The sequence below is a fragment of the Azospirillum baldaniorum genome (assembly GCF_003119195.2).
Lineage (GTDB): Bacteria > Pseudomonadota > Alphaproteobacteria > Azospirillales > Azospirillaceae > Azospirillum > Azospirillum baldaniorum.
Window position 1 is genome coordinate 1,696,941 of sequence record NZ_CP022253.1, and the last position, 43,060, is coordinate 1,740,000.

Annotated in this window: 36 protein-coding genes (2 of these 36 only partly in view); 25 read left to right on the plus strand and 11 right to left on the minus strand. The window is 67.7% G+C overall.

The genetic code is table 11. The features are described from left to right. The 4 genes from cysC to Sp245p_RS08015 form a co-directional block, all read left to right on the plus strand. Window positions 1-1,658, plus strand: partial view of an adenylyl-sulfate kinase gene (cysC, locus tag Sp245p_RS08000; protein ID WP_014240757.1) — the 3' portion only. It extends 217 nt beyond the left edge of the window; the window shows 1,658 of its 1,875 coding nt (coding positions 218-1,875); its start codon lies off the left edge, out of view; it ends in the stop codon at window positions 1,656-1,658. 196 nt (window positions 1,659-1,854) lie between these two features. Further along, entirely contained in the window at window positions 1,855-2,886 is a 1,032-nt protein-coding gene (locus Sp245p_RS08005) for an ABC transporter substrate-binding protein (RefSeq protein ID WP_014240758.1), read from the plus strand. A 5-nt stretch (window positions 2,887-2,891) separates the two neighbouring features. Next, complete coding sequence (locus tag Sp245p_RS08010) at window positions 2,892-3,656, plus strand: ABC transporter permease (RefSeq protein WP_014240759.1); 765 nt, start codon at window positions 2,892-2,894, stop codon at window positions 3,654-3,656. After that, window positions 3,644-4,396 carry an ABC transporter ATP-binding protein gene (locus tag Sp245p_RS08015; protein WP_014240760.1) on the plus strand — a complete coding sequence of 251 codons (753 nt, stop codon included), beginning with the start codon at window positions 3,644-3,646 and terminating at the stop codon, window positions 4,394-4,396. The genes Sp245p_RS08010 and Sp245p_RS08015 overlap by 13 nt, the downstream gene beginning before the upstream one ends. Window positions 4,397-4,519: 123 nt before the next feature. Here the strand turns inward: Sp245p_RS08015 and Sp245p_RS08020 are convergent, their stop codons facing one another. The 3 genes from Sp245p_RS08020 to Sp245p_RS08030 all read right to left on the minus strand — a co-directional run bounded on the left by Sp245p_RS08020 (window position 4,520) and on the right by Sp245p_RS08030 (window position 5,861). After that, window positions 4,520-4,804, minus strand: a complete 285-nt coding sequence (locus tag Sp245p_RS08020) for a DUF1488 family protein (protein WP_014240761.1) — start codon at window positions 4,802-4,804, stop codon at window positions 4,520-4,522. A gap of 23 nt (window positions 4,805-4,827) precedes the next feature. Further along, a complete protein-coding gene (locus Sp245p_RS08025) occupies window positions 4,828-5,460 on the minus strand; it encodes a DUF6134 family protein (RefSeq protein WP_014240762.1) in 633 nt (210 codons plus the stop codon). 92 nt (window positions 5,461-5,552) lie between these two features. Then, on the minus strand, window positions 5,553-5,861 hold the full coding sequence (locus Sp245p_RS08030; protein ID WP_014240763.1) for an SCP2 sterol-binding domain-containing protein: 309 nt from the start codon (window positions 5,859-5,861) through the stop codon (window positions 5,553-5,555). A 234-nt stretch (window positions 5,862-6,095) separates the two neighbouring features. Between Sp245p_RS08030 and Sp245p_RS08035 the strand changes: the two genes are divergently transcribed. From Sp245p_RS08035 to Sp245p_RS08075, 9 genes are all read left to right on the plus strand, one after another. Next, window positions 6,096-7,814, plus strand: a complete 1,719-nt coding sequence (locus Sp245p_RS08035; RefSeq protein WP_109138450.1) for a long-chain-fatty-acid--CoA ligase — start codon at window positions 6,096-6,098, stop codon at window positions 7,812-7,814. A gap of 135 nt (window positions 7,815-7,949) precedes the next feature. Continuing rightward, complete coding sequence (locus Sp245p_RS08040; RefSeq protein WP_014240764.1) at window positions 7,950-8,342, plus strand: MerR family transcriptional regulator; 393 nt, start codon at window positions 7,950-7,952, stop codon at window positions 8,340-8,342. Between the two features lie 46 nt (window positions 8,343-8,388). Further along, on the plus strand, window positions 8,389-8,901 hold the full coding sequence (locus tag Sp245p_RS08045) for a thioesterase family protein (RefSeq protein WP_014240765.1): 513 nt from the start codon (window positions 8,389-8,391) through the stop codon (window positions 8,899-8,901). A 75-nt stretch (window positions 8,902-8,976) separates the two neighbouring features. Beyond that, the gene (locus tag Sp245p_RS08050) at window positions 8,977-9,849 is read left to right on the plus strand and encodes a VOC family protein (RefSeq protein ID WP_014240766.1); all 873 of its coding nucleotides are present in this window, start codon (window positions 8,977-8,979) and stop codon (window positions 9,847-9,849) included. Between the two features lie 129 nt (window positions 9,850-9,978). Beyond that, a complete protein-coding gene (locus Sp245p_RS08055) occupies window positions 9,979-11,223 on the plus strand; it encodes an MFS transporter (RefSeq protein WP_014240767.1) in 1,245 nt (414 codons plus the stop codon). 100 nt (window positions 11,224-11,323) lie between these two features. After that, complete coding sequence (locus Sp245p_RS08060) at window positions 11,324-11,887, plus strand: 1,2-dihydroxy-3-keto-5-methylthiopentene dioxygenase (protein ID WP_014240768.1); 564 nt, start codon at window positions 11,324-11,326, stop codon at window positions 11,885-11,887. 132 nt (window positions 11,888-12,019) lie between these two features. After that, window positions 12,020-12,844: a hemerythrin domain-containing protein gene (locus Sp245p_RS08065; RefSeq protein WP_014240769.1), complete on the plus strand. Its 825-nt coding sequence runs from the start codon at window positions 12,020-12,022 to the stop codon at window positions 12,842-12,844. A gap of 421 nt (window positions 12,845-13,265) precedes the next feature. Then, window positions 13,266-14,540: a type III PLP-dependent enzyme gene (locus Sp245p_RS08070; RefSeq protein WP_014240771.1), complete on the plus strand. Its 1,275-nt coding sequence runs from the start codon at window positions 13,266-13,268 to the stop codon at window positions 14,538-14,540. Window positions 14,541-14,680: 140 nt separating this feature from the next. Further along, the gene (locus Sp245p_RS08075; protein WP_014240772.1) at window positions 14,681-16,099 is read left to right on the plus strand and encodes a homospermidine synthase; all 1,419 of its coding nucleotides are present in this window, start codon (window positions 14,681-14,683) and stop codon (window positions 16,097-16,099) included. A 43-nt stretch (window positions 16,100-16,142) separates the two neighbouring features. Here Sp245p_RS08075 and cbiB read toward each other — a convergent pair whose 3' ends face one another. Next, window positions 16,143-17,105 carry an adenosylcobinamide-phosphate synthase CbiB gene (cbiB, locus tag Sp245p_RS08080; protein ID WP_014240773.1) on the minus strand — a complete coding sequence of 321 codons (963 nt, stop codon included), beginning with the start codon at window positions 17,103-17,105 and terminating at the stop codon, window positions 16,143-16,145. 34 nt (window positions 17,106-17,139) lie between these two features. On the opposite strand from cbiB, the gene cobD reads away from it, so the two are divergent. From cobD to Sp245p_RS08100, 4 genes are all read left to right on the plus strand, one after another. Further along, window positions 17,140-18,192, plus strand: a complete 1,053-nt coding sequence (gene cobD / locus Sp245p_RS08085) for a threonine-phosphate decarboxylase CobD (protein ID WP_014240774.1) — start codon at window positions 17,140-17,142, stop codon at window positions 18,190-18,192. 155 nt (window positions 18,193-18,347) lie between these two features. Next, window positions 18,348-19,949: a sensor domain-containing diguanylate cyclase gene (locus Sp245p_RS08090; protein ID WP_246119752.1), complete on the plus strand. Its 1,602-nt coding sequence runs from the start codon at window positions 18,348-18,350 to the stop codon at window positions 19,947-19,949. 268 nt (window positions 19,950-20,217) lie between these two features. Further along, window positions 20,218-20,769 carry a PAS domain-containing protein gene (locus tag Sp245p_RS08095; RefSeq protein WP_014240777.1) on the plus strand — a complete coding sequence of 184 codons (552 nt, stop codon included), beginning with the start codon at window positions 20,218-20,220 and terminating at the stop codon, window positions 20,767-20,769. Beyond that, entirely contained in the window at window positions 20,744-22,051 is a 1,308-nt protein-coding gene (locus Sp245p_RS08100) for a methyl-accepting chemotaxis protein (RefSeq protein WP_041811113.1), read from the plus strand. Before Sp245p_RS08095 ends, Sp245p_RS08100 begins: the two co-directional genes overlap by 26 nt. 50 nt (window positions 22,052-22,101) lie before the next feature. On the opposite strand, the gene Sp245p_RS08105 is transcribed toward Sp245p_RS08100, so the two are convergent. After that, window positions 22,102-25,638, minus strand: a complete 3,537-nt coding sequence (locus Sp245p_RS08105; RefSeq protein WP_052584267.1) for a response regulator — start codon at window positions 25,636-25,638, stop codon at window positions 22,102-22,104. Between the two features lie 139 nt (window positions 25,639-25,777). Here Sp245p_RS08105 and Sp245p_RS08110 point away from each other — a divergent pair, with 139 nt between their 5' ends. Beyond that, window positions 25,778-26,596, plus strand: a complete 819-nt coding sequence (locus tag Sp245p_RS08110; protein ID WP_244439302.1) for an ABC transporter substrate-binding protein — start codon at window positions 25,778-25,780, stop codon at window positions 26,594-26,596. Between the two features lie 3 nt (window positions 26,597-26,599). On the opposite strand, the gene Sp245p_RS08115 is transcribed toward Sp245p_RS08110, so the two are convergent. Continuing rightward, complete coding sequence (locus Sp245p_RS08115) at window positions 26,600-28,444, minus strand: potassium transporter Kup (protein WP_041811849.1); 1,845 nt, start codon at window positions 28,442-28,444, stop codon at window positions 26,600-26,602. A 194-nt stretch (window positions 28,445-28,638) separates the two neighbouring features. After that, the gene (locus Sp245p_RS08120; RefSeq protein WP_129557160.1) at window positions 28,639-28,920 is read right to left on the minus strand and encodes a hypothetical protein; all 282 of its coding nucleotides are present in this window, start codon (window positions 28,918-28,920) and stop codon (window positions 28,639-28,641) included. 333 nt (window positions 28,921-29,253) lie between these two features. On the opposite strand from Sp245p_RS08120, the gene Sp245p_RS08125 reads away from it, so the two are divergent. Further along, window positions 29,254-30,858, plus strand: coding sequence for an ATP-binding protein (locus Sp245p_RS08125; RefSeq protein WP_041811114.1), 1,605 nt, complete (start codon window positions 29,254-29,256; stop codon window positions 30,856-30,858). A gap of 106 nt (window positions 30,859-30,964) precedes the next feature. Here Sp245p_RS08125 and Sp245p_RS34850 read toward each other — a convergent pair whose 3' ends face one another. Continuing rightward, window positions 30,965-31,135 carry a hypothetical protein gene (locus Sp245p_RS34850; protein WP_014240785.1) on the minus strand — a complete coding sequence of 57 codons (171 nt, stop codon included), beginning with the start codon at window positions 31,133-31,135 and terminating at the stop codon, window positions 30,965-30,967. A gap of 502 nt (window positions 31,136-31,637) precedes the next feature. On the opposite strand from Sp245p_RS34850, the gene Sp245p_RS08130 reads away from it, so the two are divergent. Next, entirely contained in the window at window positions 31,638-32,333 is a 696-nt protein-coding gene (locus Sp245p_RS08130) for a LuxR C-terminal-related transcriptional regulator (protein WP_014240789.1), read from the plus strand. A 273-nt stretch (window positions 32,334-32,606) separates the two neighbouring features. Here Sp245p_RS08130 and Sp245p_RS08135 read toward each other — a convergent pair whose 3' ends face one another. Continuing rightward, window positions 32,607-33,350 (minus strand): response regulator transcription factor, encoded by a 744-nt coding sequence (locus Sp245p_RS08135; RefSeq protein WP_237903525.1) that lies wholly within the window; start codon window positions 33,348-33,350, stop codon window positions 32,607-32,609. 778 nt (window positions 33,351-34,128) lie between these two features. On the opposite strand from Sp245p_RS08135, the gene Sp245p_RS08140 reads away from it, so the two are divergent. From Sp245p_RS08140 to der, 5 genes are all read left to right on the plus strand, one after another. Further along, the gene (locus Sp245p_RS08140; protein ID WP_014240792.1) at window positions 34,129-34,776 is read left to right on the plus strand and encodes a response regulator transcription factor; all 648 of its coding nucleotides are present in this window, start codon (window positions 34,129-34,131) and stop codon (window positions 34,774-34,776) included. 199 nt (window positions 34,777-34,975) lie between these two features. Then, a complete protein-coding gene (locus tag Sp245p_RS08145; RefSeq protein ID WP_014240793.1) occupies window positions 34,976-35,530 on the plus strand; it encodes a thioredoxin family protein in 555 nt (184 codons plus the stop codon). 171 nt (window positions 35,531-35,701) lie between these two features. After that, window positions 35,702-36,346, plus strand: a complete 645-nt coding sequence (locus Sp245p_RS08150) for a tetratricopeptide repeat protein (RefSeq protein ID WP_109138451.1) — start codon at window positions 35,702-35,704, stop codon at window positions 36,344-36,346. Then, the gene (locus tag Sp245p_RS08155; RefSeq protein ID WP_244947655.1) at window positions 36,346-37,728 is read left to right on the plus strand and encodes an outer membrane protein assembly factor BamB family protein; all 1,383 of its coding nucleotides are present in this window, start codon (window positions 36,346-36,348) and stop codon (window positions 37,726-37,728) included. Before Sp245p_RS08150 ends, Sp245p_RS08155 begins: the two co-directional genes overlap by 1 nt. 36 nt (window positions 37,729-37,764) lie before the next feature. Next, window positions 37,765-39,168 (plus strand): ribosome biogenesis GTPase Der, encoded by a 1,404-nt coding sequence (der, locus tag Sp245p_RS08160; RefSeq protein WP_014240796.1) that lies wholly within the window; start codon window positions 37,765-37,767, stop codon window positions 39,166-39,168. A 101-nt stretch (window positions 39,169-39,269) separates the two neighbouring features. On the opposite strand, the gene Sp245p_RS08165 is transcribed toward der, so the two are convergent. Next, window positions 39,270-40,904 (minus strand): fumarate hydratase, encoded by a 1,635-nt coding sequence (locus Sp245p_RS08165; protein ID WP_014240797.1) that lies wholly within the window; start codon window positions 40,902-40,904, stop codon window positions 39,270-39,272. Window positions 40,905-41,142: 238 nt separating this feature from the next. Next, window positions 41,143-43,060, minus strand: the 3' end of a protein-coding gene (locus Sp245p_RS08170) for a Pls/PosA family non-ribosomal peptide synthetase (RefSeq protein WP_014240798.1). The gene runs 2,066 nt beyond the window's last position; 1,918 of the gene's 3,984 nt are visible here — the last part of the coding sequence; its start codon lies beyond the right edge, outside the window; the stop codon is at window positions 41,143-41,145.

Here is a 43,060-nt window from a genome sequence, read left to right on the forward strand (position 1 = left end):
TCACCATCGACACCACGCAGATCCACTTCAAGACGGAGCAGCGCCCCTACGTCATCATCGACGCGCCGGGCCACACCGAGTTCCTGAAGAACATGGTGACCGGCGCCTCGCAGGCCGACGCCGCCCTGCTGGTGATCGACGCCGCCGAGGGTGCCTTGGAGCAGTCGCGCCGCCACGCCTTCCTGCTGCATCTGCTGGGCGTGCGGCAGGTGGCCGTCGCCGTCAACAAGATGGATCGCGTCGACTTCGACCAGTACCGGTTCGAGGCGGTGTCGCAGGAGATTCGCGCCTATCTGGCGGAACTCGGCCTGCACACCTCCACGGTGATCCCGATCGCGGCGCGCCACGGCGACAACATCGTCACCCGCTCCGACAAGGCGCCCTGGTACGACGGCCCGACCGTGGTGGAGGCGCTGGACGCCTTCCGCCCGCAGCAGGCGCCGACCGAACTGCCGCTGCGCTTCCCGCTCCAGGACGTCTACAAGCCCGACGACCGCCGCATTCTGGCCGGCCGCATCGAGAGCGGGCGCCTGCGCGTCGGCGACACGCTGCGCTTCTCGCCGACCGGCGCCACCGCCACGGTGGTCAGCATCGAGGGGTGGAACCACAGCCAGCCCATCGTCGCCGCCCAGGCCGGGCAGAGCATCGGCATCACGCTGGACAAGCGCATCTTCGCCGAGCGCGGCCACGTCGCACACCATGAGGAGGGGGCGCCGTACGTCACCCACCGGCTGGGCGTCCGCGCCTTCTGGCTGACCTCGGAGCCGCTGGCGGTCGGCAAGACCTACACGCTGAAGATCACGACGGGCGAGCACCGCGTGACGGTGGAGAGCATCACCGCCGTCATCGACATCGAGGATCTGTCGAGCACCCCGGCGAAGGCGGTCCACCGCAACGAGGTGGCCGAGGTCGTCCTGCGCTCCCGCTCGCCGATCGCGGTCGACCTCGCGTCGACGCTGTCGCGGACCGGGCGCGGCGTGCTGATCGACGGCCACGACGTGGTCGGCGGCTGCATCGTCGTCGAGGTGGACGAGGGTCCCGCCGCGTCGGCCAACACGACCGAGGTCTCGCACGCCGTCACGGCGGACGAGCGCAACGCCGCCAACGGTCACAAGGGCGGAGTCCTCTGGCTGACCGGCCTGTCCGGGGCCGGCAAGTCCACCCTGGCCATGGCGCTGGAGCGCGCCCTGTTCGACCGCGGCTGGCAGGTCTTCGTTCTGGACGGCGACAATGTGCGCAACGGGCTGAACGCCGGGCTGGGCTTCTCGGCGGAGGACCGGGCGGAGAACATCCGGCGCGTCGCCGAAACGGCCAAGCTGTTCGCGGACGCCGGCGTTCTGGTCATCGCCTCGCTGATCTCGCCGCTCCAGGCCGACCGGGCGCGGGCGCGGGCCATCGGCGGCGAACGCTTCCACGAGGTCTATGTGGCCGCCGATCTCGCCACCTGCGAATCGCGCGACCCCAAGGGGCTGTACCGCCGGGCGCGCGCCGGGGAGATCCCGGAGTTCACCGGCGTCTCCGCCCCCTACGAGGCCCCGGAGTCGGCGGAGCTGACCATCGACACCGGCACGGTCACCCCGGTGGAGGCGCTGGGCGAACTGCTCGACTATGTGGATGGCGCGTTCGGCCGGAACGCCCTGAAGCGCGGCCGGGTATAGCGGCTTCGCCCATCCGTTCTGGAAAAAGCCCCTTCGCGTCGCCGCGGAGGGGCTTTTTCTATAGTGGTTCAGATTTCACATCCCGAAACGTATTATGTGAAATCCGGCATTTCATCATTCGCGAATGTGCAATTCGCTCTTCCTTCCGATAGGAGATGTGCTAAATAGGCGGGCAATTTTCTGCGAGGATGGAACCATGACCGCCCTGACCCGACGCTCCGCAATGCTGGCCGTGGCCGCCGTCGCCTCCTTGGCCGCCCTCACGCCCGGTGCGGCCCGCGCAGCCGATCCGGTGAAGCTGGAGGTCGGCTACATCCCCATCCTCGCCGCCGCTCCGCTGTTCATCCTGGAAGGGGAAGGCTGGGCGCGCGAGGCGGGCATCGACCTGAAGCTGACCAAGTTCGAATCCGGCCCGCACGCGATCCAGGCGATGGCCGCCGGCAAGATCGACCTGCTCTACGCCGGCGTCGCCCCGGTCCTGGTCGCCCGCTCGAAGGGCGCGGACGTGTCGGTGATCGCCAACTCGGCGGTCGAGGAGATGGTCGTCGCCAGCCGCGGCGAGTTCGCCAAGGCGCTGGGCGGCAAGGCCACCGCGGAGTCCATCGCGAAGTTCGTCGCCGACGGCGGCCGCAAGGTCAAGATCGGCACGCAGCCGCCGGGCTCGGTCCCGGACACGGTGCTGCGCCACTGGCTGTTCAAGGTGGTGAAGGCCGACCCGGCGAACGTGGAGATCATCTCCATGGGCATCGAGAAGACCCAGCAGGCCCTGCTCGCCGGCGCCCTCGACGCCGCCACCATTCGTGAGCCGACGGTGACCGTGACCCAGAAGGTCGATCCGAACGTCGGCCTGCTCGCCACCGGCGCGGAGATGTTCCCGAACCAGCCCGGCACCGTCATCGCGGTCCGCGGCCCGGTCGCCAAGGAGCATGGCGAGGCGCTGACCCGCCTGCTCAAGGCGCACATCCGCGCCGTGGACCTGATCGCCAAGGACCCGGCCCGCTCCGCCAAGGTCGCCAACGAGTATCTCGGCAAGGGCCTGATGGAGCCGGCCACGCTGGAGGCCGCCTTCCGCTCGCCGGGGTCCAAGTTCGTCGCTGACCCGCACGGCGTGGTCCCGGCGGTCGAGCAGATGATGGCCTACGCCAAGGAGATCGGCTCCGCCGAAGGCACCGTCCCGGTGGCGGAGGCGTTCGACTTCCGCTTCTACGACGCGGCCGCCGCGAAGTAAGCGCGATGCGTCAGCCGCTGAAGCTTCACAGCTCCATCGCCCTGTCGGCGCTCGGCGTCGGCGCTTTCCTGCTCGCCTGGGAAGCGCTGGCGCGCAGCGGCATCGTGCCTTCCGGCCTGCTGCCGTCGCCCAGCGCCGTGCCCGGCGCCTTCCTGGCGGAGTTCCGGTCCGGCACTTGGCAGGCGATGGTCTTCGCCAGTCTGTCGCACTACCTGTCGGGGCTGGCGCTCGGCACCGTCCTGGGCATCACCTTCGGCACCGCGGCGGCGACCTGGGGCATCTGGGATGCCTTCCAAGCCTGGGTGGTGCGCATGCTGCGCCCCATCCCGTCCATCGCCTGGATTCCCTTCGCCATCATCTGGTTCGGCGTCAGCAAGTCGGCGGCGACCTTCCTGATCGCGCTGACGGTCTTCTGGATCAACTACTACGCCACCTACAGCGCGGTGCGCGGGGTGGACAAGGACCTGATCGAACTCGGCCACGCCTTCGGGCAGGGCGGGCTGATCCCGCGCCTGTTCAAGATCGTCCTGCCCGGCGCACTGCCGGGCATCCTGGCCGGCGTGCGCGCCGGGCTGGGGCAGGGCTGGATGACGGTGGTGGCGGCGGAGCTGTTCGGCATCTCCGGCCTGGGCGCGCGCATGTCCGACGCCTCCGGCCTGCTCGCCACGCACATCGTCGTGCTCTACATGGTCACCATCGCGGCGCTCTACGGCGTGTGCGACTTCCTGTTCATGCAGGTTCAGCAGCGGGTGCTCGCATGGCAAAAGTAAACGGCTCCGCTGTGATCGATTTGAAGGGCGTCGCCATCGGCTACGGCGCCGAGGCCCCGCCGGTCCTGGTGGACGTCGACCTGTCCATCGAGCGCGGCAGCTTCGTCGCCATCGTCGGGCCGTCCGGCGTCGGCAAGTCGACCCTGCTGCGCGTCGTTGCCGGGCTGCACACGGCGCGCGCCGGTGCCGTGACCATTCACGAGACGAAGAAGCCGGGCCACCGTCCGGTCAGCCTCGTCTTCCAGGACGCCCGCCTGCTGCCCTGGCGGCGGGTCGCCAAGAACGTCCGCTTCGGCCTGGAGGGGCTGCCGATCTCCACCGCCGAGCGGGAGGAGCGGGTGGCCGCCGCGCTGCGCCTCGTCCGGCTGGACGATTACGGCCGGCGCTGGCCCTACGAGCTGTCGGGCGGCCAGCGCCAGCGCGTCGGCATCGCCCGCGCCCTGGCCGTCGATCCCGACATCCTGCTGATGGACGAGCCGTTTGGCGCGCTCGACGCCATCACGCGGCACGGCCTTCAGGACGAACTGCTGCGCATCCACCGCGAGACCGGCAAGACCGTGCTGTTCGTCACGCACGACCTGGAGGAGGCGGTGCATCTCGCCGACCGCATCATCGTGCTGGGCGGCAGCCCGGCGCGCATCGTCCAGGATGTCCGCAACGAGCCGGGCCGCGACAGCGGCGGTTTCCGCGAGCAGGTGGAGCAGCTGCGGTCGGGGATCGCGGACAATTACAGCATTTGAGGGTAGGGGGGTCGTGTAGGGCCCCCCTCCCGACCTCCCCCCGCTCCGCAGGGGGAGGAGAAAAGCCCTCCCTTGCGAAGCGGGGGAGGGTTGGGTGGGGGCCCGACGCGACCACTGAAGCTCCTACGGCGCCACCCGCCGCACGTCCCGTGCCGTCAGATGGACGTTCGCATCCGGGTCCAGCTTGCGGTCCATGATGCGGGCTTCCACCGCCTTGTCGAAGACCGGGCGGTTCAGGCAGACATACTGAAGCGCCTCGTCCGGCTTCGGCAGATGGCCGGCGAGGGTTTGCAAAGCGCGGCGCGGGACGAAGACCCGCCCGTGATACTCCCCGACCTCCACCGCGAACTCCACGGCGTCGGCTTCCTCGTTCCAGGACGGGTCGTCGGGGAACATGAACAGCGGCATCACACCCTCACGCAGAACACATCTCAGTCCAGGATGTAGGTAACATCGTAGCCGCTGCGCTTGAAGCGGGTCTTCAGCAGGGTGCCCTGCGCGTCGAACCACAGGTCGCGCTCCACGTCGCCGGAAATGCGGTGATGCTGCGCCGGCACCGCGCGCCCGCCGACGGTCAGCGTCTCGGTGCCGACGAGGTCGGTGCGCACGCTGTAAGGCTTGCCGTCGATGACCGACAGCAGGGTGGGGCGCTTCAGCACCTCCGGGGTCCACAGCGTCAGGGGCAGGGCGTCGGCGCCGGTTTCGCCCGTCTTGCCATCCACCGTGACGGAGTAACCGCCGCCGGTCCGCAACATGCGGATGGTGTGGGGCGTGCCGTCGTCGTCGGTCTGGGCACTCATGGATTCGAGCGTCCGGCCCTTCCAGACCTCTTCCCGCTTGTGATCGTAGCGGAAGTTGATGAACAGCACCTTCACCCGCGTCGAGGCGGTGACGGCGACCTTGGTCACCTCGCCCTGGGGCTCCAGCCGGACGGTTTCGCTGCCCACCGGATCGTCGCCCATCAGGATCCGGTAAGTCAGCGTGCGCGGCTCGGCGGCGTGGGCCGCGGTCGCGGAGAGCAGCAGGCCGGCGGCCGCCAGCGCCGCGCGCAGGGCGTGCGTCATGGATGTTCCCTCCCTGTGTTCGCCCTTTGTGGTCGTTGTGCGGCGGCGGCTTATGGTGCCGCCGTCCGGTTCCGTCGCCCGGTCGCAGGCGCTCAGTCGTCGAGAAGCTGCGCCAGTTTCATGGCGACGCCCATCGAGCCGTCCACCTTCAGCTTGCCCATGGTGAAGGCCAGCATCGGGTTCAGCCGCCCGTCCATCAGCTTCTTCAGGTTCTCGGCGGAGATGCGGATGGTGCAGTCGGGATCGGCGTCCCCGGCATCCTCCCGCGCGATGGCGACGGGCGTCTCGCGGGCGTTGACCCGCACCGCCTCGCCGTCCTCCAGCGCGAAGCGGACGTCGGCCTTCAGGCTGCGGAAGCTGGTGGAGCGGGACTGGAGTTCGCGCAGGATGTCCTCAACCATGGATCAGTCTCTCTCCCCTGGATTCGTGTTCATCGGATCTTGACAGTAGGTAGAGTTTACGTTTACGTCAACGTCATAACCAAAAGGTTTTCGGCGCCACAACGATCCGGGAACCATCAAATCAATCGAGGGGAGTGAAACCATGCCGACCGCCGCCGCGCCCGGAATCCCATCGCCCCGCACCGCCTTCCGCCGTCGTTTGTCCTGACCGCTGCGCAGCCGGGAGGATCGGAGATGACCGAGAATCTTGCGCGCCGGGGCGGCATCGGGGACGACAGGCCGGCCCATCCCTGGCTGGTGCATTACCCCGAAGGCATCGCCTGGGACCAGCCGATCCCCGTGATGCCGCTGGCCGAGCTGTTCGAGGAGGCCGCCCGCCGCTACGCCGACCGTCCCTGCCTGGACTTCCTGGGCCGCCGCTACCGCTACGCGGAGGTGCTGGGGCTGGTGAACCGGGCGGCCAAGGGCTTCGCGACGATGGGCGTGAAGCCGGGTGTGCGGGTGGGGCTGTGCCTGCCGAACACGCCGACCTACGTGATCGCCTATTTCGCGATTCTGAAGGCCGGCGGCACGGTGGTGAACTACAACCCACTCTATGTCGAGCGGGAGTTGGAGCACCAGATCGAGGATTCCGGGACCGAGATCATGGTCACGCTCGATCTGAAGCAGATTCATCCGCGCATCGAGGCGATGCTGGACCGCACGCGGCTGAAGACGGTGGTCGTCTGCCGCATGGCCTCCATCCTGTCCCCAGTGAAGAGCGTGCTGTTCCGTGTGTTGAAGCGCAGCGAGCTGGCCAGCATCCCGCAGGACGGGCGGCATGTGGATTTCGACGCGCTGCTCGCCAACGACGGCGTGATGCCGCCGGTGCGGCTGGACCCGCGGCGCGACGTGGCGGTGCTGCAATACACCGGCGGGACCACCGGCGTGCCCAAGGGGGCGATGCTGACCCATGCCAACCTCGTGGCCAACGCCCGGCAGGTGCAGGCCTGGTTCCCCGGCATGGCGCTGGGGAAGGAGCGGATGCTCGCCGTCCTGCCCTTCTTCCACGTCTTCGCCATGACGGTGATCCTGAACATGGGGCTGGCGGCGGGGGCGGAGCTGGTCATGCTGCCGCGCTTCGACACGCTGCAGGTCCTGAAGACCATCGCGCGGCGCAAGCCCACGCTGCTGCCTGGCGTGCCGACCATGTACAAGGCGCTGCTGAGCCATCCCGACGTGGCGCGCCATCCGATGCGGTCGATCCGCTATTGCATCTCCGGCGGGGCGCCGCTGCCGATGGAGCTGAAGCGCCGGTTCGAGGAGGCCACCGGCTGCGTGCTGGTCGAGGGCTATGGTCTCAGCGAGGCGTCGCCGGTCTGCGCCTGCAACCCGCTGACCGGGGTGAACAAGGAGGGCTCCATCGGCCTGCCTCTGCCCGGCATCATGGTGCAGATCCGCGCGCTGGACGATCCCGACCGCGTGTTGCCGCCCGGCGAGAAGGGGCAGGTCGTGCTGTCCGGCCCCAACGTCATGGCCGGCTATTGGAACAAGGACGAGGAGAGCCGGCGCACGATCGTCGGCGGCTGGCTGTTCACCGGCGACGTCGGGGTGATGGACGAGGACGGCTACGTCTTCCTGCTCGACCGGCTCAAGGACCTGATCCTCTGCGGCGGCTACAACGTCTATCCGCGCGTGATCGAGGAGGCCATCTACCATCACCCGGACGTGGTCGCCGTCTGCGTCATCGGCGTCCCCGACGACTACCGCGGCCAGAGTCCGAAGGCCTTCGTGCAGCTCAAGCCCGACGCCAGTCTGACCGCGGAACGGCTCAAGGATTTCCTGCGCGACAAGATCTCGCGGATCGAGATGCCGAAGCTGATCGAATTCCGCGCCGAGCTGCCCAAGACGGCGGTCGGCAAGCTGTCCAAGAAGGAGCTGATTGCCGAAAGCTTGCAAAAGCCGGAGGGGTGACCGGAGAAAAGCGCGTGGCTTTGTCACGCCGTGGTGTGTGTGGTAGGAACGGAGACGCCGTCCGGCGGCGTGGAGCGAGCGGCCTTCGTTCCTCACGCCGCCGCGGCGCGACGTGACGGAAGGCGTGCCCCCACCATGGAACAGCTCTACACGGTGAATCAGTTGGCGGAGGAACTGGGTATCACGCCGCGCGCCCTCCGCTTCTACGAAGTGAAGGGGCTGCTGTCGCCCAACCGCCTGGGCAACAACCGCGTCTACACCAAGCGCGACCGCGCCCGGCTGAAGCTGATCCTGCGGGGCAAGCGGCTGGGCTTCTCGCTGGCGGAGATCCGCGAGTATCTCGACCTCTACAACGTCGATGGCGGGGTGGAGCAGTTGAAGGTCCTGCAGAAGCGCATCGACGCGCGGCTGAAGGATCTGGAGCAGCAGCGCCAGGACCTGGAGGCGACCGTGGGCGAACTGCGGGAGATCGGGGCCCAGGTGCAGGCCGCGCTGGACGAGCGCGGGTTGGCGTCCAAGAGCGCCTGAGCCGGTGCGGTCCCGTCCGCCCGGCCGGGCCGGAGGGGATAGGGTTATGAATTTGCTGTTCCGCCTGATCGCCGTTATCGCGGCCGCTCTGACCGGCCGGTCGGTGGGGTTTCTGGAACCGGCGCGGCTTCGCTTCCGGGTGTGGCCGACCGACCTCGACCTCAACATGCACATGACCAACGCCCGCTATTTCAGCGTCATGGACCTGGGGCGCGTCGATCTGATGCTGCGCTCCGGCATGGGGCGGTCGATCCTGCGCCACCGCTGGCAACCGGTGATCGGCGCCGCCAACCTGCGCTTCCGCCGCCCGCTGGCGCCCTTCCAGCGCTTCGAGCTGGCGACCCGCGTGCTGTGCTGGGACGACAAGTATTTCTTCATCGAGCACCGGGTGGAGACCGCCACGGGCACGGCGGCGCTGGCCGTGGTGCAGGGGGCCTTCGTGGCGCGCGGCGCCGTGGTCGCTCCGGCGGAGATTCTGGCGATCCATGGCGAGCATGGGGAATCGCCGCCCATGCCGGACGTCGTCGCCGCGTGGCGCGAGCGACCGCTGGCGCCCTGACTATTGCATCGCGCCGTCTCCTTGCACTATGGCTGGCCGAACGCGAAAAGCCGGCAAAGCGGAAGGGCAAGGGTCATGGGCGCACACGGAATCAACGGCATCGACCATCTCGTCATCGTCGTCCGCGATCTGGAGAAGGCGCAGGACGCCTATCGCCGCATGGGCTTCACCATCTCGCCGAAGGGCCGGCATGGTGAACTGAAGTCGGCCAACCACACCATGATGTTCGGGGCGGGCGATTATCTGGAACTGCTCGCCATCGAACAGCCGCACCCCTTCACCGCCTTTTTCAGCGACGTTCTGAAAACCCGCGAGGGAATCGCGGCGGCGGCGCTGAAGACCGACGACGCGCGGGCGGCGCAACGCCTCCTGGTCGAGGCCGGCTATCCGGCGGGCGAGCCGGTGGAGTTCGGCCGTCCCGTCGAGCTGCCGGGCGGCGCGCAGCATGCGCGCTTCACGACGACCCCGATCGACGGTGTGCCGGAGTGGGGCGGGCGGGTCTTCCTGTGCCAGCACCACACCCCCGAGGTGGTCTGGCGTCCGGAGCTGATCCAGCACGACAACACGGTGACCGGCCTCGCCGCCATGGTCGTCGCCGCCGACGATCCCGACGCCACCGCCTCCTCCTACGCCCGGCTTTTCGGCACGGCGGTGGAGGTGCGGGGGCCGGCGCGCGTCGTTCCGACCGGCAGCGCCCCCATCGTTGTGGCCGATCCCGCCGCGCTGCATTGGGGCTGGACCGGCGACCCGGCGCTGACGGTTCCGCGCCCCTTCCTGGCCGGCATGGTGCTGACGGTGGCCGATCTGGAGCGCGCCCAGCAAGCGCTTCAGAAGAGCAAGTTCCCGACGGTCGTCGGCAACGGCGTGCTGCGCGTGTCGTCCGCCAGCGCCTGCGGCGCCATGCTGGCCTTCGCCAAGGAGTTCGACCTCGGCGCGCTGATCCCGTAAACCCGCCGACCGGTTGTCATAACGGAATCATATTGCTGCACTGCGTCCGATCCGTTGGACAGGACGCTGTCGCGGGCGCACATTCCCCTCTTGCGTGCATGTTGCAACGCATCATGGGGATGGACCGACGTGGCGGACGGCGATTTCGGCAGGGTTCGGATCGAACCGGCAGGGCAGGGGGCGGCCGAACCGGGGACTACGTATCTCGTCGCCGGAACGCCGGCCTACAAGCGGGCGAGCCGCATCCTCTTCGTTGCCGGCTTCTCCACCTTTGCCGCGCTCTACTGCGTGCAGCCGCTGATGCCGGAGTTCACGCGGGAGTTCGGGGTCACCCCGGCGCAGTCCAGCCTTGCCCTGTCGGTGTCCACCGGCGTCCTCGCCTTCGCGCTGCTCGTCGCCGGGGCGGTGTCCGACCGGTTCGGGCGCAAGGCGATCATGGCGCTTTCCCTGCTCGCCTCCGGCACGCTGGGCATCAGCGGGGCGATGGCGCCGGACTGGGCCTCGCTGCTGCTGGTGCGGGCGCTGGAAGGGATGGCGCTCAGCGGTCTTCCCGCCGTCGCCATGGCCTACGTGTCGGAGGAGGTGGACCCGCGCTCCGCCGGGGTCACCATGGGCCTGTACATCGGCGGTACGGCGCTGGGCGGCATGTCGGGGCGGGCGCTGACGGCGCTGGTGGCCGATGTCGCGTCCTGGCGCATGGCGATGGGTGTGATCGGCACGCTGGGAATCGCCGCCGCTTTGGCGGTGTGGTTCGCGCTTCCCGCATCGCGCAACTTCCAGCGGCGGCCGGCGGGCATGCGGGAACTGGCCGAGGCGTGGCGCGGGCACCTGATGGACCGTGGGCTGCTTGCCCTGTTCGCCATGGGGTTCCTGTCCATGGGGGCCTTCGTCACCGTCTTCAACTACATCGGCTTCCGCCTGCTGGCGCCGCCCTTCGACCTGCGCCCGGCGGCGGTCGGCGCCGTTTTCACGGTCTATCTCTGCGGGGTGGTCAGCTCGCCGCTGTTCGGCGGGTTGGCGGTGCGGCTGGGGCGGGGCAGGGTGCTGGCCGCTGCCGCGGCGATGATGGCGGCCGGTCTGGCACTGATGACGCCGGACAGCCTGTGGACGATGGTTCCGGGCATCGCCCTGTTCACCTTCGCCTTCTTCGGGGTCCACACCATCGCCTCCGGTTGGATCGGGCAGCGGGCGCCGGTCAACCGTGGTCAGGCGTCGGCGATCTATCTGTTCTGCTATTACATGGGCTCCACCATCGCCGGGACGCTGGGCGGCGTCTTCTGGTACGCCTTCGGCTGGGCCGGAGTCGGCGGATTCGTCGGGCTTCTGCTCGCGGTCGGGCTGATCGTGTCGCTGGGGCTGGCGGTCCGCCGCTGATTCGTTCATTGCGCGCATACTGAAGTATGGTTTCAACCGTTTCGGTTGCGCCGGGCGCCGCTTCGTCTCATTCTGAGCGCACCTGCACAACGAGGCGACCATGGCCCGTTTGTCCGTCTACAGCGACACCGATCCCACCATTGCGGAACTTTCGTCCGCCGACCCGGCGCTGGTCACCGCCCATCTGGCGCTGGCCGGCGTGTTGTTCGAGCGCTGGCCGGCGCCCCAAGCCATCCCCGACTCCGCCGACGCCCAAGCGGTTCTGGACGCCTACTCCAGGCCGGTGACGGCCCTGAAAGAGGCGCGCGGCTTCCAGTCCGCCGACGTGGTGCGGATGCCACGCGGCCAGCCGGACGCGGCGGCCCGCCGCGCCGCCTTCCTTGCGGAGCACACCCACGAGGAGGACGAGGCCCGGTTCTTCGTGCAGGGAAGCGGCGCTTTCTATCTGCACGTGGACGAGAAAGTGTTCCGCGTCGTGTGCGGGGCCGGCGACCTGCTGAGCATACCGGCGCGGACGAAGCATTGGTTCGACATGGGGCCGGACCCGGAATTCACCGCCATCCGTTTCTTCACGCGCCCGGATGGTTGGGTGGCGACCTTCACCGGTGACGTGATCGCCGACCGCTTCCCGAAGTTCGAGTCGGAAACCGGTTGCGTCGTATGACCCGTCAACCATGACCCGGCCGCCGCCGTTACCTTTCGCCGCAGCCGATTGCGGGCGAAAAGCGGTGCTGTTACAAGCCCTTCGGTATCGGCGCCGATCCAATGGCGGCGCGTCACCCGCTTCGGAGGCTCCATGACCACGGACGGCCACACCGTTCCGCGCACGGGCAACGGCTTCATCGACGCGGCCCACAGCTCGCTGATGGACCATGTCGACGCCATCCGCCGCGCGTGCGCGGACGGGGCTTCCCGCGATTCCATGGTCCCCCGCTTCAGCCGATTCGCGGACGAGATGCGCACGCATTTCGACCATGAGGAGGTCATCATCCGCGCCGCCGGATTCACCCGGTGGGAGGAGCACGCCAGCCATCACGCGATGCTGGACCAGCAGTTCGGCCGTCTCATCGACTATGTGCGCGACTGCGACGTCACGTCGGATTTCCTGTGCACGGTGGCGGGCACTCTGGACGCCGCTCTGTGCGGACACGAGATCCGCCACGACGGTGATTACACAGCGCTGGTGCGCGCCGCCTCCCTGGCACCGGAAGGGCAGAGCCTGATCGCCTGGGACAGCGCTTTCGAGGTTGGGGTGGGTCCGCTCGACGCGCAGCACCGCCAACTCGCCGAACTTATGAACGAGTTGGATATGATGAGCCGCCAAGGGGCGCCGACCGGCGAACTGCTGGACCTTCTGGGGCTGCTCCACGACCATGTGCACGCCCATTTCGCCATGGAGGAAGGGGTGCTGCGCCGTGTGGCGCCCAGCCGCTTCGTGGCCCACCGCAACCATCACCGGCTGCTGGAGGGGCAGTTCGCCCGCATCCGCCAGCAGGTGGAGAGCGGCCGGCTCGACCCCGGCGTGGCGGTGCGGGGATTCCTGCGCTTCTGGTTGATGGACCATGTGCTCGGCTCCGACCGTCCGACCTTCGCCGAGGCGGCGGACGCGGCGCCCCGCTGACCGCTGTCATCGTTGCGATCCCGGGCCGATACCGGCCTGTCATCAAAAAATCACTTGAATCGCCGGGGAAAAAGCGTAATTCATCGGGGACGACGCACTCGCACGTGCCAATGGCCCTCTGTGGTTATGCAACGACGTACCGCGTCCTTTTTGGCAGAACCGGTCATCAGTGGGCCGGTCCCGAGAGGGAGGTAGGCATGTTGGCTCTCCACGGCAGGGCTCTCAGACGGTAGCCCATAGCCGGACATCGACGCTTTGAACCTGCGGAGCTGTTAGCCCGCTCGTGAGCGTTTGACCCGGCTTTTCTCCGTCGCCTTTCACCACAACCCGAATTCTGGTCTGCGGCTTTGAAGGCCGCGCCGGATTCCCGTCTGTTCGCTGGACCGCCCCGCGCCGGGTGGCCCAGGGTAAGGAGTGCGCCATGGGCTTCATCCGTTCCCGTTCCGCCGTCGCCCCGCTGCGCCGCGGCGTTTCCGTCTCCGCCCCGTCCTTCGGCGCTTCGCCGGTGTCGGACCGCCGCACCTCCGTCCATCAGGCGGTGGCGATGGCCCGGCCCGAGGAGCCGATGCACTGCATCCGTCCGGGCGTCCTGGCCGACACCGCGTCCAGCTTTGTGGCCGCCTTCGACGCCGCCGTGTCGGGCGACGTGCTCTACGCCGTGAAGTGCAACCCGGAGCCGGCGGTGCTGCGCGCCCTGTGGGCCGGCGGCGTGCGCCACTTCGACGTGGCTTCGCCGGGCGAAATCCGCCTGATCCGCCAGATGTTCCCGGACGCGGTGCTGCACTACATGCACCCGGTGAAGGGGCGCGAGGCGATCCGCACCGCCTACCAGCAGTACGGCGTGCGCGACTTCGTGCTCGACAGCATGGAGGAGCTTCAGAAGATTCTGGAGGAGACGGGCGACGCCCAGGATCTCGGCCTCGTCGTGCGTCTGGCCCTGCCGAAGGGCAACGCGGTCTACGACCTGTCCGGCAAGTTCGGCGCCCCGGCGACGGAGGCGGTCGAACTGCTTCAGGCCGTGCGAATGGTGGCCCCGAAGGTCGGCGTGTCCTTCCATGTCGGCTCGCAGATGCTCGACCCGTCCGCCTATGAGCGGGCGCTGGAGCTGGCCGGCCGCATCATCGCGGAGTCGGGCGTGGTGATTGATGTTCTGGATGTCGGCGGCGGCTTCCCCGTCTCCTATCCGGGCGTCACCCCGCCGCCGCTCGGCGACTTCATGGAGGCCATCGCCTGCGGCGTGGCGAAGCTCGACCTGCCGGCCCATTGCCGCGTCTGGTGCGAGCCGGGCCGCGCTCTGGTCGCGCCGGGCGTGTCGCTGGTCGTGCAGGTGGTGAAGCGCCGCGGCAACGAGCTGTTCATCAACGACGGCGTCTACGGCGCCCTGTCGGACGCCGGGGTTCCCGGCTTCCGCTTCCCGGCCCGCATGATCCGTCCGTTCGCGCCGATGGGCGACGAGCCGGTGGAGGCCTTCGCCTTCTATGGCCCGACCTGCGACAGCGCGGACCGCATGAACGGCCCGTTCCACCTGCCGGCGGACATCCGCGCCGGCGACTGGATCGAGCTGGGCCAGCTGGGGGCCTACGGCTCCTGCCTGCGCACCGCTTTCAACGGGTTCGACCAGGCCCGCGTGGTCGAGGTTTCGGACGCGCCGCTGCTGGAAACGCCCGGCTACGTCCTCAAGAGCTGCGTGGCATAAGTCCCGCATCGCGGGAAAGCTGTGGATATCCCTAAAAAATCACCGTAAACCATCGTTGGTCCGCCACCCTCCGCCTTTGCAAGAGGCGCGAGGGTGACGGGCTGTATTTCTGTCACGCCAACCACGGGGGACCGTCTTAGATGACCCTGGACACCAAGCACATCACCTTCACCGGCCGCATGGTCATTGTCGGCTTCGGATCGATTGGCCAGGGAGTTTTGCCCCTGATTTTGCGCCACATCGGAATCACGAAGGACCAGATCACCATCGTCACCGCCGAGGAGCGCGGTCATGCCGAGGCGGATGAGCTTGGCGTCAAATTCATCAACCTGCCGCTGACGAGGGAGAATTACGCCCAGGTGCTGGAGCCCATGCTGGGCAAGGGCGATTTCCTCGTCAACCTGTCGGTGGACGTGTCGTCCGTCGCCCTGTTCGAGTTCTGCCACAAGGTCGGCGCGCTCTACATCGACACCTGCGTCGAGCCGTGGGCCGGCGGTTACACCGACCCGTCCCTGTCGCCGTCGCTGCGCTCCAACTACGCCCTGCGCGAGACCGCGCTTTCGCACCGCGCCGCCTTCGAGGGTGGGCCGACCGCCGTTCTGACCCATGGCGCGAACCCCGGCCTCGTCTCGCATTTCGTGAAGCAGGCGCTGCTCAACGTCGCCGCCGACACCGGCGAATCGACGGAGGTTCCGAAGGACCGCGCCGGCTGGGGCGCCCTGGCCGCCAAGCTGGGCGTCAAGGTGATCCACATCGCCGAGCGCGACACCCAGGTCTCCAACGAGCCGAAGAAGGTGGGCGAGTTCGTCAACACCTGGTCGATCGACGGCTTCGTCGGCGAGGGCTGCCAGCCCACCGAACTCGGCTGGGGCAGCCACGAGAAGCATTTCCCGGCCGATGGCCGCCGCCACGAGTTCGGCTGCGACGCTGCCATCTACCTGATGCGGCCCGGCGCCTCCACCCGCGTGCGCACCTGGACCCCGCTGGAGGGGCCGTTCCACGGCTTCCTCATCACCCACAGCGAGGCGATCTCCATCGCCGACTACTACACCCAGCGCGACGGCAACCATGTCACCTACCGCCCGACCGTGCATTACGCCTACCACCCGTGCGACGACGCGGTGAAGTCGGTGCATGAGCTGGCCGGCAAGAACTGGTACATGCAGCCAAGCCAGCGCCTGATGATGCACGAGATCGTCAGCGGCACCGACGAGCTGGGCGTGCTGCTGATGGGCCACAAGAAGGGCATCTACTGGTTCGGTTCCCGGCTGGGCATCGACGAGGCTCGTGCCCTGGTGCCCTACAACAACGCGACCTCGCTGCAGGTCACGGTGGCGGTCCTCGCCGGCATCGTCTGGGCGCTGGAGAATCCCAACCGCGGCATCGTCGAGCCGGACGAGATCGACTTCCAGCGCATCCTGGAGATCGCCAAGCCCTATCTCGGCGAGTTGGTCGGCGCCTACGGCGACTGGACACCGCTGCAGGACCGCGAGCGCCTGTTCCCCGAGGACATCGACCACGACGATCCCTGGCAGTTCAAGAACTTCCGGGTTGCCTGAACAAGGTGGGGGGCTCTTCGGAGCCCCTTTTCCTTTGGCGCGCTCAGAGCGTCAGCGCCAGCAGCAGCGCGCCGGCCACCAGGGCGATGCAGGCGCGCCGGTAGAGGTGAAGGGCGCGGGTGATGTCCTGCGCGGTGGCGGCGGTGCGCCCCGGCCCCATCCAGGCGTCCTCAATCCGAACCTCGCCATAGACCCGCGGCCCGCCGAGCCGGAGGTCGAGCGCCCCGGCCATCGCCGCTTCCGGCCAGCCGGCGTTGGGCGAGCGGTGGCGGTGGGCGTCGCGCCGCACCGACCGCCAGGATTCGGCCGCGTCGGCCCCCTCGGTGAAGCGGGCGGCCACCCAGATCAGCAGCGCCGACAGGCGGGAGCCGGGCAGGTTGACCAGATCGTCCAGCCGCGCCGCCGCCCAGCCGAACGCCTCGTGCCGGGGCGTGCGGTGGCCGATCATGCTGTCCGCGGTGTTGATCGCCTTGTAGAGCGCGATTCCCGGCAGCCCGCCGACCAGCAGCCAGAAGGCCGGGGCGACGACCCCGTCCGAGAAGTTCTCCGACAGGCTTTCGATGGCGGCGCGGCTCACCCCATGCTCGTCCAGGCTCGCCGGGTTGCGGCCGACGATGCGCGACACCGCCTCGCGCGCCGCCTCCAACCCGCCGTCGCGGAAGGCGGTGGCGACCGCGGCGACGTGGTCGTGCAGGCTGCGCTGCGCCAGCAGGGTGGAGGCCAGCGCCGCTTCGAGGAGGCCGCCGAGCGGCAGGTGCCGGCACAGCCCCGCCACCGCCGACGCCGCACCGCCCACCACCAGCAGCAGGACGAGCAGGGCCAGCACCCCCGCCGCCTTGCGGATGGCAAAGGAATCGCGCTCCCGGTTGAGCGCGCGGTCAAGCTGGGCGATAAGCGCCCCGATCCACACCACTGGGTGGCGGATTTGGGCGTAGAGTGCGTCCGGATAGCCGGCGGCGGCCTCGATGAGGAGAGCGGCGGCGAGCACGGACGGATGAAGCTCCACGGGATCGAATCCTTTGGGGAAGGGAAGGGGCGGGATGATGGCGGAATCGGCGGCGGGGTCCAAGAGGATCGTCCAAGAGAGAGGCGTTCAGGGCGAGATCATCCATGGCGGCGACCTCGACGCGGCGCGGGCGGCCTTTCCGGGGGCGCCTGAGCCCTGGGTGGACCTGTCCACCGGCATCAACCCCTGGCCTTACCCGCTGCCGCCCATCCCGGCCGATGCCTGGGCGCGTCTGCCGGGCCGCGCGGCCGAAACGGCCCTGCGCGAGGCTGCGGCGGCCTGCTACGGCGTGCCGTCGGCGGACCGCGTCGCCGCCGCGGGCGGTTCCCAGGCGCTGATTCAGATTCTGCCGCGGCTGCGCCGTCCGGGGACGGTCGCCGTGCTCGGGCCGACCTACGCCGAACACGCCGCGGGCTGGGCCAAGGCCGGCCATCGCGTGGCCGAGGTGGAATCGCTGGAGGGATGCGACGCCGACGTGGTCGTGGTCGTGAACCCGAACAACCCGGACGGCCGCATCGTCCCGCCCGAAACCCTGCTGGCCCTGGCGGAGCGGCAGGCGGCGCGGGGCGGCTGGCTGGTGGTGGACGAGGCCTTCGCCGAGGTCACCCCGGAGTGCAGCGTAGCGTCGGAGGCCGGGCGCGCCGGTCTGGTCATCCTGCGCTCCTTTGGGAAGTTCTTCGGGCTGGCCGGAGTCCGGCTCGGTTTCCTGCTCGGCGAGCCGGCGCTGGTCCGTGATCTGCGCGCCGCCGTGGGGCCGTGGGCGGTGTCGGGCCCGGCGCTGACCATCGCGACCGCGGCGCTGTCGGATTCGGCGTGGATCGCCGCCACCCGGCGCCGTCTGGCCGACGCTGCTGCCCGCTTCGACGCACGGCTGATGGAGGCTGGAGTGCGCGTCGCCGGAGGCACGTCGCTCTTTCGTCTCATAGACGATCCTCAGTCTGCCGGGCTTTACAAAGAGTTGGGCCTGGCCGGGGTGCTGGTGCGCCGGTTCGACTATCGGCAAGGGTGGCTGAGGCTGGGCCTGCCGGCGGACACGCTGGCGGAAGACCGTGTCACAACGGCGTGCGGAACGTTCAAAAACCGATAGATTTTGCGCTCAGGATAGGCGATCACCACCATAGCGCGACAAGATGGCACACAGGGGCAAAAACGCGCATCGGCTAACGTACTCCTTGTTTGCCCTATCGTGGCGCAAGAATCTTCCATGACGCTGTGGGGGCCATGCTGGATTCGGTTGGTTCGATGAGTTCTTCTGGGGATGCGGAGGAAACCCGTGTTGCGCTGTGGCGTGTGTTCGACACGCTGCCGACGGGGGTCTGCGTCACCACGGACGCAGGGACCATCCTGTACGCCAACCCAGCCCTGCACGGTCTGCTGCGCTACCCTCCCGGTGGCCTGACCGGTCTCGACCTTGCGGCGCTGGAGCCGGACGATGCCAATCTCCCGGCGTTGCCGGACGCGCCGGGTGAACGGCGATTGCGCTGCCAGGACGGTGCAACCGTCTGGGTGGCTGAGTCGGTCGGTCCCACCACAGGCCCGCTGGGCGAGCGGCGGTCGCTGCGCGTCTACACCGACGTCAGTCACCACCGGCAGGCGCAGGCGGCGCTGCGCGATCAGCTCCTGATGAAGGAGGTGCTGTTCGAAACGCTGCCGGTTCCCGTTTTCGTGAAGAACGCGGCCGGTGAGTACACGGACTGCAACGACGCCTTCGAACGCTACACCGGCCTGGAGCGCCGCAGCATCGTCGCCAAAACCGCCTTCGCCGTGATGGACCCGCGCATCGCCAAGGCGCACGCCGACCAGGACCGCGAACTGACCGTCAATTGGGGCCAGCGCAGCTACGAGGAGGCGGTTCCCTTCGTCGGCGGCACCACCCGCCTGTCCAGCCTGACCAAGGCCGTCTTCTGCGACAGCACCGGAAACCTGGGCGGCATCGTCGGCGTGATCCACGACCTGACCGAAGGGCTGCCCAGCGAGGAGCGGCTTCAGGCGATCCTGGAGCAGAGCCCGATCGGCGTGTCGGTGTCGCGCCGCGACGACGGCAAGATCATCTTCGTCAACACCCGCTTCGCCGAGCTGATCGGTTTGAAGCGCGAGGATCTGATCGGCCGGCAGGCGCGCGACTATTATCTGGACCGGCACCAGCGTGAGCGGGTCATCGATCGTCTGCGCTCCTACGGGTCGGTGACCAACATGGAGGTGCAGTTCCGCCGGGCCGACGGGTCGTCCTTTTGGACGCTGTTCACGGTCAACCAGGCGGTGATCCAGGGCGTTCAGGTGAATCTCGCCTGGATCTACGACTACACCGACCGCCGGAACATGGAGGAGGCGCTGCGCGACATGGCGTCCCGCGATCCTCTGACGGGAATCTACAACCGGCGTTCCTTCATGGAACTGGCGCGCTCGCAACTGGCCCGCGCCCACCGCTTCAGCGAGCCGATGTCGGTCTTCGTTCTGGACGTGGACCATTTCAAGCGCATCAACGACAGCTACGGCCACGCCACCGGCGACGACGCCCTGCGCATGGTGGCCGGCGGCTGTCAGGCCATCCTGCGCGAATACGACATTCTCGGTCGGCTCGGCGGCGAGGAGTTCGTGGTGGTCCTGCCCGGCGCCACCGCAGAGGAATCCCGCGTGGTGGCGGAACGGGTGCGCCGCCATCTGTCGCGCATGGCCATTCCCGGGCCGGAAGGCCGGTTTCATTTGACCAGCAGCATCGGCATCTCGGCACTGGACGGTTCCTACGACACGCTGGAAAAGGCGATTCACCGGGCCGACCTCGCCCTCTACCGGGCCAAGCGCGAGGGCCGGAATCGCGTCGTGGTCTACGAACCGGGCATGTGATCCACCATCTCGGAGAGAAAATCGATCCAAATTTGTTCACGGATGGATCTGGTTTTTCTCTTTGGACTCCGTATCGTTCGCTCCGATTCAACCACTTATGCGCGTGACGCATGTGGTACAATTTGTCGCAGCTGAGCGCCGCTCGTTTTTAAAGCCATCCAATTATTACGTACGCTATGAGTCGAGGGCAGAAGATATTACCAACGGTTGGGTTGGTGACCTGTTTGTCGGGTGATTGTGTTCACCGGCGTTTGAAAGGCGGACGGTCATGGCGGTCGGCACGGGCGGCATACATGGTTCCCTGACCGGGCGGGAGCGGACCTTTCACCGGGATGAGATCATCGTCTCGAAGACGGATCTCAAGGGCCGCATCACCTACGCCAACGACGTGTTCCTGCGCATCAGCGGTTACAGCGAAGCGGAGTTGCTGGGGCAACCCCACAACATCGTCCGCCATTCCGACATGCCGCGCTGCGTCTACAAGCTGCTGTGGACCCGCATCGAGGCCGGAAGCGAAATCTTCGCCTATGTCATCAACCGGGCGAAGGACGGCGACCATTATTGGGTGTTCGCCCATGTCACGCCGGTTTTCGGCAATCCGGACAGCGGAAACGGGCGGACCATCACCGGCTACCATTCGAGCCGGCGCGTGCCGGCGCGTCCCGCGGTGGAGGCGGCGGCGGGCCTCTACGCCGCGCTGCGGGCGGAAGAGGCGCGCCACGCCGACCGGAACGCGGCCATGGCGGCCTCCGGTGCCATGCTGGAAAAACTCCTGCGCGACAAGGGCACGAGCTATGACGAGTTTGTCTTCAGTCTCTAAATCGCTCGCCGCCGCCGCTTTGGCCGCCCTGATGTCGGGGGCGCAGGCGGTGTACGGTCTCGCCACCGGCGACGCCATCGCCGCCCTGCTGGGCCTGCTGGCGGTTCTTCCCTGTCTTGCCGCGATCCGCTGGCTGGTGCTCACCAACCGGACCATCCGGAAGGCCAGCACGGTCATCGCCGCGGCCGAGAAGGGCGACCTTCAGCCACGCATCCTGAACATCCACGGCGCCAGCTCGATCGCCGACATGCTGCGGACCATCAACCGCCTGCTCGACCGCGTCGAATCCTTCGGCAAGGAGGCCAACGCCGCCATGCAGCACGCGGCGGAGGGACAATACTACCGGCGCATCGTGATGACCGGCATGGTCGGTGAATTCGGTGCCTACGCCCGCCAGATCAACGACGGGCTGGCGGCCATGGACGGCAAGAGCCGCGAGTTCGTCGAGAGCGCGACCCGCATCGGCGCCAACATCAAGGAGGTGGCGCAGAGCCTGTCGGCCAGCGCCGCCCAGCTCGAAGCGTCCTCCACCGCCATGACGGCGACCGCCGCCACGGCCAGCGAGCAGTCCTTCTCCGCGGCCTCCGCCGCCGAGCAGGTGTCTTCGAACGTGGACGGCGTGGCCGCGGCGACCGGTGAGGTATCGGGGGCCATCGGCGAGGTGGCCCAGGGTGTCTCCCGCACCGCCGATCTCGCCCGCAGTTCGGTGGAGAAGGTGCGGGAAGCCGACGCCACCATCCGTTCCCTGCTGGCCGCCTCCGATCAGATCGGCGCGGTGGTGCAACTCATCAACGACATCGCCAGCCAGACCAATCTGCTGGCCCTCAACGCCACGATCGAGGCGGCACGGGCCGGGGAGGCCGGCAAGGGGTTCGCCGTGGTCGCGACGGAGGTGAAGAACCTCGCCAACCAGACCGCCAAGGCGACGGAGGACATCACCGCCCAGATCACCCAGGTCCAGTCGGTGACCCGCGACACGGCGGCGGTGATCCAGCATGTCGGCGGCATGATCCATGACATCGACGAGATCGCGGTGGGCATCGCCGGCGCTGCCGAACAGCAGAGCGCGGCCATCGACGAGATCAGCCGCTCCATCCGCGAGGCGTCGGCCGGCGTGCGCACCGTTGCCGACGCGGTGACGAGCGTGTCTTCCGGCGCCCAGGACGCCAGCGCCGCCGCCAGCCAGGTCCTGTCCTCCGCCGGCGAGTTGGCGCGCCGCGCCGTGACCTTGAACGGCGACATCGACAACTTCGTCGCGCGCGTTTGCGGCGGGCAGCGTTGAGGACCGGCGAGGGCTGTCCCGCCGCTGCGTGAGGGTGGTTCCGGGCGAGTTTATTTGTCCGCGGACGCGCCCATCGGCAGCCCCTTCATCTCCACCCCGGCCCGCACATCGTTTGACTGTGTGCAGGCCCGCTCGGCGTCCTTGAGTGCGGCCTCCAAGGCCTGGATGCGATCGCTGCCGATACCGACGGCATCCCCGCGGCGGGCCGCGGCGACCAATCCTCCGGCCAGCGCGGAGGCATGAGCGAAGCCGACATTGCCCGCGGAACCCTTGAGGATATGGGCCTCGCGTTCCACGGCCGGGAAATCGCCGTCCTGGGCCCCCCGCCGCAAGCGGTCGAGATGGCCCGGCGCTTCGCGAAGGAACGTGTCCATCAACAGGCCGAATCCTTCGTCGCCAAGCGCGTCGCGCAAGTCCTGGCGTTTGGCGTGGTCGATTCGCTGCGGCGGGCTCTCGGTCTCCGGCGACGGCTTCCGGGGCGTGGGGCCGCTTCCTCGCGGAAGGCCGCTCCATCGCGCGACGGTCTGCAGGAGTTGGTCCGCCACAATGGGCTTGGGCAGGTAATCATCCATCCCCGCCGCCAGACAGATGGCCTGGTCGCCTTCCATGACGTTGGCGGTCATGGCGACGATGGGAACACGGGCGGCGATCCCCCCCATCCGGCGGATCGCCCGGGTCGCCGCCAGACCGTCCATCTCCGGCATCTGCACGTCCATCAGGACGAGGTCGTAGGGCAAGGCGGCGACGGCGTTGACCGCCTCCAGACCGTTCGACACGGAATCGACCGCGTGGCCGGCCCGGCGCAGCAAGGCCAGCGTGACCTGAAGGTTCACCGGATTGTCCTCCGCCACCAGGATGCGGCGGCGGGCCGTACCGGTCAAGGGGGCGCCGGGCGGTGTCGGTACGGCCGAAGGCCCGCCCGAGCGTGGGGACGGTGGCGGTGAGACGTCCAACTTGCTGTCGGCGGGGACCGCATCCGGCCGCGCAGCCCCGGGTGCCCGCGTGGCGAACAGACGCGACACCGCGGTGCGCAGCGCCGTGGACCGGATGGGCTTGACGATCCGCACATCGACGACGGCGGCTTCCTCCTCCGTCTCGCCCATGCGATGGGAAGTGGCCAACGCCAGAGGCAGGTCGGCCAGCGCCGGTACGGCGCGGATGCGAGCGGCCAACTCCGGCCCGGTCAGGCCCGGCATGCAATGATCGAGAATGGCGGCGTCGAACGACCGGCCCGTGGCGTGCGCCCTCAGAAGCCGGTTAAGGGCGTCCTCTCCCGTTGCTGCGGACTCGGTCTCCAGGCCCATCGCGGCGAGCTGACGGGCGAGCAGATCGCGGTTCACCGCCAGATCGTCCACCAGAAGAATGCGCCGCCCGGTCCAGGCGCCCGGCGCTTGCGGCGCGGATGCGGCGTCCGTCGGCGTGCCGCGCCACAATGGAATGACGACCCAGAAGACGCTTCCCTCGCCGGGCAAGCTGTGAACGCCGATCCGCCCGCCCATCAGTTCCGCGAGCCGCTTGCAGATGGCGAGGCCGAGACCCGTTCCGCCGTGGCGCCGGGCCGACGACCCGTCCACCTGACTGAACATCGTGAAGAGACGCTTGTGGTCCGCCGCGGCGATGCCGATGCCGGTGTCCCTCACCTCGAAACGAATGGTCACCGGCGTCTCGTGCGGGGCCGGGACCAGGGAGTCCCCCGGTTCCGGTCGGTCATCAGGACCGGCGGCGTCATCCTGTTCCACCGACAGCACGATGGTCACGCTGCCTTGGTCGGTGAACTTGACCGCGTTGCCGGCAAGATTGATGAGGATCTGGCGCAGGCGTCCAGGATCGCCGCGCAACGGTCCGTGCAAGGCCGGCGGGACGTAGCAAGCCAGTTCCAGGCCCTTGGCGGTGGCGCGCGGAGCCAGCAGTTCCACCACGCTTTCGACCAGCGGCACGGCTTCGAAGTCCGACACCTCCAAGGTGAGGCGCCCGGCATCGATCTTGGAGAAGTCCAGGATGTCGTTGATGATGGTCAGCAGCGATTCCGCGGAGTCGCGAATGGTGTCGGCGTAGCCGCGCTGCTCCTCGTCCAGGTGGGTTTCCTGGAGAAGCCCGGCCATGCCGATCACCCCGTTCATGGGCGTCCGGATCTCGTGGCTCATGGTTGCCAGGAATTCCATCTTGCTGCGCTGCCCGGCCTCGGCCTTCTCCTTGGCCTCGGTCAGTGCCCGCTCGACCCGCTTGCGCTCCGACATATCGCGGAAGAAGGCGGCGAAGAGGACGCCGTGCTGCGTCTGCACTTCGGCCAGGGACAGGTCGAGGGGGAACACCTCGCCATCCATCCGCAGCCCGTTCACCTCCCGCGTGTAGTTCGGGCCGATCCGTCGGGCGCCGGCGGCGATGGCCTCCATGACGCGGCTGTGGGTCGGGTGGTGCTGCGGCTCCATCAACTCCTGAACATGACGCCCGATCAGGTTGCCGGGCGGGTAGCCGAAGATGCGGTGGGCCGCGGTGTTCGCGGTCTCGATCATGCCATCCGACCGCGCCGTAAGAATGCCTTCGACGGCGGTTTCCAGAAGCGCGTTGAAACGGGCGTTGCCGTCTTCAAGCTGGGCGTCCTTGCGGCGCAGCAGGGTCAGCGCGGTGGCGAACAGCAGGATGACCAGGCTGGCGCCCAGCGCGACCCCGGCAATCTCCATCTGGTTCGTCCACCAACCCGCCAGTTCCTCGTCCTCGCTGCGGCTGATCGCCAGAACCAACGGCCAGATCGGCGTGGCGCGGTAGGCGGTGATGCGCTCCTGACCGTCCCGGCCGGTTTCGTGGAACACGCCGCCTTCCGACATGGGAAGATGGACGCGGAACAGCTCCGCCCCGGCCATCAGCGTGCCGATGCCGTCCGTCCCGTCCTGGGGAAGCTGGGCCAGAAGCAATCCGTCCCGGCGGTAGAGCGACGCCGTGCCGTGGAGCCCGTTTCGCACCGCACGGAAAATGCTCTGGAGATATTCAGGATTGACCGAGGCGACGGCGACCCCGAGAAGCGTCCCATCCGCTCCACGGATCGCCCGGCTCATCGGCAGGACCCATTTGCCGGACCGGTCGTCCGCAGCACCAGCCGGCGCCAGAAACCGTCCGCGCGCCGGGGCGCCGATGTAAAGACCCTGGCTTTGCCCGGACAGTTGGCTGCGAAACAGATCCATCTCCGCGAAGGAGGAGCCGAGCAGACGGGAATCTTCCGTGGTCGCCACCAGAACGCCCCGGCGGTCGAGCACGGACAGGCCGCGAAGGTGCGGCGACCGGCGCAGCCGTTCCTGGAGCGGCTGGGGCGATGATCCTTCCCGGCCTTCCATGGGCTGGCCGTGCAACAGATTGCCGATGCTGGCCGTCTCGCCCACCGAGGCCAGCGTCACGTCCACCGCCTGGACCGTTCGGCTGACCGAGGCCTCCAGGGCACTTGCCAGATTGTCGATGCTCTCCGCGGCTTTCTTCAACGCCAGGGCGCGGTCGGCGTGGACGTCGTAGGCGACCTCGAACACAAGGGCCATCACCGACAAGAAGGCCAACGCGAGAAGGGCGCCCCGATGCTGGAACAGGGCAAGCTTGGCCATCACGCGTGGCTCCGTGCGGTGTGCTGATGTCCCGCGAATCTTAACAGCGGGCAGGCGAATCGCAAGCATGCGCTGTGCTTCACGAGGGCGCAGTGCTATCCTGTCGCGGTCATTGGGGATGGTTCGGGAGTCCGAGGTCGTGCGGCGTCTTTCCATCGCACTGACGGCGCTGGCGCTTCACGCGGCACTGCAGTCGGTGTTCCTAGTGTCCGGAGCGGCGCCGGTCCGGGCGGAAAGCCGGCTTGACCGGGTGCAGCGCAACGGGCTGCTGCGCGTGTGCATCTGGCCGGACTATTACGCCATTTCCTTCCGCAGCTCATACAGCGGGGAACTCCAGGGCCTCGACATCGACATGGCGCGGGCCTTCGCCCACGATCTGGGCGCGCGGGTGAGCTTCGTGGAAAGCGGCTTTCCGAATTTCGTCGCTGATCTGCTGAGCGACCGATGCGACATCGGCATGTTCGGCATCGGGGTCACGGCGGCCCGTGCCGAGAAAATCGCCTTCAGCCAGCCCTACCTGCGCAGCGGAATCTACGCCGTATCCTCCCAGACGCACCCGCGCATCCTGCGGTGGGACGATCTGGACCAGGACGGCATGGTGGTGGCGGTTCAGAAGGGCACCGTCATGGACGACTACGCCAGCCTCGCCTTCCGCAAGGCCAGCGTCCGCATCGTCTCCGGCCCTCTGGAGCGGGAGGAGGAGGTCCAGTCGGGACGCGCCGACGCCTTTCTCACCGATTACCCCTATGGCCAGCGGATGCTCGCCTTTCACCAGTGGGCGCACCTGATCGCCCCGGAAAATCCGGTGCAGACCACACCCTACGCCTACGCCGTGGCGCCGGGGGACCCGCTGTGGCTGGACCGGGTCAACCGGTTCGTCGACGCGGTCAAGCGCGACGGGCGGCTTGAGGCCGCCGCCGCACGATTCCGCCTCACACCCATCGTGGCGCGGGACTGACCGTCAGATCTCGACCTGCGTGCCGAGTTCGACCACGCGGCCCGGCGGGATGCAGAAGAATTCCGTCGCCGACAGGGCCGTTTTCGACAGAAGGATGAAGGCCGGCTCGCGCCAGCCCGGCAGGCCGGTGGACCGCGACGGGATCAGCGTCTCGCGGCCCAGGAAGAACGACGTCTCCATCATGTCCAGATGCAGCCCGAAGCGGCGGCATCGCTCCAGCGCGCGGGGAATGTGCGGCTGTTCCAGGTAGCCGAAGCGCAGCACCACGCGGAAGAAGCCCTTGCCCAGCTTCTCCACCAGAACGGCGCGGTCCGGGGAGACGCGGGGCACCTCCTCCATGATCACGGTCATGACGACCACCCGCTCGTGCAGCACCCGGTTGTGCTTGATGTTGTGCAGAAGGGCGTGGGGGACGACGTCGGGGTTGCCGGTCATGAAGACGGCGGTCCCGGCGACGCGCTGCGGCGACTGCGGCGAGACGCGCTGCAGGAACAGGTCCATCGGCAGGGCGTCGGCGTAGAGCCGCTCGGCCAGGATGCGGCGGCCCCGGCGCCATGTGGTCATCAGCGTGTAGACCGCCGCGGCGATCAGCAGCGGGAACCAGCCGCCGTCCGGCACCTTCAGCAGGGTCGCCCCGAACAGCGCGAGATCGATCACCAGCAGCGTGGAGAAGGCGGCCACGACCAGCACGGGGTTCCAGCGCCACAGCCGCCACGCCACCACCGCGGCCAGGATGGTGTCGATGGCCATGGCCCCCGTCACCGACACGCCGTAGGCGGCGGCCAGATTGCTGCTGGACCCGAAGCCGATCACCAGGATCACCACACCGATCAGCAGCAGCCAGTTGTTGCGCGGGATGTAGACTTGGCCAACCTCATGCTCGGACGTGTGACGGATCTCGCGCCGCGGCAGGTAGCCGAGCTGCACGGCCTGCCGGGTCAGCGAGAAGGCACCGGAGATCACCGCCTGGCTGGCGATGACCGTGGCCGCCGTGGACAGCAGGACCAGGGGCAGTTGCGCCCAGTCCGGCGCCAGATGGAAGAAGGGATTCTCCAGCGTCTCCGGCTGGTGCAGCAGCATGGCGCCCTGCCCGAAATAGTTCAGCAGCAACGCCGGCAGGACGAGGTAGAGCCAGGCGATGCGGATCGGCGCCCGCCCGAAATGGCCCATGTCGGCGTAGAGCGCCTCGGCCCCGGTGACCGCCAGGACCACGGCGCCGAGTGTCAGGAAGGCCACCCAGCCATGGTCGACGAACAGCGCCGCCCCGTACAGCGGGTTGAAGGCGCGCAGAACGTCCGGCCAATGCATCACCTGCATCAGGCCCAGCACCGCCAGCGTGGCGAACCACACCCCCATGATCGGGCCGAAGAAGATGCCGACCCGGCCGGTTCCCTGCCGTTGGAACAGGAACAGCAGGGTGAGGACCGCCAGCGTGATCGGAACGATGTAGGGGGACAGGGCAGGGGTGACGACCTTCAGCCCTTCCACCGCGCTCAGCACCGAGATGGCCGGGGTGATCAGGCTGTCGCCGTAGAACAGGGCCATGCCCAGGATCGCCAGCGCCATGATGGCGCGGTTGCCCGCCCTGGAACTGAGCCCGCGATGGGCCAGCGTGCCCAGGGCCAGGACACCGCCCTCGCCCTTGTTGTCCGCCCGCATGACGAGCAGGACGTATTTCAGCGTCACGACGATGATGAGCGCCCAGGTCGCCAGCGACAGGATGCCGAGGATGGTCGGCTCGTCGAGCGGCAGGCCGGTGTGGGTGAAGGACTCCCGCATGGTGTAGAGCGGGCTGGTCCCGATGTCGCCGTAGACCACGCCTAGCGCCCCCAGGACGAGGGCAGGCATGCGGTTGGCTTGAGGGGGGTGGCCCGGGGGAGTGGAACTGGGAGCGGGGTTGGCGGCCGGAGCGGCGCCGTTCGGTCCGTCGCCGGTTTGCTGGTTGGCGCTGTCCATGATGGTCCGTTCGTTCGGATCGCGGTCCGGTGTCGGGGGTCCCTCCTTGCGGGCGGAACGCTTCGGCCGCGAACCTTCTCCTTACATCAACCGCTCACCACAAGACCATATGGTTCCGGTGGTGCGGGGCCGCCAGCCACAACGTTGAAGCCGGCGGGCTTCTTCGCGCCCGGCGTCACGGGTCGATGCACGGGCAATGCGCAGGCCAGTGCACGGTCGGTGCGCGATGATGCCGCCGAACAGAACAAATATGGGACGCGCCGCTTGTTGTTCATGTTTTGTTCTGATACGGTTTCTTCATCGAAGCCCTGGCCGCACGTCAACGCCGCGCGGCGCCGCGGCGGCAACCGATGAAGGAGGACGTCCATGTCGATCCTGGTTTTCCTGCGTGAACTCGCCGGGCTGACGGCCCTGTTCGGCACCCTGTTCGTCTGGACTCTGCTGGGCCACGCCGCCGGCTTTTGAGGCGCCGCCCCCTCCCGAAAGGAGTCGCCATAAGGGTTGGACCTCCTCCGGATAATAATCCGAAATCCCAGGCAACCGTTGGCGATGCATCGCTTACATCCGGAATGCGTTCACCGCAGCCGCCGGGCAACTCCTGCCAAGCCGGGGCCAGCCGGAGCGGGGCGGGCGACGCGACGATCAGGCCACCGGCCAAGGCCGGCTGGTGACGACAACGCGGAATTCTGGGATCGGGACGGATGCGAAACTTCTTTCGGAAGCGGCGGGCGACCGCCGATGCGGATGACCGGATGTCCATGGGCGGCGGCATCACGGGCGGTGGAGCGGCCGGACCGGGCTCCACCCCGGGCAATGCGGCTCATGGCCACCCGCCGATGCAATCCCAGAGCCCGCTCGCGGGCCGTCCGGCGCCGCATCTGCGGCCGGTCGGTGGTCCCGAGGGCGGTGGCCTTGGCGGCGGCGGTCTTGGTGGCGGTTTGGGCGAGACCATGCGCGGCCCGTCCGGATTGCGTCATGATCCGCTGAACAGCCCGCTTGGTGGCGGGTTTGGTGGTGGATTGGGCGCCCAGCGTGGCCAGCCGTCCGCCGACACGGAGCTGCCGCGTTTCACGATGACCGTGAACGGCGGGCTGCGTGGGCCGGGAGCGGTCGGTGCACCGGCCATGCTGAAGGGGCTTACTCCCGAACTGAACGGTCTGCTGCGCGAGGCCTTCACGCCGACGCGGCCCAAGCAGCAGCTGAACTCGCTGTTCATCGGCCGGACCGACACGCTGAAGCGCATCATCTCCGCCATCGAGGAGGAGCGGGCGCACGTCATCCTGTTCGGCGACCGGGGCCGCGGCAAGACCTCCGTCGCCAACGCCATCGAGAAGATCGCCGGCCAGGCCGGCTACCTCTCGCTGAAACTGACCTGCAGCGCGGAGCTGAGCTTCGAGGACATCTTCCGTCATTTCCTGAAGAAGATCCCCTCCACCTATTACCGGTCGGGGATCGACAACCCCTTCGCCTCGCGCCGCAGCTTCACCAGCTTCAACGAGCTGCTGCCCGAGGGCGGATTCAGCGTGACGGAGCTGAACGAGGTGCTGGCCGGCATCCACGCCACCCATGTGCTGCTGATCCTCGACGAGTATGATCGCGTCACCGACGAGGATTTCCGCAACAAGCTGGCCGAGCTGTTCAAGAACCTGACCGACAGCTCGATCCCGGTGACGCTGCTGGTGGTCGGCGTGGCGGAGAACCTGGACCAGCTCCTGGGCAAGCATCCGTCGATCCAGCGCTCGCTGGTGCCGGTGCATCTGCCGTTGATGACCGACGTGGAGATCGGGCGCCTCATCAACGCGGGGGCGGAGAACGCCGGAATCGCCTTCGCGCCGGAAGCCGTGGACCGCATCTGCGAATTCGTCCGCGGTCTGCCTTATTATGCCCAGCTTCTCGGCCTGCACGCCGCCCGCAGCGCGGTCAGCCGCGGTTCGACGGTGGTGGAGCGGGACGATCTCGCCTATGCCGTCACCCGCTGCCTCCAGGAGGCGGAGCGCGGCATCGTCGACTCCTACGCCCGGGCGCTGGCCGCCGAACGCCGCGCCGAGCTGGAGGATGTTCTGCTGGCCTGCGCGCTGTGCCCGGCGGACGCCTATGGAACCTTCGATCCGAAGGAACTGGCCGGACCGGGCGGCGCCCCGCCGACCAAAGAGGCGCTCGGCATTCTGGAGCGGCTCTGCCGCGAGGAGTATGGCGGAGTCCTGGCTCCGGTGGTCGAGCCGGGTTGGACCCGCTACCGCTTCCGCAATCAGATGATGCGCCAATACGTGCTGATGCGGCAGGCCCACGAGCGCGGCCAGATCTGACCGTCCATCCACGGCAGACCGGTCCGGGGAGGCCCCTTTCCGCCGTCAGGCGGGGAGGGGCCTTTGTGCGTTCCGGGATCATGCCTTGCGTCCTCCTCCCCGACGGTCAGCGCAAGTCGAGCAGCATCGCCAACAGGACCGCCCCGGCGACCAGCCCGCACAGGGCGGCCACGATGGCGAGGCTGCGCAGGAACTGGCGCATTTCGCCCTGTTTCCAGGCGCTTCGGGCCAGAAGCAGCAGGTAGCCGGCGGCCGCCGCCCCGATCATCGTCCACATCGCCCCGTTCACCCTATCCGTTGGAAACGCTCCTCCCGCATGGTGCTATGACCTACGGTGAAAGGGCGGTAGCGATCATAGGACGCACGCGACAAGGGGTGGATGCGCTTCTTTGGCATGAGTGCCTCCTGTCCGTTTTGGGTCGGGAACTTTTGGCAACCCACATGAACCGGGAGCCACCCTCACGCATCCAAAGCGTGCGGCTGTCTGCAAGAAAGTGGTAGAAAATACAGAAAGTATCCATTCGATTGGGGGTGGTGGATACTTTAAAAGAGATGCGGTAATCCATGATTAAAAGTAGCTTTGCGCATATGCCCAATGCGTTCTTCTTTTAATCCCACAGAGTGGTACCGTGTTGCACGACACAGGGGTAAGGTCATCCAAAATATCGGCACGTCAATGCCATCGGTGGGGCACGGGTGGGGAAACCTCGGGTGATTGGTAGCCTACAAGATTGCCCAGGGAGTCAGAGCAATTTTCCAAAAATCGCGGGAGCTGACCAATGGAACCAGTGCGTGCTTTTCTGATCGACTCCAATAAGCTGTTCCGCGAAGGCCTGAAGAGGCTTCTCGACGATTCACCTTTTCAGATCGCCGCCGAGGCGGGGAACCTGCGCGAGGCGCTGAACTCCGTCGAGAACGGATTGCGCCCGCAGCTCATCCTGCTCGATCTGGTGAACGGGGGTGAGGAGGAGGCCGACGGCATGCGGCGGCTGCGCGCTCAGCTTCCCGACGCGCGCATGGTCATCCTGACCAGCGACCTGTGCACCCGCCGCCTCGCCAACGCGCTGGAGGCCGGAGCGGATGGTTATCTGATGAAGGACCTCTCCTCCGATGCGCTGGCCCAGTCCCTGCGCCTCGTGATGATGGGCGAGAAGGTGTTCCCGACCCATCTCGCCGCCCTGCTGATTTCCGGCCGCGTGAACGGGAACGGCACCGACATGCCGGTGTCGCGCAAGGGCTTGTCGCAGCGGGAGGTGCAGATCCTGCGCTGCCTGCTGAACGGCGACAGCAACAAGATGATCGCCAACCATCTGAACATCACCGAAGCGACGGTGAAGGTTCATTTGAAAAGCCTGCTGCGCAAGATCAACGCCTCCAACCGCACCCAGGCGGCGATCTGGGCGCTGAACAACGGCATCGGCGGAGAGTTGGCCGGCGCCGCCGGCGCTGTGACCGCGGCGGCGGTCCACCAGTAACCGCACTCCCGCGGTTGTTCCCACCGGTGCAGGCGCCGGACCGGCCAGCCATACCCGTTCGGGGTGGCCGGCCGGTCCGGCGTTTCCGCGCGGGTCCCAGGGAACTGGCCGGCGTGCGTCCGGGAGGCTTCCGCCGTGCGGACAGCCGTGCGGACGGAGGATTGCGCGAAGCGTCCATCCCCAAACACGCCCCCATTGCGCAGACAGAAAATATCCCGGCACGGTGGCCGGGATTCTTTCGATTGATCAGGGTGGAACGCGTCCGACGATGCGTCAGGACGTGCCGGTCCGTTGGGCCGGGGCCGCGTGCATATGCGGCGGCACCATGCCTTCCCGGGCGGATTGCAACGCGCCCTGCTGTCGCGCGGCGAAGACGCCGGCCTCCGTTCTGTTGCGGAAGTGCAGCTTGGACAGGACACTGCGCACCATCGACTTGATCACCGCCTCGGACAGATCGAGCTGGTTGGCGATCGTCCGGTTGTTCAGTCCCTGGCCAAGCAGGCGCAGGGTTTCGAACTCCGGTTCCGACAGCCGCGGCAGCAGGGTCAGCCGAATCTCATCGACACCCAGCCGGGACAGGAACTGCTTGGGCATCAGACAGTGCCCTTCCAGCCCCAGGTCCAGCAGCTCGTTGATGCGGTCCACGTTGATGTCCTCGAACACCCACGCATCGGCGAAGGCCAGGATGTGTGCGGCGTCCAGCAACTCCCGCGACGACAGCACCACGACGATCCGCGACCGGCGTGACAGCCGCAGATACACCATCGGTTCGTTCTCGCGCAGCGCGGTGAACTGCTGAAGGCCGATCAGGATCGCATCGGGCGTCAGCGTGCTCTGCGTCAGTTCCGATATGTCGTGGAAGACGGTCACACGATGGCGACCGGCCCGGTCGAGCGCCTGCACCACGGTGTCGGTCAGGGAATTGTTGTCGAGAATCAGGCAGACGTGCATGGGGGTCACCGCGTTGCGGGTCGAGTGCGATGCTTTCTCTTGGGCGTACTCATGGTTCATTTGCATGGGTCAGCTCTGTTTGGAGGAGGCATCCACGGCAGGCCCTTTTCGGGCATTATCGCCGCCTGTGTTTTAGGCTTGTCTCGTGCTCTCTATGCGTCGGCGCTCTGTGTCTTCGCTTAAGTGGTTTCATTTAAAGACTGCATCGAATTTCAGGCATATATCCATCAAACCTGGAAAAAAACTTGACACTGTGACAAACAGTTTATAAATTAGGCGTGTAACACGTAAATCAAACGATAGACGATCACTCAAGATCGTCAAGCGCATCTGAATGGTGACCGGATCACTCCAAGCGATAACTCTTTTGTGACGGACCGCGCTGAAAGGCCAGTACAGGTACGTGCCGCAAGGTGGCGCATTCGCGCAGGAAAAGGACTGGCCATCCGTACAATGTGTTGCGCCGATGGGGTAGGTTTTCACGCATTTCGATCATGGGCGTCGATCCTTCACGCGCTCCGGATGTCTTCCAGGGTGGACATCGTGACGTTCGCATCCTGAACAACCAAACATGGAAAAAATTGCGCTTCCCCTTTCTTTCGTGCAAAGAAATAGTTAAAAGGTAATAGTTCCTGCTTTGTTCAGTCGGCCTTCGCTGTATCGGAGGGCCCTTCCGCGCCGCAAATGACCTATGGCCCTTGTCCGGATATTGGCTCTCTTCCGAATGTGGTAGCAGTTCTTCAAGCCACGGGGCGAAAGGGTAGTTGGATCGCCAACGGGGTGGCCCGGTTAGTCCGGGGAGGGCTGATCCGAAGCAACGGGAAAAACGAAGGCGGACGGGGCCATGAAAATTCTGATCGGTGACGACCATCTCCTTTTTCGTGAAGGCCTGCGCCGTCTTCTGGAGCAGCTTCACGGGGACGCGATCTTCGTCGAGGCGGGCACCTTCGACGAGGTTCTTCAGCAATGCCGCGTCGGCGGCGGGTTCGACGTGGTGCTGATGGACCTGCACATGCCGAACTGGCCGGGCTTCGACGGGCTGCGCGAGGTGCAGAGCCTCCAGCCGGGCGTTCCGGTGGTGGTGATCTCCGCCTCGGAGGCGCTGAGCGACATTCGTGGCGCGCTCGACCACGGGGCCACCGGCTACATTCCGAAGTCGAGCAGCGTCAAGGTGATGATGGGCGCGCTGAACCTCGTTTTCTCCGGTGGCATCTACGTGCCGCCCGGCGCGCTCACCGCCGCGACGGCGGCCTCCGACGCCGCACCGCGCCGCGGTCGCCTGGACGGTGCGGACCGCAGCGCCTACGGCCTGACCCAGCGCCAGCGCGAAGTCCTGGATTGCCTGCGCGCCGGCAAGTCGAACAAGCAGATCGCCTACGAGCTCGGCCTGTCCGAGGGAACGGTCAAGATCCACGTCACGGCGATCTTCAAGTCGCTGGGCGTCAAGAACCGCACCCAGGCGGTGATCGCGGCGGCCGCCATGGCCTCGTAAGGGGACAGGTCCGAAGGTTACGGGGCAGGGCGGGAAACAAGGAAAACCGGGTTGGAGACCGACAGGGCCGCGAGCAGGCACGAACAAGGTGCCGCCGCGGCCTTTTCGATTCCGGCTTTCGCCTCACCTCATATACTCACGCCCGTACCCGCGCCGCGCCGGCGGCGTGCCTGAGTGCCCACAAGGAGGAAAGACAGCGATGGCGGCGGAAACCCCGGTGTGCGACTTCGGCCGGAAGGCGGAGGATTTCAGCCTGAAGGGAACCGATGGAAAGACCTACAGCCTTGCCGACGTCCAGGGACCGAGCGGCACACTGGTCATGTTCATCTGCAATCATTGCCCTTACGTGAAGGCGGTGATCGGGCGAATCGTCGAGGAGGTCAATGCGCTGCGGGCCCACGGCATCGGCGCGGTCGCCATCATGTCCAACGACACCGACGCCTATCCCGACGACGGCTTCGACAACATGAAGCGCTTCGCGGCGGAGCATGGCTTCACCTTTCCCTATCTGCTTGACGAGACGCAGGAGGTGGCGCGGGCCTACGGCGCGGTCTGCACGCCCGACTTCTTCGGCTTCAACGCCGACCTTTGCCTGCAGTACCGCGGGCGGCTGGACGCCTCCAGGCGCGAGCCGATCCCCGACGCCCCGCGCGAACTGTTTCACGCAATGGTCCGCATCGCCCAGACGGGGCAGGGGCCGACCGACCAGATCCCCAGCATGGGCTGCTCCATCAAATGGCGGAATCCCGCCTGATTCCGCCCCAAGCGTGGCCTTAATGCCGGGATGGGCGCCGTTGCGCCTTGACCGCGTGCGGCGCCCAATGCTATCCGGCCCTTTGAACCATCAGAACCGCCCGCCGCAGCCGCGCGCGGGCGCAATCCCCGCTGTAACGGTTTTCGTGCCGTAGGATGCCGCTGTAGAGCCATGAGCGATATTTTCCGCGAAGTCGACGAGGATCTGCGCCGCGACCGCATGGAGCGCGTGTTCAAGCGCTACGGCGGCATCATGCTGGCGGCCGCGCTGGCGGTCGTCGCCGCGACGGGCGGCACGGTCGCCTGGCGCAACTGGCAGCAATCGCAGAAGGAGAGCGGGACGACGGCCCTGGCCGCCGCCCTGTCCCAGGCCGCCCAGGGGCCGGACAAGGGCGTCGAGGCCCTGGCCGCCTTCGCCGCCAAGTCCGACCCCGGCATGGCCGCGCTGGCCCAGTTGAACGCCGCCGCCCTGCTGGCCCGCGAGGGCAAGACGGCGGAGGCCGTGGCCGTTTACGACACGCTGTCCAACAACGCCGGCGCCGCCGCGGTCTACCGCGAGCTGGCGGCCCTGCTGTCGGTGATGCACCAGCTCGACTCCGGCGATCCGGCCCAGCTCCAGGCGCGGCTCCAGCCGCTGACGGCGGATGCCAATCCCTGGCGCTTCTCCGCCCGCGAGATGAGCGCCGTGCTCGCTGCCCGCGCCGGGGACAAGGAGCGCGCACGCACCCTGTTCCAGCAATTGGCCGACGACTCGCAGGCTCCGGCCGGCGTCCGGTCGCGCGCCGCCGATCTCGCCACCCTCTACGGCAAGAGCTGATGACCCGCATTCCCATGGCCGTCCCGACCGCGCACCCCACCGCGAAGCGCCGCTCCCTGCGCGCCGCACTGCTCTCCGCCCCGCTGCTGGCCGTGCTGCTCAGCGGCTGCGACACCGTCAGCGGGTGGTTCGGCAAGACCCCCGATCCGCCCCTGCCGGGTGAACGGGTGTCCGTCCTGACCCGCGAGCGCAAGGTCGAGGTCGACCAGCGGCTGGTCGGCACACCGGTCGCCCTGCCGACCGCCGTCGCCAACCCGGCCTGGGCGCAGCCCGGCGGCACGCCGGAACATGCCGGCGGCAACCTCGCCTTGTCGGCCACGCCCGCCGAGGCGTGGCGCGGCGACGTCGGCACCGGGGCGAGCAGCTCCCGTTCGCTTCTGGCGACTCCGGTCATCGCCGACGGGCGCATCTTCTCCATGGACGCCGACTCGCACGTCGCCGCCCTCGACGAGCGCACCGGGCGGCAGCTCTGGCGCATCGACACCAAGCCGGAGAAGGAGCGCGGCGGCGCCAGCGGCGGCGGTGTGGCCTTCGCCGACGGGCGCGTCTTCGCGGCCACCGGCTTCGGCGAGGTCGTGGCGCTCGATCCCGCCAACGGCTCGATCATCTGGCGCAAGCGCGTACCGGGCCCGGTCCGCGGCGCGCCGACGGTCGAGGGCGGGCGCGTCCTCGTCCTGACGCTGGACAACCAGCTCACGGCCCTGTCGGCCTCCGACGGTGCCGTCCAGTGGTCGCACCAGGGCATCCTGGAGACGGCGGGCCTGCTGGGCGCCGTCAGCCCGGCGGCCTCGCCGACCCTGATCGTCGCCCCTTACTCCTCCGGCGAGCTGTACGGCCTGCGCCCGGAGAACGGCCGCGTGGCGTGGCAGGAGAGCCTGGCGGCGATCCGCCGCAGCGGCGCCCTGAGCAGCCTCGCCGACATCCGCGGCCTGCCGGTCATCGACCGCGGCGTCGTCTACGCGATCGGCCATTCCGGCCGAATGGTCGCCATCGACGAGCGCATCGGCATCCGCCTGTGGGAAGCCGAGATCGGCGGCACCCAGACCCCCTGGCTCGCCGGCGACTATCTCTTCGTCGTCACCAACGATTCGGAGCTGGTCGCCCTGACCCGTCAGGCCGGTCACGCCCGGTGGGTCGCGCAACTCGCCCAGTTCACCGATCCGGAGGACAGGAAGGGGCCGATCACCTGGTCCGGTCCGGTCCTGGCCGGCGGCAAACTCTACGTCACCGGGTCGAACGGCCAGATGCTCGCCCTGTCGCCCGCCGACGGGCAGGTGCTGACCCGCTATTCGCTGCCGGCCTCCACCTATTTGCCTCCGATCGTGGCGAACAACACCCTATATGTCCTGGGCGAGAACGGTACGCTGGTGGCGTACCGCTGATCGCCATCCTTGGTTCTTTATAAGGCCCCCGGCCCGATGTCCTTCACCGTCGCTCTCGTCGGTCGGCCGAATGTCGGCAAATCGACTCTGTTCAACCGTTTGGCCGGCAAGAAGCTGGCGCTGGTCGACGACACGCCCGGCGTGACGCGCGACTGGCGCTCGGCCCCCGCCCGTGTGGGCGGGCTGTCCTTCACCGTGGTCGACACCGCGGGCCTGGAGGACGTCACCGACGACAGCCTGGAGGCGCGCATGCGCCGCCAGACCGAACGCGCCCTGGAACGCGCCGACGTGGCGCTGTTCATTGTGGACGCCCGCACCGGCATCACGCCGCTGGACCGCCACTTCGCGGCTCTGCTGCGCAAGAGCAAGACCCCCGTCATCCTTGTCGCCAACAAGGCGGAAGGCAAGGTGGGGATGACCGGCCTCTATGAGGCCTTTGAGCTTGGCCTGGGCGACCCCCTCGCGCTGTCGGCGGAGCATGGCGAGGGCATGGCCGATCTGGTCGAGGCCCTGCTGCCCTACGCCCCGCCGGAGCCGGAAGCGGTCGAAAAGGCTGCGGTCCCCGCCAAGGGTGAGGGGGAGGAGGAGCTTCCGGTCGGCGACCAGCCGGAAACCGACGAGGAGCGCGCCCGCCCGATCCAGATTGCCATCGTCGGTCGTCCGAACGTCGGCAAGTCCACCCTGCTGAACGCCCTGATCGGTGAAGAGCGCGTGCTGACCGGCCCCGAGGCCGGCATGACGCGCGACGCCATCAGCGTGGATTGGGAGTGGCGCGGCCGCAAGTTCCGGCTGGTCGACACCGCTGGCATGCGCCGTCGCGCCCGTGTCGACGCCAAGGTGGAGAAGCTGGCCGTCGCCGACGCCCTGCGCGTCGTCCGCATGGCCCAGGTCGTCCTTCTCGTGGTCGATGCCAACCAGATCCTCGACAAGCAGGACCTGACCATTGCCCGCACGGTGGTGGAGGAGGGCCGCGCCCTGGTCATCGCCCTGAACAAGTGGGACGCCGTGGACGACCGCGCCATGGCCCTGCGTCAGGTCGAGGACAAGCTCCAGGCCGCTCTGGCCCAGATCAAGGGCGTGGAGGTCGTGACCATCTCCGCGCTGCAGGGCAAGAAGCTGGACACGCTGCTGGATTTGATCCTGTCGACCTACGGGCAGTGGAACCGCCGCATCCCGACCGCCCAGCTCAACCGCTGGATCGAGGGCGTGCTGGATCACCACCCGCCCCCCCTGGTCGAGGGCCGGCGCGTGAAGATCCGCTACGCCACGCAGGTGAAGACGCGTCCGCCGACGGTGGCGCTGTTCGTGAACAAGCCGCTCGATCTGCCGGAAAGCTACCAGCGTTATCTGATCGCGCATTTGCGCGAGACGTTCGATCTGCCGGGCGTGCCGGTGCGGCTTCTGCTGCGGAAGCAGAAGAACCCTTACGCGGATGATTGAGGCCGTCGAGCGTCGGTTTTACTGACGCTCAATGGCATGAGCCGTTGCGCTCCCCGTCTCCCTCCCCGCCGGGCGAGGAAGGAGACGGGGAGAGCTGCCGGTTACGCCAGCTTCAGTTCCTTGAAGAAGTCGTTGCCCTTGTCATCGACGATGATGAAGGCCGGGAAGTCCTCGACCTCGATGCGCCAGATGGCCTCCATGCCGAGTTCCGGATACTCGACGCACTCCACCTTCTTGATGCAGTCCTGAGCCAGACGGGCCGCGGCGCCACCGATGGAGCCCAGATAGAAGCCGCCGTGCGTCTTGCAGGCCGCCGTCACTTCCGGGCTGCGGTTGCCCTTGGCCAGCATGACCATCGAGCCGCCCGCCGCCTGGAACTGCTCCACGAAGCTGTCCATGCGACCGGCGGTCGTCGGACCGAAGGAGCCCGAGGCATAGCCCTCCGGCGTCTTGGCTGGACCGGCGTAATAGATGGGGTGGTTCTTGAAATAGTCCGGCAACGGCTCGCCGGCGTCCAGACGCGCGCGCAGCTTGGCATGGGCGAGGTCGCGGGCGACGATCAGCGGGCCGGTCAGCGACAGGCGCGTGCGGATCGGATACTGCTTCAGCGTTGCGAGAATCTCGCTCATCGGCTGGTTGAGATCGATCTTCACCACCTCGCCGGCCAGATCGCCGTCGGTGATCTCCGGCAGGTACTTGGCCGGATCGGTCTCCAGCTGCTCCAGGAAGATGCCGTCCTTGGTGATCTTGCCCACCGCCTGACGGTCGGCCGAGCAGGACACGCCGACGCCGATCGGCATGGAGGCGCCATGGCGCGGCAGGCGGATGACGCGAACGTCGTGGCAGAAGTACTTGCCGCCGAACTGGGCGCCGATGCCCATGGTCTGGGTCAGCTTGTGCACCTCCGCCTCCATGGCGAGGTCGCGGAAGGCGTGCGCGTCCTCGCCGCCCTCGGTCGGCAGATTGTCGAGGTAGCGGGCCGAGGCCAGCTTCACCGTTTTCAGATTCTGCTCCGCCGACAGGCCGCCGATGACAATGGCGAGGTGGTAGGGCGGGCAGGCCGAGGTGCCGAGGTAACGGATCTTGTCCTCGAGGAACTTCAGCAGCCGGTCCGGCGCCAGCACCGACGGGGTGGCCTGATGCAGGAAGGTCTTGTTGGCCGAACCGCCGCCCTTGGCCATGAACAGGAACTTGTAGGCGTCCTCGCCCTCGGCGTAGATCTCGACTTGACCCGGCAGGTTGTTGCGGGTGTTCTTCTCCTCATACATGGAGATCGGGGCGAGCTGGCTGTAGCGCAGGTTGCGCTTCAGGTAGGCGTCGCGGGCGCCTTCCGACAGCGCGGCCTCGTCGCCGCCCTTGGTGAAGACGCGGCGGCCCTTCTTGCCCATGATGATGGCGGTGCCGGTGTCCTGGCACATGGGCAGCGTGCCGGCGGCGGCGATGTTGGCGTTCTTCAGCAGGTCCAGCGCCACGAACTTGTCATTCGGCGAGGCTTCCGGATCGTCGAGGATCGCGCGGATCTGGCCGAGATGGCCGGGACGCAGCAGGTGGTTGATGTCCTTGAAGGCCTCTTCGGCCAGCAGGCGCAGGCCCTCCGGCTCGACCTTCAGGATCTGCTCGCCGTCGAACTCGACGACCGAAACGTGATCCGAGGTCAGCTTGCGGTAGGTCGTGTCGTCCTTGGCCAGCGGGAACAGCGTCGCAGCGCCGCGGGCGGGGCTGATGTCATCGGGCATTCGGGGGGCTTCCTTCCTGTTTTTGGGTCACAGGCCCCGATGCGGCGCGTTGGAGCGCGCAAAAGGGCCAGGGCCACGCTCGCGCACCGTTATACACCCCTGCGCCCGCTGCACAACGGGAACGGAACGCCCTGCGGCGTTAAGGAAAGGGTCTGACCTCGGCCCGGAAACGATGCGGCCCGGCCCCATCGCCGAAGCGCTGGATGCCGGGCCGCAACACACCAACACGGACAAGACCTTACGCAGCGCTCTTGAACTGTTCGTTCAACTCCGCCTGTCCTTCGACCACCGGTTCCGCCGGGGCGCCGACCCATTCGGTGTGGGCCGGGATTTCCTCGCCCTTCATGACCAGGGTCAGTGGGCCGAGTTGGGCGTAATCGCCGACGCTGGTGTCGTACAGCACGGTGGACCCGGCGCCGATGGTGACGCCGCGGCCGACCTTCACGCAGCCGACCTTCATCACGCGGTCCTCGTACAGGTGCGTCTGCAGGGCCGACAGGGCGTTCACCGCGCTGTGGTCGCCGACCGAGACGCAGTCGAACTCGGTGATGTCGGTGGTGTCCATGAAGACGCCCTCGCCGAACTTCGTGCCGAACAGGCGCAGCACCCAGGGCAGCATCGGCGTGCCGCGCAGATGGTCGAGAAGCACCTTGCCGGCGAGACCCCAGTAGAGCACCGCCACCGCTTCCGTCTTCATGGCCCACCACGACCACATCGGCTTCATGGTCGGCGCGTAGCGGCCCATCAGCAGCCACTTCACCAGGATCACCATCGCCACCATCGCCACCGGGATGGCGACGCTGACGGCCAGGAACTGCGCCAGGAAGGCGGCGTAGCGCTGCTCCAAGATGGCCGGGGCGAACAGCTCGACGGCCAGCGTGCCGAAGGTGATGAACAGCATCGTCGGCATCGACAGGCTGAAGGCCTCGAACACCGCGCGGCCCAGACGGCGGGCCTTGGACGGCTCGTAGGTCCAGTTGGCGCCGACCCCGTCGAAGCGCTGGCGCACCGGCAGCTTGATCGGCGGGCTGCCGAACCATGTCTCCCCGGCGGACATCGCCTCGTTGGCGGGCGGCTTCGACTTGATGCCGATCAGCGAGCCCGTGGGGATGCAGGCGCCCGCCGGCACCACCGCGTCGTTGCCGACGAACACGCGCGCCTCGGTCTTCACCGGCTTCAGGAACATCCAGCCGCGGCGGATGTCCTCGTCACCCAGCACCACCTCGTCGGCGATGAAGCACTTCTCGCCGATCTCCACGAGGTCGTAGCGCCCGGCGAGGTTGGTGGAGATTTCCGCGTCCTTGCCGATCTTGGCGCCCATCAGCCGGTACCACGCCCGCATGTAGACCGTGGCGTAGAGCGAGCTGAGGGTGTCCAGCATCACCTCGGTGGACAGCGCCACCATCCATTTGCGCAGGTAGAAGCCGCTGTGCACCGAGTAGGTGCCGGCCTCGACGCGCGGCAGGACGATCCAGCGCACCGCGGCGATCATGCAGACCGTCACGGCGACCAGCGCCATGGCGGTCGGCCAGGCGATCAGCGGCAGATAATAGAGGTAGCTGACACCGAAGACCGACCCCAGCACCCCATCCAGATTGTCGAACAGGTAGAAGGCCGGGAAGATCGGCATCAGCGAGATCGGCGGCAGGGCCAGCAGCATCGCCGTGTAGAAGGCGGCGTTCACCCCGCGGCGCAGCCGTCCGGCGGTCGCCGGGGTGGGCAGCTCCGCCCGGTCGACGCTGCCGACGCGGCGGGCCGGCGAGCCGTCCCAGCGCTCATAGGCGCCGGTACGGGCGCCGGCGGGCAGGGCGGTCAGGTCGGCCAGCTCCGTGCCGTGACCGACCACCGCGTCCATGCCGATGACGCAGGAGGTGCCGACATAGGCGTCGGCGCCGATCTCCACCGCGCCGATGACCAGCTCGTTGCCGATCACCTCGGCGTTCGCCAGCTTCACCTTGCCGCCGATCGAGGCACCGGCCCCGATGGTGACGAGGTCGATGGCCCCGGACTCGAACTCGCCGATCAGCGCCTCGTCGCCCACCTTGGCGCCGAGCGCGCGCAGGAGGACCCGCATGACCGGCGAGCCCTGGAACCACTTCAGATGGACGAGACTGATGAAGCGCTGCGCCAGCCACCAGCGGTAATAGTAGGCGCCC

Coding starts and splice junctions, on each gene's coding strand:
- Sp245p_RS08155 (WP_244947655.1), top strand. CDS start 36,346: ATGACCCGCATTCCCATGGCCGTCCCGACCGCGCACCCCACCGCGAAG.
- Sp245p_RS08095 (WP_014240777.1), top strand. CDS start 20,218: ATGGCGGTCGGCACGGGCGGCATACATGGTTCCCTGACCGGGCGGGAG.
- Sp245p_RS08125 (WP_041811114.1), top strand. CDS start 29,254: ATGCGAAACTTCTTTCGGAAGCGGCGGGCGACCGCCGATGCGGATGAC.
- Sp245p_RS08120 (WP_129557160.1), bottom strand. CDS start 28,920: ATGGACGTCCTCCTTCATCGGTTGCCGCCGCGGCGCCGCGCGGCGTTG.
- Sp245p_RS08135 (WP_237903525.1), bottom strand. CDS start 33,350: ATGCAAATGAACCATGAGTACGCCCAAGAGAAAGCATCGCACTCGACC.
- Sp245p_RS08060 (WP_014240768.1), top strand. CDS start 11,324: ATGGCCCGTTTGTCCGTCTACAGCGACACCGATCCCACCATTGCGGAA.
- Sp245p_RS08065 (WP_014240769.1), top strand. CDS start 12,020: ATGACCACGGACGGCCACACCGTTCCGCGCACGGGCAACGGCTTCATC.
- Sp245p_RS08100 (WP_041811113.1), top strand. CDS start 20,744: ATGACGAGTTTGTCTTCAGTCTCTAAATCGCTCGCCGCCGCCGCTTTG.
- Sp245p_RS08130 (WP_014240789.1), top strand. CDS start 31,638: ATGGAACCAGTGCGTGCTTTTCTGATCGACTCCAATAAGCTGTTCCGC.
- Sp245p_RS08150 (WP_109138451.1), top strand. CDS start 35,702: ATGAGCGATATTTTCCGCGAAGTCGACGAGGATCTGCGCCGCGACCGC.
- Sp245p_RS08145 (WP_014240793.1), top strand. CDS start 34,976: ATGGCGGCGGAAACCCCGGTGTGCGACTTCGGCCGGAAGGCGGAGGAT.
- Sp245p_RS08050 (WP_014240766.1), top strand. CDS start 8,977: ATGGGCGCACACGGAATCAACGGCATCGACCATCTCGTCATCGTCGTC.
- cobD (WP_014240774.1), top strand. CDS start 17,140: ATGATGGCGGAATCGGCGGCGGGGTCCAAGAGGATCGTCCAAGAGAGA.
- Sp245p_RS08165 (WP_014240797.1), bottom strand. CDS start 40,904: ATGCCCGATGACATCAGCCCCGCCCGCGGCGCTGCGACGCTGTTCCCG.
- Sp245p_RS08035 (WP_109138450.1), top strand. CDS start 6,096: ATGACCGAGAATCTTGCGCGCCGGGGCGGCATCGGGGACGACAGGCCG.
- Sp245p_RS08010 (WP_014240759.1), top strand. CDS start 2,892: ATGCGTCAGCCGCTGAAGCTTCACAGCTCCATCGCCCTGTCGGCGCTC.
- der (WP_014240796.1), top strand. CDS start 37,765: ATGTCCTTCACCGTCGCTCTCGTCGGTCGGCCGAATGTCGGCAAATCG.
- Sp245p_RS08115 (WP_041811849.1), bottom strand. CDS start 28,444: ATGCCTGCCCTCGTCCTGGGGGCGCTAGGCGTGGTCTACGGCGACATC.
- Sp245p_RS08090 (WP_246119752.1), top strand. CDS start 18,348: ATGAGTTCTTCTGGGGATGCGGAGGAAACCCGTGTTGCGCTGTGGCGT.
- Sp245p_RS08020 (WP_014240761.1), bottom strand. CDS start 4,804: ATGCCGCTGTTCATGTTCCCCGACGACCCGTCCTGGAACGAGGAAGCC.
- Sp245p_RS08070 (WP_014240771.1), top strand. CDS start 13,266: ATGGGCTTCATCCGTTCCCGTTCCGCCGTCGCCCCGCTGCGCCGCGGC.
- Sp245p_RS08040 (WP_014240764.1), top strand. CDS start 7,950: ATGGAACAGCTCTACACGGTGAATCAGTTGGCGGAGGAACTGGGTATC.
- Sp245p_RS08075 (WP_014240772.1), top strand. CDS start 14,681: ATGACCCTGGACACCAAGCACATCACCTTCACCGGCCGCATGGTCATT.
- Sp245p_RS08015 (WP_014240760.1), top strand. CDS start 3,644: ATGGCAAAAGTAAACGGCTCCGCTGTGATCGATTTGAAGGGCGTCGCC.
- Sp245p_RS34850 (WP_014240785.1), bottom strand. CDS start 31,135: ATGTGGACGATGATCGGGGCGGCGGCCGCCGGCTACCTGCTGCTTCTG.
- Sp245p_RS08030 (WP_014240763.1), bottom strand. CDS start 5,861: ATGGTTGAGGACATCCTGCGCGAACTCCAGTCCCGCTCCACCAGCTTC.
- Sp245p_RS08045 (WP_014240765.1), top strand. CDS start 8,389: ATGAATTTGCTGTTCCGCCTGATCGCCGTTATCGCGGCCGCTCTGACC.
- Sp245p_RS08025 (WP_014240762.1), bottom strand. CDS start 5,460: ATGACGCACGCCCTGCGCGCGGCGCTGGCGGCCGCCGGCCTGCTGCTC.
- Sp245p_RS08140 (WP_014240792.1), top strand. CDS start 34,129: ATGAAAATTCTGATCGGTGACGACCATCTCCTTTTTCGTGAAGGCCTG.
- Sp245p_RS08105 (WP_052584267.1), bottom strand. CDS start 25,638: ATGGCCAAGCTTGCCCTGTTCCAGCATCGGGGCGCCCTTCTCGCGTTG.
- Sp245p_RS08005 (WP_014240758.1), top strand. CDS start 1,855: ATGACCGCCCTGACCCGACGCTCCGCAATGCTGGCCGTGGCCGCCGTC.